Origin of the sequence: Pseudomonas bohemica (assembly GCF_002934685.1) — a bacterium.
Classification (GTDB): Bacteria; Pseudomonadota; Gammaproteobacteria; order Pseudomonadales; family Pseudomonadaceae; genus Aquipseudomonas; species Aquipseudomonas bohemica.
On sequence record NZ_NKHL01000116.1, the window covers coordinates 57672 to 115342 of the forward strand.

The window sequence follows — 57671 nt, forward strand, 5'->3', positions numbered from 1 at the left end:
AGGCAACACGCGAAACTGCGGCGCCTTCTCTTCAAAAAAACTGCGCAGGCCGGCTTCTCGCTGTTCATGCCCGAGAAACCGGTGCCCCCCAAGCATCACCGCCACCGTGCCACCTTGAGCCGGACAGCCGTGAGCAATCAACCAGCCTGCGGTGCGACCCACTTCATGGTTATCCGTGCCGACGTAGGCGCTCGGCGCACGCGTGCGCAGTTCGGTCAACAGCGACACCACATGCACGCCTTGCTGGCGTACCTGCTCGATCGCCTCGATGATCAGCGGGTGCTCGAAACTGACCAGTGCCAGACAATCGCACTGCTGCGACAGTCGATGAATCTGCCCCACGATCGACTGCGGCGAGCGATCGTGAATCAGCTCGACATGACAGACAATGTTCGCCGCGCGCGAGTCCCGCGCCTGCTCGACGATAGCGTCGCTCAGGGTCTTGTAGAAGGTTTGCGAGGTGCCTAGCAGCAGGATGCCGAAGTGGTAGGCGGGCTTCTTTTCATTGATGCGTTGCGAGATCAGCCGCGCGGCGAAATAGCCCACGGCTTGCGCGGCCGCATGAACTTTTTCCGCCGTTTGCGGATTGACCGGCGCGCGTGCGTTGAGCACCCGATCGACAGTGGCGACGCTCAGGTTGGCATGGTGGGCAACCGTGGCAATGGTCGGTCTTTTTTTATTGTTCATAAGCCCTCTTGATCACGGCGCTCTGGCCAGTTCGAGGTGCCGATTCTTATGGCCTTGATAGAAAACTATCAAGCGCAATCAGGGCTGGATGATAGCTTGAGAGAGAATACTTTCAAGCGCTTGTTGTGGGCATTGCGATCTCTATAGTTTGAATCAGCGCAATCGTTTATCGACGCGATATTCATCATCCGGAGAACAATAACAATGTCCCAGATATTCTTAGATCCTGATCGTTATGATCCTCAACGCGCAAAAGATTACAGCCTGACCGGCGAACAGGCACAACGTGCCGAAGAGGCGGGTCTGGTCTCGGCGGTCTGGTACCAGTGCCCGGTGCCGCGCAAACGCATGAAGGAGTTGATGCAGCGCAACGACGGTCGGGCGATCCGCGATACAGCCATCTGGCTGGGTGCGATGATCCTCAGCGGTTGGGGCGGCTATGTGTTCTGGGGCAGCGCGGCCTGCGTGCCGTTCTTTCTGGTGTACGGCCTGTTATACGGCACGGCTGCCAACTCGCGCTGGCATGAAACCGGTCACGGCACGGCGTTCAAGACCCGCTGGATGAACGACGTGGTCTATCAGATCGCCTGCTTCATGGTCATGTACGAGCCTCAGGTCTGGCGCTGGAGCCATGCCCGGCATCACACCGACACCATCATCGTTGGCCGCGACCCGGAGATCGTAGAGCCCAGGCCGCCACGCTTGAACATGATGTTGCTCAAGCTGCTGTCGCTGCCCCATGTCTACACCATTTTCAAATCGCTGTTTCTGCACGCAACCGGACAGATGAGCGCAGAGGAGAAGACCTTCGTTCCCGAATCCGAATACCCGAAGGTCTACCGCACCGCGCGGATCTGGCTGGCCCTGCACGCAGCGGTGATCGCCCTGGCGCTCTACCTCAATTCCTGGCTGCCGATGATGTATGTGCTCTTGCCGACCATGTACGGCGGCTGGTTGAGTTATGTGTTCGGCCTGACCCAGCATGTAGGCCTGGCCGAAGATGAACTGGACCATCGCAAGAACTGCCGCACGATCTATATGAATCCGGTGTTTCGTTTCTTTTATTCGGACATGAACTATCACCTGGAACATCACATGTTTCCGATGGTGCCTTATCACGCCCTGGCCAAACTTCATGAAGAAATAAAAGACGATTGCCCGCCGCCTTATAAAAGCATCGTCCAAGCCTACCGGGAAATCATTCCGACCCTGCTCAAACAGCGCAAGGATCCCACGTACTACATCAAGCGCCCGATTCGCGAATCCGCATCGCAGGCGGCTGCCACACCGGAACATGGGCCAGTTGAGCGCGAGACACCCGAGCCTCGGCAGTCGGCATTTAACTGAACATTCAACGAAGCATCCACCCGCCAAGAACAAGAGAGCACTGCCATGAGCAATCAATGGGTAGAGGTTTGCCACGTCGACGATATCGATGAAGAAGATGTCATCCGCTTCGATCACGAGCAGAAAACCTACGCGGTGTACCGTTCGCATAACAGCGAATACTTCGCCACCGACGGCCTGTGCACCCATGAAAGGATTCATCTGGCCGACGGTCTGGTGATGGACTTCGTGATCGAATGCCCCAAACACAACGGCCGCTTCGACTATCGCAACGGCAAGGCGCTGAACGCACCGGCCTGCGTCAATCTGAAGACCTATCCGGTCAAGGTCGAAGCGGGCATGGTGTTGCTCGATACCCAAGGGCAGGGCGCGGCATGAACCTCTCAGAGACCCTCGTCATTGTCGGCGCCGGGCACGCTGGGGGGCGGGCGGCGCTGACCTTGCGTGAGGCCGGGTTTGCCGGGCGCATCGTGCTGATCGGGGACGAAGCGCACCTGCCGTACGAGCGCCCGCCGTTGTCCAAGGCGCTGCTCAAGGGCGAGTCTTCGCTGGCATCGTGCAGCCTGTTCAGCGAGGCCAGTTTCATCGCGTCCGGGATCGAGCACTTGAGCGGGGTTCGGGTGACCGGCATCGATACGGTCCTGCACTCGGTCACTCTGGATACTGGCGTGTCGCTGACTTACAGCAAGCTGTTGCTGGCGCTCGGAGGGACGTCTCGGCGCCTTGAACTGGCGCAGCATCAGCTCAGTAATGTGCATTACTTGCGCACCTTCGATGAAGCGGTAGAGCTGGAAAAACGCCTGACCCCCGGCACGCGGCTGGTGGTGGTCGGTGGTGGTTTCATTGGCCTGGAAGTCGCCTCCAGCGCGCGCGATCGGGGGTGCGAAGTGACAGTGCTGGAAGCCGGTTCGCGACTGGCTGCGCGTGCATTGCCCAAGCGCGTGTCCGAGGCATTGCTGACCCTGCATCGCCGCAAAGGCGTGGTGGTTCGGCTCGGTGCGCAGATCGAAGCACTGCACGGCGAAGACCGGGTTGAATCGGTGCAGTTGCCCAGCGGCGAGCGGGTGCCCTGCGACGTGCTGCTGGTGGGGATCGGCATGCAGCCGAGCCTGGAACTGGCCCGTCAGGCGGGGCTGGATACCGGCAGCGGGATCAAGGTCGATAGCTTTTTGCAAACCAGCGCGGCGGACGTCTACGCGGCCGGTGACGTGTGTGAGTTCGCCCGTGGCGACGGCGTGTTTCATCGGCAGGAAACCTGGCGCAACGCCGAGGCCCAGGGACGATTGGCCGCATTGAATATGCTCGGTCATCAGCAGCCGTTCAGCGCTGTACCGGGCTTCTGGTCCGATCATTACGAGTTCGGCTTGCAGACCGTCGGCATGCTGTCAGCCGACGCGCAGGTCATCGAGCGTGAGGGCGTGGAGGGCGGGTTTCTACTTTTATACCTGGACCGCCAATCGAAGCTGGTGGGCGTCAGTGGCTGGGGTGCCGGGAACAGCATCGCCAAGGACATCAAGCTGTGCGAGCGATTGATCGAAAGCCAGTCGGTGTTGCCAGCGGAGCAACTGGCCGATGCCAGCGTTTCGCTCAAAGGCCTGTTGCGAGGTGCCCATGCCTGAGCCCAAGCCTGATAAGTCGCGGGAACGAGAGTTTGTGGTGTTTCAGTCGATGTGGGCCATGCAGAACGATCAGGGTCTGCTGCCTTCGTCGCTGGAATCGCAACTGACAAAAATCGCCGAAGCCGGGTTCGACGGCATTACCGATCACTTCTATGAACCTTTGGCGGCGCGCGAATTGTCACGTCTGGCGAGCGGCTTCGGGTTGCAGATCGAGGGCCAGGTATTTCCTCGAACCATCGACGACTTGCAGCCCGCCCTGGAAGTCGCCAGTGAATATGGCTGTCACCACCTCACCATTCAGGCCGACAGCCGACCTCGCAGCTTGAAGCAAGCCTTGCGTCTGTTGGAAGGCTGGCAGCGTCTGGCTGAGCAGGTCGCCTTTCCGGTGCTGGTGGAGACCCATCGATATCGGCTCACCAACGACCTGCATTTCACGCTCGGTCTGCTCGAGGAACTGCCCGATCTCAAGCTGTTGGCGGACCTGTCGCATTACGTCGTCGGCCGTGAAATTCCACTGCCGCCTGGCGCTGACGATCAGCAGCAGATCCAGAGCATTCTGCGCAACAGTTGGGGCTTTCATGGGCGTGTGGCCAGTTGCGAGCAAGTGCAGGTGCCAATCAGCTTTGCGCAACACAGGCCATGGGTCGAGCTGTTCAGCGATTGGTGGAAGCGGGGGATCGAGGATTGGCTGGGTCGCAAGCAGGTGGCTGGCAGCCTGTCGTTCACCTGTGAATTGGGGCCGCCGCCGTATGCCATTACCGACCGGTTTGGCCGGGACATCACAGATCGGTGGGAAGAATCGTTGCTGATGAAGGATCTGGCACGACAGCTCTGGTCCGGCTGTACGCAATCTCTATAGGAGCGCGCTTGCCCGCGATTGCAGTGTCCGCCAGATTGGCGTTGCCTGACCCAGCGCAATCGCGGGCAAGCGCGCTCCTACAGCGACGAAGATAGGTCGTAAGATTTGCCACGCTCTATGCTGTCCTGATTGAAACCGGCTTGTTGCACAATCCCCTTATCTCGACGAACCCGGACACCAGACGCTGGATTTGTTCGCCAGTGCTGCCAGCCACTGACCGAGGAGTTCCCATGTACAAAGACTATCCAGCGGCCTATCAGGTCAGCAAAGGCGCGGCGTTGCAGGTCGACACGGCATTTTATGAACGTATTCGCCAAAGCCCGGACAGTCGCACGCTGGTGGAGCAGTTCGAAGTGCCGATCCGCACCGGCAGGGCGTGGAAGGTCAAGGCCGGCCAGGTGTTTCGCGTGACGACGCCGGTCGGTCCGCAAGTGGGTGACTTCAACGTCTGGAACGCCAACGACCCGCGGGAACGCCTGTGGGCTGCACGCACCCGACAACTGCAAGGCGCCCACGTCACGACCCACGACCGGCTGTGGTCAAACCTGCCGTTCCTGCGCCCGCTGGTCACCATCACCGACGACAGTCTGGCCAGTTACGGCATCGACGAACACGGCGGCCGTCTGCATGACCTGCTTGGTACCCGCTGCGATCCTTACGTGAACAAGATGCTGACCGGCGAGGATTTTCACCATCACTGCCACTCCAACCTGACCCGCGCCGTGCTGCCCCACGGCCTGACCGAATTCGACGTGCATGACGTGCTCAACATCTTTCAATGCACGGGGCTCAATCACGACGACATGTACTTCATGAAAGCCTGCCCGGCGCAGCAAGGCGATTACCTGGAATTCTTCGCGGAAATCGATCTGCTGTGCGCATTGTCAACCTGTCCGGGTGGCGACCTGTCGCTGCCGATGTGGGGGCCTGAGGCGCAGGATCCGCTGAGCGTTTGCCGGCCGTTGGGGGTAGAGATTTATGACCTCGACACGGCGTTATTGCAGGGCTGGGAACAGCCGAAACGTGCGCAGTACAACGGCTTGCATGGGCTGAAAATCGCCAGGGCGGATTGGGAAATTCAAGACACGGATTATCCAAGTGAGCTCTAGCAGCACCGCTTGCCGGCGGTAGCGATCCCAATGCCTGCCGCCGCCAGCAAGCCTGCTGCCAGGAAGAGAGATGAGGCGAAAATTCAAGCATCCCGCAACAGGTCGTGGGCATTGAGCAGGCTCCAGGCGATTTCCGGGCGTTTCTCGAGGCCCCTGCGGATCGCGGCGGGGATCGCGGCGCGGGTCTTGCGGCACATGCCTGGCAGGTCGGCGATGTCGATGGCGATGCCGCGCATGCTGCGCACTTCATTGAAACCCGGCGCGATTTGCAGACGAATGCCGAGTTGTTCGTACATGCGCCGTTGCATGTGCTCAAGGTCCGTCAGGCTGGCAATGTTTTCCAGGCGCTCAAGTAGCCGTTTTTCCTCCTGCCGGGTCAGGCAGAGGATGCGCTGATCGGTGTCGGCGCTTTCCAGCAGGCGCTCGCGGTCGCAGACACAGGCGCCAGGCGGGCAGGGTGAGCGGATGGGCAAGGTGGCAGTCATGGGCTCCGATCATAGCGATGCGCACTGGGGATTTACAGCCGTCTGTCGGTAGGGCGCAGGTGAGTGTCAGTACGATTAATTTGGTAAGGCCAATATCAATAAAAATTAATTGGCCTTGCCAATTGCGAAATCGCTGTGTAGTTTTTCCAACCGTGCCCGCTCCGACCTCCTGGGGCCATCTCTATGAGGCAGGGCAGCGCTTCCAGGGTCACAACAACAATCGATCGATCCCGGCCAGCGGCGTCTTATCGCTGTCCGGCTTGCCTGGTCTGGAGAACACCACATGCTTACCGTCGTCTGCGAAACACCCGGTTCCCTGTCGGCGCAGGATCGCCAGAAGCCTGAACGCCGGCCTGGCGAAACCCTGGTCAGAATCAAGCGCGTTGGCGTCTGTGGCACCGATCTGCATATATTCAATGGCAACCAACCGTTCCTGGAATACCCGCGGGTGATGGGCCACGAGTTCTCTGGCATCGTCGAGCAAAGCGAGGCCAGCAGCGGCCTTACGCCGGGCGACGTGGTGTATGTCATGCCCTATCTGTCCTGTGGCGATTGCATTGCCTGTCGCCAGGGCAAGACCAATTGCTGCGTGCGCATTCAGGTCCTTGGGGTGCATCGCGACGGCGCCTTCACTGAATTCCTCAGCCTGCCTCACGCCTTCGTGCTCAAGGCTGATGGCGTGACGCTGGATCAGGCGGCGATGATCGAGTTTCTGTCGATTGGCGCCCATGCGGTGCGTCGTTCGGACATCCAGAAAGGCCAGCGCGCGCTGGTGGTCGGCACCGGACCGATCGGTATGGCAGTGGCGATCTTCTCTCGGTTGCGTGGCGCCGCTGTCACCGTGCTCGACACCCGCGAGGACCGCCTGAGTTTCTGCAAACAACACCTGCAGGTGGATTGCGCGGTGCTGATTGGCGAAAGCGACAAGCAGCAACTGGAGCGACTGACCGATGGCGAGTTCTTCGACGTGGTGTTCGACGCCACCGGCAACGCCAAGGCCATGGAGCGAGGTTTCGAGTTTATTGCCCACGGCGGCAAATACGTGCTGGTGTCCATCGTGCGCGACACCATCAGCTTTTCCGACCCCGAATTCCATAAACGCGAAGCGACGCTGATGGGCAGCCGCAATGCCACGGTCGAGGACTTCCGCCATGTCGAGCAGTGCCTGCGTGACGGACTCATTCCCGATGCCGCGCTCAACACTCATCGTATGAAACTCAGTGAGGTGCCTGAACGCTTTCAGCGCTTGCTCGACCCTGCCCAGGGCGTGGTGAAAGCCATTATCGAATGCTAGGAGGGCGCTGGATGAGCCATTCCATGTTTAAACCGATCCTGCAATTCGGCACCAGTCGCTTTCTTCAAGCCCACGTCGATCTGTTCATCTCCGAAGCGCTGGGCAAAGGCGAGGCACTGGGCAAGGTCACCGTGGTGCAGACCACCGCCAGCACCGACAGTGCTCGGCGAGTACAGGCGCTGTCCAGCGGGGAGGGTTATCCGGTGCGGATTCAAGGGTTGGAAAACGGGCAGGTGATCGATGAGCGACACTGGTCTTCATCGATCGAAACCGCGTTGCAGGCAACGCGGGACTGGCGGCTGATTCGCCGGGGCTTCGTCCGCGATGTGCAGGTGGTGATTTCCAACACCGGCGACAAGGGCTATGTGCTGGATGCGGCAGATACGTCGGCACTGCTGGCGGAGGATGCCGCGGCACCGATCGGTTTTCCGGCCAAGTTGCTGGTGTTGCTGCATGACCGATGGCAGCGCAACCCCACTGCGTCGTTGTCGTTGTTTCCCTGCGAGCTGGTGCCGCGCAACGGCGATGTGTTACGGGATCTGCTGGTCAGCCTGGCGCAGAACTGGAACCTTGACGCCGCGTTTGCCGGCTATTTGCGCAACACCTGCCGCTGGGCCAACTCGCTGGTCGACCGCATCGTCTCGCAACCGATTCAGCCGGTGGGTGCAGTGGCCGAGCCTTATGCGATCTGGGCTATCGAACGGCAGGAAGGCTTGCTGCTGCCCTGTGTTCACCCCTGCGTGGTGCTCACCGATGAGCTTGAGCAGTACGAGCAGTTCAAATTGTTCATGCTCAATCTGGGCCATAGCTGGCTCGCCGAGCGCTGGCGGATTGAGGGACGGCCCGTCGATGAAACCGTGTATGAAGCGATGAATGATCCGTTGCTGCGGCAGAGCCTCGAAGATCTGTGGTCGCAGGAGGTGTTGCCCGTATTCGCCGCCAAGGGGGCGCTGGCGCAGGCGCGGGATTACTTGGCGAGTGTGCGCGAACGTTTCCTCAACCCGTTTCTCAAGCATCGGATCGCCGATATCGCGCAGAACCATGAAGAGAAAAAACGACGCAGGTTTTTGCCTGTCCTGGAAATGGGAGAGCGTGTTGCGGGGTTGCAACAGCCGAGGTTGAGGCGAGCGCTAGGGGGTTGAATCTGTAGCCGCACGGTATGCCGGCGGTGGCGGTACGCAAATCGATACCGCCGGCAAGCCGGACCGCCGCAGGGGCGAAGCAGGCAAACGCCTGTGATATGCTCCGGCGCAACTGACGGAACGTGATTCATGACCGCGCCAAGCCTTCCTCCCGAACGCCGCCTCTACCAAATTACCGCTGACCGCCTGCGTGAGCACATCCGCAAGAATGGCATCAGGCCCGGTTCGCGCTTGCCCCCTGAACGCGATCTGGCGCAATTGCTCGGGGTCTCGCGGCCCTCGTTGCGTGAAGCCCTGATTGCGCTGGAGATCGAAGGCAGCGTCGAGATTCGCATGGGCTCGGGCATTTACGTCTGCGAGCATTTGCTGGGGGTGAAGGGCAGGACCCGTACACTGGGCGAAAGTCCGTCCGAACTGATGCAGGCCCGCGCCTTGATCGAGGGCGAGTGCGTGATGCTTGCCTGTCTTCACGGCACCAAGGCCGATTACCGCTACCTGCAGACCTGTATCGAGAAGATGCGCGAAGGGGCCTTCAAAGGCGTGCCAGCGCTGGACGATGACCGCAAGTTTCACCAGCGCCTGGCGAAGATGAGCGGCAACTCGACGCTGGTGCGCATCATCACCTCGCTGTTCGAGGAGCGCTACAGTCCACTGACCGCCCACGTTAGCGAACACTCCGAGACCCGCGAAACCTGGGCCATGGCCGTGGCCGAACACGAGGCCATTCTCAAGGCCGTGCAGGCCCGCGACTTGATCGGCGCCCAGACCGCCATGCGCGAACACCTGCGCCAATCCGAAGCGCGCTGGCTGGACGGGATGGATGCGGAGCAGTAGTGGGTCTATGCCAGGTCATGGCCTCAACCCTTTACTCGGTGGGGTTGTGCCAGGTTATGGCTCCAACGCTCAACCCTGTAGGAGTGAGCTTGCTCACGAATGCTGACGTTAAGACCCTGCATCTGCTGTGAATGTACAGACCCTTTCGTGAGCAAGCTCACTCCCACAGCTGCCACGGGAAAGGCGTAGGTTCAGTGTGCCGTTGGCAAACCCTTGCGAATCCCTTCCCACAACCCGTTCAAATACACCGCTCCCAAGGCACGGTCGTACAGGCCGTAGCCCGCCTTGCCGGTTTCGCCCCAGATCATGCGGCCGTGGTCGGGGCGGTAATAGCCCTCGAAGCCGGTCTCGACATAGGCTTTGACAATCTCGGCCATGTCCAGCGAGCCATCTTCGGAGCGGTGCGCGGTTTCGAAGAAGTCGCCCGCCGCATTGACCTTCACATTACGCAGGTGGGCGAAGTGAATCCGCCCCTGGCCGGCGAACTCCCGGACCAGCGATGGAATGTCGTTGCCAGGGTCGGCACCCAGGGACCCCGAGCACAGGGTCAAACCGTTGGCCGGATCGTCGACCATCGCCATGACCCGCGCCAGATCCTCACGGTTCTTCACCACCCGTGGCATGCCGAACATCGAGCGCGGCGGGTCGTCCGGGTGCAGCGCCATTTTGATCCCTGCATCACGGGCGACCGGAATGATGCGTTCGAGAAAATACGCCAGGCGTTCGCGCAGGGTTTCTTCACTGACTTGAGCGTATTCGTTGATCAATGCGCGCAGGGTCTCGGGTTCATAACTGACGTCCCAGCCCGGCAGGCTGATGCCCTCGTCGAGGTTGGCCTGCTCGATGACCGCAACGTCGAACGCCAGGGTGGTCGAGCCGTCCGGCAGCTCCATCGCCAGGGTCGAGCGCGTCCAGTCGAACACTGCCATGAAGTTGTAGCAGACCACCTTGACCCCGCACGCGGCGAGGTTACGCAGGGTCTGGCCGTAGTTCTCGATCAGCCGGTCGCGACCGGGCAGGCCACGCTTGATGTCTTCGTGCACCGGCACGCTTTCAATCACCTCGAGTTCCAGGCCATGGGCGTTCACGGTGGCTTTGAGGTCGGCGATTTTCGCAAGCGGCCAGACCTCGCCAACCGGGATGTCGTAAATCGCCGACACCACGCCGGTCATGCCCGGGATCTGGCGAATGTACTGCAGGGTGACGGGGTCGCTTGGCCCGTACCAACGAAAGGTCATCTTCATGGCTGAGTCCTTGTTCTTATCAATTTCGTGGTTATGAATTTCGTCACCCGCGAGGCTGCGCACAGCCGCGTGCAAGGCGCGTAGACGCTGGGTGGTTGAAGCATAGATTGGTCAGGCCAAATTATGCAAATGGCGACCGTTGAGCGAGAAACCTGCTTAAAAAACCGGTTTACGATTTCCATAACCCGGTTTTCGGGTCTAGTATCGGCTGCATTCGGATATTTGGTCAGGCCAATTTCGGTTTTCGATGAGGTGCCATTTCATCGAAATACCCTTTGTAAATCGGCGCCCAGCCCCTGTCCGAACCGTGCACGAAGTCTTACTCATAAAAATAATCAGGAGGACTCGCTATGCAGAAAGGTCGTTGGTTGGTCATTTTTCTATGCTTCCTTGCCGTAGCCATCAATTACATCGACAGGGCCAACCTCGCGGTGGCCGCTCCCTATATCCAGAAAGAACTCGGTTTGGGCTCAGGGCAAATGGGCCTGCTGCTCAGCGGTTTCTTCTGGACCTACGCCTTGATGCAAATGCCCTTTGGCTGGTTCGTCGACAAAGTCGGCGCGAAGATCGCGCTGCCTCTGGCGGTGGCGTGGTGGTCGGTGTTCACGGCGGCAACGGCCGTGGCCAGCAGCCTGGCGGCGATGTTCGGTTGCCGGTTGATGCTCGGCATAGGCGAGGCGGGGGCTTACCCGTCCTGCGCCAAGATCGTCAGCCAGTGGTTCGACGTCAAAGAGCGCGGTTTTGCCACCAGCATCTTCGACAGCGGTTCGCGGGTCGGCTCGGCGCTGTCGATTCCAGTGGTGGCGCTGATCATCGAACTCTGGGGGTGGCGCGCGTCGTTCATGATTACGGGCGCCGTGGGAGTGATCTGGGTAATCGGCTGGTTCCTGATCTACAAGGAGCCGAATGCCGTTGCCGCGATCGAACAGCATGAAGCCGGCAAAGCCGCGACGCTCGCGGCGCGGCCCAGGGTCAAGTGGGTGTCGCTGTTTCGTCACCGCACCTTGTGGGGCATGATGCTCGGCTTCTTCTGCCTGAACTTCGTGATCTATTTTTTCATCACCTGGTTCCCGACCTATCTGGTTACCGAGCGCGGTTTCTCGCTGAAGTCGCTGGGCACGTTGGGCACCATTCCGGCGATTGCGTCAGTGGTCGGCGGCTGGATCGGCGGCCTGACTTGCGACGCGCTGTATCGCCGGGGCTGGAGCCTGACCGCTGCGCGCAAGACCTGCATCGTCGGCGGAATGTTGATGTCGTCGAGCATTTCACTGTCCGTATTCACGGAAAACACCTATGTGATGCTGGCGTTCTTCAGTCTGGCTTATGCGAGCCTGGCGTTCGCCGGGTCCTGTATCTGGTGCCTGCCGGCTGACGTCGCGCCAACCCCGGCGCACGTGGCTTCGATTGGCGGCATCCAGAACTTCGCGTCCAACACCGCCGGGATCTTCATCACCACCTTCACCGGCTTCATGCTGGTGATGAGCAATGGCTCGTTCACAGCACCGCTGATGACCGCCGGGGCGTTCGCGCTGTTGGGCGCGTTCAGCTATCTGTTCATCGTCGGCAAGATCGAGCCGCTGTCGATCACACCGGACCCGTTACCGGCAGCCGATGCAACGGCTGCCGCGCAACACACCTGATGTCTGACCGGGTGCGGCGTACTCAGCGCCGCACCCATCAAGCAGCTTCGGCCTTGACCGCCGCCCGGATCGCTTCCAGCAGCATCATGCACGCGGGGTTGTCGTTGTCCGAGCGCCACACCAGATGCAGCTCGCTCTGCACGCCTTCGCCCAGATCGATGTCGCGAAAAACCACGTTCTTGAACACCACGTTGGCGGCGCAGCGGGGCACCAGCGCCAGGCCCATCCCCGCATTGACCAGCGCCAGAATCGTCAGCGAAGAACCCAGCCATTGCACATATTCCGGAGCGACCTGAGCCGAGCGCAGGGTGCCGGTCAGCAGTTCGTTGAACGGCGGATAAGCTGAGTGCGAATACATCAGGAACGGCTGGCCATCCAGGTCTTGCACCGAGACCGAATCGGCAGTGGCCAACGAATGGCTGCCGGGCACCGCCAGTACGAAGGGCTCGCGCACCAGACATTCGGCTTCGTAGCCCGTCTGCAACAGTGGCGCGCGGACGATGCCCAGATCGATGCGTCTGGCCCGCAGCGCTTCGTGTTGCGAGTAGGTGTTCATCTCGGTCAGAGAGATCTTCACATGGGGCTGATTCAAGCGCGCTTCGGCGATGACTTTAGGCAGGAATTCATACACCGCACTGCCGACGAAGCTGATGGTCACCGAACCGATGTCGCCTTCGGCGAAGCGGCGGGCGGCAAGCGAGGCCTGCTGTGCGCGTTCGAGCAGGTTTTGCGCCTCGATGAAAAACGCCCGACCGGCAGCGGTCAGTGCCACGCTGCGCGTGCTGCGGGTAAACAACTCAACGCCCAGATGATGTTCCAGCAGTTGGATCTGCCGACTCAGAGGTGGCTGAGTCATGTTCAGGCGTTCGGCGGCGCGCCGGAAATTGAGCTCAGTGGCCACCGTAACGAAGCAGCGCAATTGGGCGAGTTCGAACATTGATATATTCCGGGTATCAATCAACAGTCAATCTAGATTAGACGGGAACAATAGCAGCGTCCATCATCGACCCATCCCCAAAAAAACAATGAACGGGAGTTGCCTCTTGAATAATGTCCATCCCGCCGCGGACGTCTCGGTGCTTGCACGTGCGGCTTGCAAGGTGAAGCGGCATGTCCTGCCGCTGTTCGTCATCATGTTCATCGTCAACTACATCGACCGGGTGAACATCGGTTTCGTGCGCAGCCACATGGAAACCGACCTGGGCATCGGTGCCGCCGCTTACGGGCTTGGCGCCGGGCTGTTTTTCGTCGGCTACGCGCTGTTCGAAGTCCCCTCCAACATGCTCCTGCAACGCTTCGGCGCCCGCGCCTGGCTAACCCGCATCATGCTCACCTGGGGCGCGGCGGCAATGGCCATGGCCTTTGTGCGGGGGGAAACCAGCTTCTATGTGCTGCGTTTCATCCTCGGTGCCGCCGAAGCAGGATTCTTCCCCGGCATCATTTACTACTTCACCCAATGGCTGCCTTCCAGCGAGCGCGGCAAGGCGATGGCAATCTTTCTCAGCGGCTCGGCGGTGGCTTCGGTGATCTCGGGGCCAGTGTCCGGCGCGTTGCTCGGCATCGACGGTCTGAGTCTGCACGGCTGGCAGTGGATGTTCCTGATTGAAGGCTTCGCCTCGATCGTCCTGTGCGGTTTCGTCTGGTGCTGGCTGCAGTCCCACCCCAGCGAAGCGAAGTGGTTGAGTGAAGAAGAGAAGCAAGCGCTGACCACGGCGGTGGAACAAGAGCAGCGCGCCCGGGAGGCAGCGCAAGTGGTCAAGCCCTCGATGTTCAAGCTGCTGGCTGACCGGCAGATCCTGCTGTTCTGCTTCATCTATTTCTCGGTGGCACTGACCATTTACGGCGCCACTTTCTGGCTGCCAAGCATGATCAAGAAAATGGGCAGCATGAGCGACTTCGACGTCGGTCTGTTCAACTCCATCCCCTGGATCATTTCGATTGTCGCCATGTACGGCTTCGCAGCGCTGGCCGCTCGCTTCAAGCATCAGCAGGCGTGGGTCGCCGTGACGCTGGTGATCGCCGCATGCGGCATGTTCATGTCCACCACGGGCGGGCCAGTCTTCGCCTTCGTCGCCATCTGCTTCGCAGCGATCGGTTTCAAGGCGGCGTCCGCGCTGTTCTGGCCGATCCCTCAGGGCTATCTGGATGCGCGTATCGCGGCGGCGGTGATCGCGCTGATCAACTCGGTCGGCAACCTGGGCGGCTTCGTCGCCCCGACTGCATTCGGTTTTCTCGAACAGACTACAGGCTCCATTCAAGGCGGCATGTATGGTCTGGCGATCACTTCGCTGGTGGCTGCCGTGGTGATTTTCTTCGCCCGTATGACGCCCAAAGGAGAGTCGCGGGATAACTCTCGTCGCGGCCAGAGCCGCCCGCCAGTTGAGAAAACGGTTTCACAGCGCGTTGCCGTCGCCTTCACTTCCACTCCAAGCCTCAAACCCTGATCGACCGGGAGAAGTCTTTTGAAAATCACGCGTGTCACCGTCACCCCGATTGCCTTTCGTGATCCTCCACTGCTCAATGCCAGCGGCATTCACGAACCCTTCGCCCTGCGTTCGATCATCGAGGTGGAAAGCGACAACGGTTATATCGGTCTGGGCGAAAGCTACGGCGATGCCCCGGCGCTGGCGATCCAGCAGCAATTGCAGAACCGGTTGATCGGCCTGGATCCATTCAACCTCAACCAATTGCGTGAAGTGGTCAAAGCCACGGTCGCCGCCAACAAGCCTGCCAGCATCGCCGGTGCCGAGCTGGCGCCTGGTTCCCACGCCAGTAAAGCGGTGAGCAACGCCTATTCGGCCTTTGAGGTGGCGTTTCTCGATCTGCAGGCGCGCTCGATGAACCTGCCGCTGGTGGACCTGCTCGGCGGCGCGGTGCGGGATCAGGTGCCGTTCAGCGCCTACCTGTTCTTCAAATACGCACAACACGCCGACTCGCCTTATGCGCCAGACAGCTGGGGCGAGGCGTTGAGCGAGGAACAGATCGTCGCCCAGGCCCAGCGCATGATCGAGGCGTACGGTTTCAAGAGCATCAAGCTCAAGGCCGGTGCACTGGATCCGGAGCATGAAGTGTCGTGCATCAAAGCGCTGAAAAAGGCCTTTCCCGGTTATCCACTGCGCATTGACCCGAACGGCAACTGGTCGCTGGAAACCTCGATTCGCATGGCCGAACTGCTGGGCGATGACCTGCAGTATTACGAAGATCCGACGCCGGGGCTGGACGGCATGTCCGAGTTGCACAAGCGTACCGGTCTGCCGCTGGCGACCAATATGGTGGTCACCGATTTCGACGAGTTCCGCCGCAGCGTGGCGTTGAACAGTGTGCAGATCGTCCTTGCCGATCACCATTATTGGGGCGGTCTGCGTGACACTCAGGCGCTGGCGAAAATGTGCGAAACCTTCGGCCTTGGCGTGTCGATGCACTCCAACTCGCACCTGGGCATCAGCCTGATGGCGATGGCTCATGTGGCCGCGGCGGTGCCGAATCTGGACTTCGCCTGCGACACTCATTACCCGTGGCAGGAACCGGACGAGGAAGTGATCAAGGGCGGCAAGCTGCCGATCGTCGACGGTTGCGTGAAGATCACCCGCGAGCCTGGCCTCGGTCTGGAGCTGGACTATGACCAGTTGGGCAAGCTCAATGACCAGTTCCTGAGCTGCGGCATACGCCAGCGTGATGACGTCAAGCAGATGCAGAAATACAAAGCGGACTGGAAGGCCGTGAAGCCGAGGTATTGAGGCCATGCGCGGCCTGTAGCGAGTGACTCGCTGGCGGTAGGGAGAGGGATTACGTTACCCCAGGCACGCCGTAGCGCTACAGGGGCAGCTCCTTTGCAAGCTAAAAATCGAACGCTCAGGTTGTCCAGACCTCGAAAGAACAGACCCCGCAGAAGTTCTGGAGAGACGAAGATGATCAGTGCGCGCAAGACGTTGATGCCTCTGTTGTTTGTCGCTGTGATTGCTGCATCGAGCGGCGCCATGGCTCAGTATCCCGACTCATCACCTATGATGCTCGCCGCGTCCGGCGGCGGGGGAGGTGCTGGCGGCTCGGCAGGAGGGGCAGCGGCGGGCGGCGGCGCTGCGGGCACCGGGGCAACCGGGACGAACGGCAGCAATAGCGGCAACACCAACGCCACGGGGACTAACGGCACCAACAGCAGCAGCACCAATGCAACGGGTACCAACGGCAGCAATAGCGGCAACACCAACGCCACCGGCACCAACGGTACGAATGCCAAGGGTACCGATGCCACGCATACCAATGGCAGCAACAGCAGCAGCACCAACGCAACTGGCAGCAATGGCACCAACAGCAACAGCACCGATGCCGCTCACACCAACGGCAGCAACAGCAATAACACCACGGCGCCGGGCAACGGTAGCAACACATCGGGCGCACAGAACGGAGGGAACGAGAGCAGCGTGGGCACCACCAATCCTGCGTTGAGACCCGGGACCGGGGTTGGCGGCTCGTCTTCGGCCCCTTCGTCCAGCGGCACCAGCGACCCCCTGCAACAACAGCGTCAGCAAAGCGGGGAAAGGATGATCATGGAGCGCAAGGGGCAGGTGCAGGAAAGTAATTGAGAGGCTCGTTCCTGAGCGCACAGACGGCCCCTATGGCAGTCCGGGCTGGCACCGATCATGAAGCCAACACCGCAAGCTGTGCTGCTACAGATCGTTAGCGCCGACTAAACGCATTGCCGTTGGGATGCCGTCATATCGTCTATCCGACTGGCGCCCCGCGCACAAACCATCCATTCAAAGCACGTCCGTTCAATACCGCCAAATCCCACCACGACACTATGGCTCCAACGCCTGTCTGCGGCTCACACGGTCCGCGGCAGGCCGTCCATGATGAGTGGTGTGCGATGAGCTATTCAACCTTCAATGATCGCGTCCTTGACCTGGGGCTTCTGTTCCTGCGGGCCAGCGGTGCGCTGTTTCTGCTCTTCGTCCACGGCCTGCCCAAGCTGCTGCACTTCAAGACGCAGCTGTCGCTGATCGAAGATCCTTTCCATATGGGGCCATCGCTGACCCTGAGCATGGCGATATTTGCCGAGGTGCTGTGTCCGATGCTGATTCTGACCGGCGTACTGGCGCGACTGGCATGCCTGCCCATTCTCTTCCTGCTGTTGGTGGCGCTGGTCGTGGTGCACAGCGAGTGGAGCGTGGACCAGGGGCAGTTCGGCTGGTTGCTGATCATCATTTTCACCAGCGTGTTGATTGCCGGACCTGGCCGTCTGGCGCTCAACTTTCGCCTTCCCGGAGCGCTTCGCTATGCCTGAATCCGTCCTGTCCGCCGACGCGATCCCTACCTCCAGCTTGTCGGCTGACGAGATTGTCACGCTGGTCGTCAAACACCGTGTCAGGCAAGGCCTGGAGGCTCGGTACGAGGCCTGGTTGCGGCGCATCGTCGCGATTGCCGGCACCTATCCGGGACATCTGGGGGTCGACATCATTCGTGGCAAGTTCGAGGGCCTGCACATGTTCACCTGTGTGCTGCGTTTCTGTTCCACCGACGCTATGCAGAGTTGGCTGGATTCCGCCCAGCGCCGCGAACTGGTGGCCGAAGCCTCGCCAATGCTGGCTGATGGTGACTTCACCGAGGTCAACCCTCACAACGAATTCTGGTTCGTTCCGGCCAGTGAAAGCCCGCCGCCGCGCTGGAAACAGGCCTGCGTGACGTTTCTGGTGATTTGCCCGCTGACCCTGCTGATTCCTCTGTTGTGGGGCCCGGTGTTTCGTGCGGTTCCTATATTGGGCCATTACGTGATCAGTACCGCGCTGGTGACCGTCACGATCGTCTTGCTGGTGGTGTACCTGTTGATGCCCCAGGCGACCCGACTGTTCGCCCCTTGGCTCAATGCCAGACCCGCTTCTGCGCCGGGCGCGGACCATGAAGGGTGACCCGCCCGTCCCCCAGCATAGCCCCGACCGTCGCAGCTTCGTGGTCAAAGGCTCGTTGCTCAGCGCCGCTGCGGCTGTCTTGTCTTCACTCCTGTCGCCGGCCTTGCGGTCGGTGCTTCCAAACCTTCTGCCGCCGGAGGCGCGATGAACGTCGATCTGATTCTCTACAACGGAAACTTTCATACGGTTGACCAGGAAAAACCCACGGCCAGTGCCGTAGCCATCGCCGGCGGCACGTTCGTCGCGGTGGGCACCGATGCCCAGATCATGTCCTTGCGCAGCAGCGCGACCCACGTCATCGACATGCACAAGCGCACGGTAATTCCGGGCCTCAACGACTCGCACTTGCACCTGATCCGTGGCGGCCTGAATTACAACCTCGAGCTGCGCTGGGAGGGCGTGCCGTCGCTGGCCGATGCGCTGCGCATGCTCAAGGACCAGGCTGACCGCACACCGACCCCGCAGTGGGTGCGCGTGGTCGGGGGCTGGAACGAATTCCAGTTCGCTGAAAAGCGCATGCCGACCCTGGAAGAACTCAATCACGCAGCGCCGGACACCCCGGTTTTTGTCCTGCACCTGTACGACCGCGCGCTGCTTAACCGAGCGGCGTTGCGCGTCGCCGGTTATACCCGCGACACGCCGAATCCGCCGGGCGGCGAGATCGTGCGCGACAGCAATGGCGATCCGACCGGCATGCTGGTGGCCAAGCCCAATGCGATGATCCTGTATTCGACCCTGGCCAAAGGCCCGAAACTGCCACTGGAGTATCAGGTCAACTCGACGCGCCAGTTCATGCGCGAATTGAACCGTCTGGGCCTGACCAGCGCCATCGATGCGGGAGGTGGCTTCCAGAACTACCCGGACGACTACGCCGTCATCACCCAACTTGCCCAAGCCAAACAGCTGACGGTGCGCATCGCCTACAACCTGTTTACCCAGAAGCCGAAAGAAGAGCTCGCCGACTTCAAGAACTGGACCAGCACTGTCACTCTGCATCAGGGCGACGATTTCCTGCGTCACAACGGCGCGGGTGAGATGTTGACCTTTTCGGCCGCTGACTTCGAAGACTTTCTCGAACCACGCCCGGACCTGCCGCCCGGCATGGAGCAGGACCTTGAACCGGTGGTGCGGCATCTGGTTGAGCATCGCTGGCCGTTCCGCCTGCATGCCACCTATGACGAGTCGATCTCGCGCATGCTCGACGTGTTCGAGAAGGTCAACCGCGAGGTCCCGTTCAATGGTATTCCGTGGTTCTTCGACCATTGCGAAACCATCACGCCGCAGAACATCGAGCGGGTGAAGGCGCTGGGTGGCGGCATCGCGATCCAGGACCGCATGGCTTTCCAGGGCGAGTACTTCGTCGAGCGCTACGGCGCCAGGGCCGGTCAGCACACACCACCGATCAAACGCATGCTGGCCGAAGGTGTGCCGGTGGGCGCGGGCACCGATGCCACCCGCGTGTCGAGCTACAACCCCTGGACGTCGCTGTACTGGATGGTCAGCGGGCGCACCGTCGGTGGCCTGGAGCTGTATCCGGAAGGGCTGTCCCGCGACACCGCGCTGGAACTGTTCACCCGTGGCAGCGCCTGGTTCTCGTCGGAGCAGGGCAAGAAAGGCCAGATAAAGGTAGGCCAGTTGGCCGACGTGGTGGCCTTGTCCCAGGACTTCTTCAGCGTGCCGGAAGAGTCGATCAAGTGGATCGAGTCGGTGCTGACCATCGTCGACGGCAAGGTGGTGTACGCCACCGCAGAATTCGGCGACCTGGCGCCACCCAGCGTGCCAGTGCTGCCGGACTGGTCACCGGTGGCGAAGGTGCCGGGTCACTGGCGTCAGGGTGCGCCGGTGGCTGCCGCCGTACACCAATGCAGTGGCCCGTGTGGCGTTCACGCCCACAGCCACGACAAGGCGCGCATGTCGAAGGTGCCGGTCAGCGACTTCCAGGGTTTCTGGGGCGCATTCGGCTGTTCGTGCTTCGCCTTCTGATCAGTCGTTGAAAAGAGCATGAAATCCCTCGCCGGGACGTACCGGCGAGGCTTGCGGTCAGCCGTTTGCTGCCCCTCGCACACGTGTCACACACTCAAAGGAGTCAATCATGACCGTTCCTTACAAACGCTTGGATATCAACGATGCCGTGGTACTGCTGGTCGATCACCAAACCGGCCTGATCTCGCTGGTGCAGGACTTCTCGCCGAACGAGTTCAAGAACAACGTGCTGGCGCTGGCTGACTGCGCCAGGTTCTTCAAACTGCCGACCATCCTCACCACCAGCTTCGAAACCGGCCCGAATGGCCCGCTGGTGCCGGAGTTGAAGGCCCTGTTCCCGGACGCGCCGTACATCGCGCGTCCGGGCCAGATCAACGCCTGGGATAACGAGGATTTCGTCAAGGCGATCAAGGCCACAGGCCGCAAGCAACTGATCATCGCTGGTGTGGTGACCGATGTCTGCGTGGCGTTCCCGACCCTCTGCGCATTGGAGGAAGGGTTTGACGTGTTCGTGGTAACCGATGCTTCCGGCACGTTCAACGAGGTCGTGCAACAAGCCTCCTGGGCCCGCATGACCGCTGCCGGCGCGCAGCTGATGAACTGGTTCTCGGTCGCCTGCGAGCTGCAACGCGATTGGCGCAACGACATGGAAGGTCTGGCCAACCTGCTGTCCCAGCGCATCCCGAACTACCGCAATTTGATGAACAGCTATTCGGCGTTCACTGCCAAATAAAAAAGCGGGGAATATCCCGTGTCCTCTGAGCTTGCTCGCGATGGCGTCCGACCTGATGGCGATGTCGTATCGCCTGCTCCACCGCGAGCAAGCCCACTCCTGCAATGTTGAGCGTTGCCATGCTCAGACTGTCGCAGACCCCGGTTTGGCGGGGTTGCGTGGCTATTGTGACAGTCCGTGAAAACGGCCTTCCAGATCCCGCCTTGTACGATTTCCGAAAGCGGCTTTAAGCTTCGGGCCACCTTCATTGGAGATCACCATGGCTAAAGCATCTGCATCCGTTCATATCCCGGTTTCGGCCGATCAGGTCTGGCAGTTGGTAGGCGGCTTCAACTCCTTGCCTGACTGGCTGCCGTTCATTGCCAGCAGCGTCCCCGGCGAAGGCGGTCGCGTTCGCCACCTCACCACCCAGGACGGCACGGAACTCACCGAGCGTCTGCTGTCGTTCGACGACCAGGGCCGCACTTACAGCTATTCGATCACCCAAGGGCCGTTCCCGGTCAAAGATTACCTGGCGACGCTCAAGGTCAGTGCCGATGGCGATCAGGGTGCGGTGGTTGAATGGTTCGGCACCTTCACCCCCAACGGCATTTCCGATGAGGAAGCCCAAGTCCTGTTTCTGGGGGTATACGAGGGCGGGCTGGAGGCGTTGAAGGGCAATTTCTAAGCCCGCCTGGCTGTTTCTTGCGGCAGCCCGGCGCATGGCATCCGGGCGACAGCGGTGGTGCATCTTCCACCGCTGCCGCGGGCAGGCCGAGCTGCGCCAGCGCATTTATCCTGTATCTGCGCGGCTTCCGTTCAATCGCTTCCTCGTCGATTGAACGAGGGTGACCCAGGCGGTCGATGCGACGGATCGTTCCCAAACGCACGCTTGCCGTGCGGTTGCCGCTTCAATGATCCGTTATGTAGCAGTCCAGAGTGAGCGCTCGTTTGCGTGCCGGTCCATCTTTTCCCATCCAATTCAGCGACTTGCTATCGCCTGAAACGCGATGGCATTACTTTTGCTTTTGTGTATCCGTGGATTATTGGATACAAAAATTCAAAAGGTAACGCTATGCGATTGGTCACCGGGTACGCCGGACGACAACCCGTCACGGCCGAGGAAGAGGCGTATGCCTTTCTGCTGGACGCGATCTGTAAAGGCACTTATCGCATGGGCGAGCGATTGATCGCTGAAGACATCGCCAGCGAAATCGGCATGAGCCGCATGCCGGTGCGTGAGGCATTCAGGCGTCTGGCCGCCGATGGCTTGGTAACACTGCGGCCCAACCGGGGCGCAGTGGTCAGCGGCTTGAACATCGAAGGAATGCGTGAAGTGTTCGAGATGCGTAGCGCGCTGGAGGGGCTGGCGATTCGCGTGGCGGTGCCGAAGATCACCGAGCGCCACCTGACCCACCTGGAGCGCCTGCTCGACGACATGGACGAATACCGCGACGACAGTTCCGAATGGGTCAGTCGTCACCGGGAATTCCACGAGTACCTGTGCAGCATCAGCGAACGCGCGCGCCTGATGCGTCAGATCTCGGCGTTGTACACGGTCATCGAGCCCCACATGCGGGTCTGGCTTGAACATGGCGATAAAACCTTGAGTGCCCGTGACGAACACGCGGTGATTCTCGATGCCCTGCGCGCAGGCGACGCAGATCAGGCCGAGCGCATCCTGCGCGATCACATCGAAGGCACCGTGCCCAGCCTGATCGCTTTTCTTGAGCAGCAGAAAAGCCTTTGACCACTTGAACACACCTAAACCAGAAGCGGGCCGCCAGCCCGCCCGTTGCACCCCAGTGACTTTGTAGTGACGTTCAGAACTGCCCTTACTTTCTTACCGAAACCGGAGCTTCGTCATGCACAAACCCGCAGCGCTCGCCATCCTCGTCTCCCTGAGTCTGTGCGCACCCCTCGTGGTCGCCGCGCCGACCGTACCCGACCGACTGCAGAAGGTCGACAAGCTCACTTATTGCTCTGGCATGGACTCGCCGCCGCTGGTGTCTTTCGATGCCGCGCAGAAACCGGTGGGTCTGACCATTGATCTGGGAGTGGAAATTGCCAAACGGCTGGGGGGCAAGAAGGTCGAGTGGCGGGTGATTCCGTTCTCCGGACTGGTGCCTGCGTTGCTCGCCCAACAGTGCGACATGATCGTCGATCAGTTATTCGATAAGCCTGAACGGCGAGAGGTGATCAACATCGTCAATTACATGTACTCCAGCCAATCGGTGGTGGTGCCCAAGGGCAACCCCAAAGGTGTCAAGACCCTCGACGATTTGTCCGGGCATAAAGTGGCCGTGCTCAACGGGTCAACGATCAAATCCCTGCTCGACACCCAGAACGAAACCCTGGCCAAGGCCGGCAAGACCCCACTCAAACTGGTGGTCTACAACACCGACACTGATGCTTTCCAGGCGCTGCGCATCAATCAGGTCGATGCCTATGGCACCACTGTGGAAACCGCTGGTTACTACGCCAGCATGGCACCTGAGCTGTTTCAGGAAGGTGTGCCCGCGTTCAGCCGGATCCTCACTGGCCTTGGCATTCGCAAGGACGACGCGCAACTGACCACCGCTGTGCAGCAGGTGATCAGCGACATGCACAGCGACGGCAGCTACACCCAGCTACTCGCTAAATGGCATGTCGAAAGCGACAAGCTCGACTGAATCAGCGCACAACGGGATGAACGATGAATTTCAATTGGGATGTGTTCTGGCATTACCTGTTGCAGCCCAGTGGGATTTACCTCACGGGCCTGTGGCTGACGTGCCTGATCAGTGTGTTGGCAATGTTGCTGGGCTGCTCGCTGGGGTTGATCGCAGCGCTGATGCGCCTGTCGAAGAACCCGCTGCTGAACATGCCGGTGCGCTTCTATGTCTGGCTGATGCGCGGTACGCCGCTGCTGGTGCAGATCGTATTTCTTTACACGGCCCTGGCAGCCGGCGGGATCTTCCGCTTCGAGGATATCGATCTGGGCTGGTTCATCGTGCCGGGCAACATTCAGGCGGCAATCATCGCCTTGGGCCTGAATGAAGGCGCCTACATGGCTGAGATCATTCGGGCGGGCATCGGCGCGGTGGACAAGGGGCAGTACGAAGCTGGCCGTTCGCTTGGCATGACTTTCGGAAAACTGATGCGCCGCATCGTCCTTCCTCAGGCGTTTCGGGTCATCGTGCCGCCGCTGGGCAACGAATTCAACGTGATGTTGAAAAACACCACCCTGGTCAGCGTGATCGGTGTGCAGGAGTTGCTGCTGAGCACGCAAATGGTGACCTCGGCGACGTTCCGGGTGTTCGAGCTGTACCTGGTGGTGGCGATCTATTTCCTGATGCTGACCACGCTCTGGGGCTTCTTCCAGCGCTGGCTGGAACAGCGCTTCGGTCAGTCCGACCGGCAGCCACCGGCGACCAGACGTATGTTCGGTCGCAGTGCGATGAAATTGCTGAGGGGGCGTTGAGATGGCGCATAAAAGTGAAGATCTGATCATTGAGGCGCTGGACATTCATAAGTCCTTCGGCGACCTGCAGATTCTCAAGGGCATTTCCCTACAGGTGCGACGGGGTGAAGTGGTGGTGCTGATTGGCGCCTCGGGCTCGGGCAAGACAACCTTCATCCGTTGCATCAACCTGCTCGAAGACATTCAGTCCGGGCGCATTCGAGTCAACGGCCAGTCCATGGGGTATCGCGAACGCGCCGACGGCAGTCTGGTGCGCGACTCGGAACGCAATATCGCTCGTCAGCGGCGCGACATCGGCATGGTGTTCCAGCGTTTCAACCTGTTTGCGCACATGACTGCACTGGAAAACATCATCGAAGCGCCGATCCACGTCCTCGGCGTGGCCCGCGAAGCGGCATTGAATCAGGGCCGGGAGTTACTGGCCCGGGTCGGTCTGGCGGACAAGGCCGAGCATTACCCTTCGATGCTCTCCGGCGGCCAGCAGCAACGTGTAGCGATCGCCCGGGCATTGGCGATGAAACCCAAGGCCATGCTGTTCGACGAACCCACGAGTGCCCTGGACCCGGAAACCGTGGGCGAGGTGTTGCAGGTAATGAAGGAGCTTGCAGAAGACGGCATGACCATGGTGGTCGTGACCCACGAAATGGGTTTTGCCCGGGAGGTGGCCGACCGCGTCGTGGTACTCGATCAGGGGGAACTGATCGAACAAGGCCCGCCGGAACAAATTTTCAGTCGTCCGAGTCATCCGCGAACCCAGGCCTTTCTCAGTCGCGTTTTGTAATGCTCACGAGGAAGTCGTCATGCGTTCGTACGACATCTTCAGCACCAGTGAGATGCGAAGTCAGGATGCCCTCCGGGCACTCGGGCCACGATCTGTGATGCCGTCCAGCCAGTTTCTTTTCCGGCCAGTGTTGGCCGTTTTTGAAGAGTCTTCGTCATGTTGAATTTTTCTGCTCACGAATATCCATACCCCTCGCAGCGCCAGAGTGTCTTTGCCCGTCGCGGGATGGTCGCGGCGTCGCAGCCACTGGCGGCGCAGGCCGGTCTGCAAGTCATGCAAAAGGGCGGCAATGCGATTGACGCCGCGATTGCCACCGCTGCGGCACTGACAGTGGTCGAACCTACCGGCTGCGGCATTGGCGGCGATGCATTTGCGCTGGTCTGGTGCAAAGGAAAGTTGCATGGTTTGAACGCCAACGGCCATGCACCGGCTGCGTTGAGCATCGAAGCCGTGCGGGCCGCCGGGCACGAGCACATGCCGATGTATGGCTGGACCCCCGTGACAGTGCCAGGCTGCCCGTCGGCCTGGGCCGAGCTGTCACGGCGCTTTGGCAAGCTGCCGTTCGCCGAGTTGCTGCAACCGGCGATCAGTCTGGCGCGGGACGGTTTTCCGCTGTCTCCGGTGGTCGCCCATCAATGGCAGCTTGCCTGCAATGAATTCACCGCCAACCGTGACCCGATCATGGACACCTGGTTCGAGACGTTTCTCATCGATGGCCGCGTGCCGCGAGCGGGGGAGCTGTTCCGTAATCCGGCGCAGGCCCGAACCCTCGAAGAGCTCGCAGCCACCGAGTGCGAAAGTCTGTATCGCGGCGCGCTGGCCGGGCGCCTCGATGCGCACTCACGCGCCACCGGTGGCTATTTGCGCGCCGATGATCTCGCCGGTTTTCGCGCGCAGTGGGTCGAGCCCATCAGCATCAACTATCGGGGGTATGACGTCTGGGAGATTCCGCCGAGCGGCCAGGGGCTGGTGGCGCTGATGACCTTGAGGATTCTCGAGGGTTTTGATTTCGATCACCGCGACAGCCAGCAGACCTGGCATCGGCAGCTGGAAGCGATGAAGCTGGCCTACAGCGACGGCCTGCACTACATCACGGACCCTGCGCACATGCGCGTGGCGGTAGGCGATCTGTTGAGCGACGGCTACAGCGCGCAGCGTCGCGAATTGATCACCAATCAAGCGCAGGCGCCGGACCCAGGCGACCCTCACGCCAGCGGCACGGTGTATCTGGCCACCGCCGACGCCGAAGGCAACATGGTGTCATTCATCCAAAGCAACTACCACGGCTTTGGCTCCGGCGTGGTGCTGCCTGACAGTGGCTTGGCGTTGCAGAATCGCGGGCAGGAATTCAGCCTTGATCCCACACACTCCAACTGCCTTGCCCCCGGTAAGAAGACCTTTCACACGATCATCCCCGGTTTTCTGACGAAGGATGGCGATGCCGTCGGGCCGTTCGGCGTGATGGGGGGCTACATGCAGCCCCAGGGGCATGTGCAGATGGTGATGAACCTGGTGGATTTCGGTCTCAACCCGCAAGCCGCGCTGGATGCGCCGCGTTGGCAGTGGTTGGGCGGGATGAAGATCGGCATCGAGCAGGGCGCGTCGAAGCATCTCGCCGCAGCGCTGGCACGACGGGGTCATGACATCAGTATCGCCTACGACTCCACCGAATTTGGCCGGGGGCAGATCATCGTCCGCGACCCGGTCAGTGGCGTGCTGTGCGGCGGGACCGAGCCGAGGGCTGACTCGACGATTGCGGCGTGGTGAGAGGTCGTTACGCTATACAGGTTCAGTCCGCACGACGCGGTCACCCGTGGGAGCCCATACATTCCCAAGAGGCCGCTGCGACCTCGCATCTTCATCGGATGTGCCGGTCGTCCGGATACAACCCGGAATGAATTCGCTCCCACAGGAGCGATTTCGGCTCGATTCGGGGTTGTGCCGATTTTATTTTTCCGAAAAGTCCTGTAATACAATACGATTGTGGTTGGAGAGCCGGATCATGAGGATGGACCGCCGGATTCGATCCGGCGGCCTCGCTTCAAGAACGGGCCACAGCCATGACATTCACAGGTCTTCAGGAATACAGCATGAAAGTACTACGCCAGGCGTCGTCCTTGCGCCACCAAGTGCAGGATGCACTGCGCAATGAAATCATCTCGGGGCGCTTCAAACCCGGTGATCGGCTGGTAGAGCAGCAGCTTTATACCGCGCTGGATGTCAGCCGTACCTCATTGCGTGAAGCATTGCGGCAACTGGAAGCGGAAGGACTGGTGGAACAGGTGCCGCATCGCGGTGCTTACGTCGCCTCGGTCGATGCCAAGGATGCGGTACAAATCTACGATGTGCGCGGCGCGCTGGAAGTCCTGGCCGTGCGCAATTTTGTGCGTTGTGCGAGCGATGAGGATGTTGACGAGCTGGCCGAAGTCTTCGATGAGTTCGTCGAGCAAACGCACACCGCAAGCGTCGACGGCACGACGCTGTTGGACATCAAGCGACGCTTTTACCACGTCCTGCTGGACATCGAGCAGAGCCGCGTGGTCGGTGGGATGCTGGAGCAACTGAACAACCGCGTGAGCCTGTTGCGGGCACTGTCGCTGGGCCGGGAAGGGCGGATGCCGCATACCCTGGCGGAGTTGAAAGAGATCGTGCGCAATATCCAGCTGCGCGACGAAGAAGGCGCCTGCGCCGCAGCGTTGCTGCACGTCGAAAACGCCTCGAAGAACGTGCTGGAATTGCTGGCGGCCACGGGGCATTCGGATCAGTGAGTCGATCTCGCCGCTCGAAAAGCGCCGTGCCGCGGGATGGCAGATCTCTGCGTTAGCACTTTTGAAGCGAAACGGGCGCCAGATAGTGGGAGCGAATTCGTTCACGAGAAGTCGACACAGGCGATGCCTCTCTGGCAACTGGCCTATCTTTCGCGAATGAATTCGCCCCCACGGCGGATACGCGTCTAAGCCTTATTCAACGTAACGCCGAATACGCCGTCGGCGCCAAAAACTGATTTTCGATGCGCTCGACAATGATCGCCTGCGCCTCGCTCGCTGCCCGCTTGGCGATCCACTCCGCGTCGCTCTGAAACGCATTCCACTTCGCCTCGCGCTCGGCCAGGCTTTCCCACTGCAACAGGTAGGTCAGCGACTGATTGGTTGCGCCGGTCAGGTTGGTCCAGAAACCAATCTGCTTGATCCCGTACTTTTCGAAAAATCCCAGCGTGGTGCCGGTGAAGCGCTCGTGCAAGGCCGGCAGGCGGCCGGGGGCGCAGTGGTAGGTACGCAGTTCGACAATCATTTGCTCAACTCCTCGAGAATACCGCTAGTAGGAAACTGTAAATTAGCCTATTGACCGATTGTATGACAGTCATATAGTTTTACCTCAACTGCTGGCGAACGTCGAGCAGAAAACCTGCAACACGCCGCCTCGACCCGATTGACAAAAACACAAAAATCAAAGGGCACGACCATGACGCAACCGCAACGGATAGGCTTTATCGGACTGGGCATGATGGGCACACCGATGACCGCCTGCCTGGCCAAAGCCGGCTTTCAACTGTATCTCGCTGACGCCGATGCCGGGCGCCTGAGTGATGTGCAGGCGACCTTGAACGCCAGCGCGCTGACTGCCGAAAACGCCAGCAGCCTCGACATCCTGATTACCATGCTGCCCAACTCGAATATCGTCGAAACGGTGCTGCTGGGCGAGCGCGGATGGGCAGCGTCCCTCGCACCGCAAGCCGTGGTGATCGACATGAGTTCTTCGGAGCCTGCGCGTTCCCGCGAACTGGGCCAGAAACTCAAAGCCCTCAACCTGCAATACCTTGACGCGCCGGTGTCCGGCGGGGTCAAGCGTGCCGTGGACGGTAGCCTGGCCATTCTGGTAGGCGGCGATGAGCTTGTCATGCAACGCTGCCGGCCGGTGCTGGACGCGATGGGCAAGAACATTCTGCACATCGGTGATGCAGGCTCCGGTCACGCCGCCAAGGCGCTGAACAACTTCGTCTCGGCAGCCGGGCTGATGGCCACGGTCGAAGCGCTGCATGTAGCCAAGCGCTTCGGCATCGAGCCCGAGGTAATGGTCGATGTGCTCAACGCCTCCAGCGGCGGCAGCAACACCTCGCTGAACAAAGCCAAGCAGTTCATGCTCAGCGGCACCTTCGGCTCTGGGTTCTCCATGCAGTTGATGAACAAGGACCTGAAAATTGCCAAGGGTCTGTCGGATGCACTGAACTATCCCCTGACGTTTGGCCAGAGCGCAATCAAGGTGTGGAACGATGTGGCTCAGGGTGCAACACCGACCACCGATCACACTGAGATGTATCGCATGCTGGCCAAAGAAGGCGAGTGAAGGGAGCGCAATCGAATGTCGCGTGCAGCCTGTTTTTACATTGATGGACGCTGGGTCGAACCCACTTCGGCCAGCTGGTTCGACGTGATTGACCCGGCCACCGAAACCGTAGTCGAGCGCCTTGCCCTGGGCAACGCCAGCGATGTCGACCGCGCAGTGGCCGCCGCCCGCAAAGCCTTGCCCGACTACGCCCAAACCAGTGTGGCCGAGCGCATCGCCTTGCTTCAGCGAATCGTCTCGATATACGAACGGCGTCAGGAAGAGTTTGCCCAGGCCATGCGCGTGGAGATGGGCGCGCCGATCATGTTTTCGCGAAAATTTCAGGTGCCGCGCGGCTGGCTGCACCTCAATCAGATGATCGAGGTGCTGCAGCGCTTTCAATTCGAAGAAGCGTTGGGCAGCACCTTGATTCGTCACGAGCCGGTGGGCGTCTGTGGCCTGATTACCCCCTGGAACTGGCCGATCAACCAGATCGTGGTCAAGGTCGCGCCTGCGCTGGCAGCCGGTTGCACCATGGTCCTCAAACCCAGCGAATATTCGCCCCTGAGCAGCCTGTTGTTCGCGCAAGTGCTGGATGAAGCCGGGGTGCCGGCGGGTGTGTTCAATCTGGTCAACGGCGATGGGCCGGGCGTGGGTGCGGCACTGTCGGCGCACCCTGACATCGACATGCTGTCCTTTACCGGTTCGACTCGGGCGGGCGTGCTGGTGGCAAAATCCGCTGCCGAAACGGTCAAGCGCGTGGCGCAGGAGCTGGGCGGCAAGTCGGCGAATATCCTGCTCGACGATGTCAACTTGCAGGAGGCGGTGACCCGTGGCGTGGCCGCCTGCTTCACCAACAGCGGCCAGTCATGCTCGATTCCGACCCGCATGCTGATTCCGCGCAGGCTGATGGACGACGCGATTCGGATCGCCAAAACCGCTGCCGAAAGCTACCGCGTGGGCGCGACCACCGACGAAGCGACGCAGCTTGGACCGTTGGTCAATCGCGCGCAGTTTCGCCGGGTGCAGAGCCTGATCCAGAGCGGCATCGATGAAGGCGCGCAACTGGTGACCGGCGGCGTGGGCTTCCCGGATGGCATTGATGCGGGTTACTACGCCAGGCCAACGGTGTTCGCTTACGTCACGCCGCAGATGACCATCGCCCAGGAAGAAATCTTCGGCCCGGTGCTATCGATGATCGCCTATGACAGCGAGCCGGAAGCGATCGCTATCGCCAATGGCACGCCCTACGGCCTGGCCGCTTACGTACAATCGGCGGACCAGCAACGGGCACGCGATGTCGCCCGGCAACTGCAGGCCGGCAGCGTGCACCTGAACTATCCGCCTGCCGATTTCTCTGCGCCGTTCGGCGGCGTGAAGCGCTCCGGCAATGGCCGCGAGTGGGGCGAGTATGGTTTGCGCGAGTATTTGGAAGTGAAATCCATGGTGGGCTACGGCGCCTGATTTCCGACTGGACTCAGCGGCGTAGCTCAAAAAAATTTACCCGTTTCAACTGTATGACAATCAGTCGATCGTACGAATAAGGTGATAAGACGATGGAAGACAACGAACGTTTCAACCAAGGCTTCAATAATCGCAAGGAAGTGCTGGGCGACCGCCATGTCGAGAAGTCCTGGGCGGCGGCAGACGATTTCAACCGGCCGATGCAGAAGCTGGTCACCGAATATTGCTGGGGCGAGATCTGGGGCGACCCAACGCTGTCGTTCAAGACCCGCAGCATCATCAACATCGCCATGCTCACCGCCATGAGTCAGCACCATGAACTGAGCGTTCATATACGCGGCGCGCTGCGCAATGGGGTGACCAAGGAAGAGATCCGCGCCGTGCTGATGCAGGCCGCGGTGTACTGCGGCGCTCCGCTGGGGCTTGCGGCCTTTCGCGTGGCGTCGGACACGATCAAGGCCTACGAAGCGCAAGCATCGGCGACCTGAAGCCAACATACCCCAACGCTTGCGTCCGACAATAACTATAAGGACAACGTCATGAGCACATACACGCCAGCCTGATCGGTGGCTGAAACGGAGCAGTCGATCGAGAAGAAAAGAAGAGCCGCCATCAAGGGGGCGTTCTTCTCCGAATACATCGACATGTTCGACATCTACTTGCCGGTGGTGGTGTTGTCGCCGGTGCTGTTCTTCTTCCAGCCCGCGCAGTTGTCGCCGGGTATGGCTGCGATCCTCGCTTCGCTGGTGTTCATCACCACGCTGCTGGGCCGCCCGATCGGTGCCTTGCTGTTCGGCATGATCGCCGACAAGACCGGCCGACGCATGGCGTCGATCTACTCGGTGTCCGGGTTTGGCGTGGTCACGCTGCTAATCGCACTGCTGCCAGGCTACGAGAGCATCGGCATCGCTTCGTACTGGCTGCTGGTGCTGCTGCGTTTCGTCGACGGGATTTTCCTCGGCGGTGGCTATACAGGCGCGATGCCGCTGGCCATCGAATATTCGAAAAAGCATCAGCGCGGTTTCGTCGGCGGCCTGATCATCGCTGGTTTTCCGCTGGCTTACGTCACCATCAACCTGGTGGCGATGCTGATGTTCATGCTGTTCCCGCTCGATGGCCCAGGCTCGCCCTACGTGCAGTGGGGCTGGCGCATTCCGTTCGTAATCGGCGCGGTACTGGCTGGCGCGCTGGCCCTGTACTACGTGTACGCGGTGTCGGAATCGGAAATCTGGGAAAGCGAAGCAGGCAACAAGCCTCGGGAAAAACTGCCACTCACCGACCTGCTCAGAGGCAAGAGCGGCCGTAACCTGCTGCAGGTGCTGTTGATGATGACCGGCTTCTGGCTGACCCAGAACATCATCACTATTTTCCTGCCCACCGGATTGCTCAGAAACACGCTGCACCTCTCGGCACTGGAAGTCACCGGCACCTTGTTGATCGCCTATTCGGTGTTGTTCTTCAGCTACATCGGCTCGGGAATGATCGGCCAGAAGATCGGTCGTCGGCGTTTCTTCATCACCCTGGGACCGATCATCGCCACGGTAGGCGCGGCGATCATCTACGTGCTGGGCAACGTACAGGGGCTCTCGCTGCCAGTGGTCATGATCCTGGTCTGCGTGCTGTCGGTGCTGGTGACCGCGCCTTGGGGTGTGATCGTGACCTACATCAACGAACGTTTCGTGACCGATGTGCGGGCCACCGGGTTTGGGGTCGGCTTCAGTCTGTCGGTAATCATCCCGTCGTTCTACGCCTTCTATATGGCCTGGCTCGGCGAATTCATGCCGTTCAACGTCACGCCTGCCGTCCTGCTGGTGATTGGCGGAGTGATCGCCACCATCGGTGCGTGGATGGGGCCGGAAACCAAAGATGTGGATTTCTAGGATTCACCGCAAGCGAGGAGAGCAGTTGTGAACAACACAACCCTGGGTTTCATTGGCTTGGGCAACATGGGCGGGCGTATGACACGCTGCCTGGTGAATGCCGGGCTCAAGGTGCTCGGTTACGACGCCGACGCCAACCGCGCCAAGGCGGCGGGCGCGCAATCGGCGGCGTCGATTGGGCAGGTGGCCGCCGAAGCGGGCGTGATCCTGCTGTCGCTGCCGGACAGCAAGGTGGTGGAGGCGGTCGTCGAAGGCCCGAATGGCCTGCTGGCGCACTGCCGTGAGGGGCAGATTGTCGTTGACCTGAGCACCGCCGCAGCGAGTTCGACGATTCGCCTGCACGGTCTGTTTGCCGAACGTGGCGTGCAGTACATCGACGCCGGGATTTCCGGTGGCGCAGCGGCTGCGGAAAAAGGCGTGCTGACGCTGATGGTCGGTGGTGATGCAGCGACGGTCGAGGCGCTGGCCTGGGTCTTCGAACCGATTGCCAGCAAGGTGTTCCTGATGGGCGAAAGCGGCGCCGGGCATACCACCAAATTGCTCAATAACTTTCTCAATGCCGTGAGCCTGGCGGCCACGGCCGAGGTCATGGTCGCGGGCAAAAAGGCCGGCCTGGACCTGCATCGCCTGCTCGATGTGCTCAACAGCAGCAGTGGGGTGAATTTCGCCACCCTCAATCGCTTTCCGCACATCGTCGACGGCAATTACCTGGAAGGCGGTCTGACCGGAAAATTGATGAGCAAGGACGTGGTGCTGTACCTGGACCGTGCACGCGAACTGGGCGTCGCCTCGCTCAACGCCGCGGGGCCGTTGGCAAGCTTCGGTCTGCAGACTGCGCTGGGCTACGGCGACCTGATCAGCAACAGAGTGGTGGACGCCATCGGCGACATGTCCGGTGGCGTGCGCCTGCATGAATCGACTGAAGAATGGGTGAAAGGAGACAAGGCATGAAGGTTTTTCACGGCGCTGTCGAAGGCGCGATTTCCGAGCAGCGCGGGGCCACGTTCAGCGGTGTGGTCTGGGCCGACCCGGTGATGCCGACCACCGATGGCGTGACGATCAATAACGTCTCGTTCAACCCCGGCGCGCGTACTTTTTGGCATTACCACGAGCAGGGGCAGATGCTGTACGTCACGGCGGGCAGCGGCTGGATCTGTCTGGAAGGCAGCGAGCCGCAGGTGATCCGTCAGGGCGACACGGTGTGGATCGGCCCGAACGAACGGCACTGGCATGGCGCCAATACCAGGAACTTCATGGTTCACACCGCCACGTCCATCGGTAAGACCGTGTGGCAGGAAGCGGTGGCGGATGTGGATTATTTGCGTAGTGCGGATTAGGCACAGACGCATGCGATCCACTGTGGGAGCGAGCTCGCTCGCCAATGCGGTGGATCACTTACCTCAATCTCGACTGACACATCGCTTTCGCGAGCAAGCTCGCTCCCACAGTCAGGGTGCAGTCATTCAGATCAACGAGCGATCAATCATGAGCCTCACAGAAAAACAACAACAGGCCAAAGACGCTTTCGCCAAAAACGGAGGTACGTGGAATCTGGCCTGGGACAGTGTGCTGCGTCTGGACCCCGGTTTTGTCGAAGCCTACGCAGGCTTCGCCGCTGTCCCGTGGCGCAAGAATCATCTGCCGCACAAGGTCAAGGCGTTCATTGCGCTGGCTGCCAGCGCCGCCGCAACGCATCTGTTTCGTCCCGGCGTTCATGAACATATACGGGTCGCCCTGGCCCATGGCGCCACGGCCGAGGAATTGATGGAAGTGCTGGAGTTGATCAGCACCGTTGGCATTCACGCCTCCAACGTCGGAGTGCCGGTGCTGTTGGAAGTGCTGGAAGAAGAGGGCATGCGCGATGGTCCCGAGCCGCTGGACGCCCGGCGAGAAGCGTTGAAAACCAGCTTTATCGAAAACCGTGGCTACTGGCATTCCTCGTGGGAGGGCCTGCTGGAATTGGACCCGGAGCTGTTCGAAGCCTACGTCGAATTCTCTTCCGTGCCATGGCGCACCGGTGTGCTGGAGCCCAAGTTCAAGGAACTCATGTATTGCGCGTTCGACGCGGCCGCCACGCACCTCTACGTGCCGGGCCTGAAGCTGCACATGCGCAACGCCCTGCGTTATGGCGCGACCAGGGAAGAGATCATGGAAATGCTCGAGATCGTCAGCGTGATCGGCATCCATGGCGTATTGGTCGCAGCGCCCATGCTCGAACATGCGCTCGACCCGACGACCCGCGACGTCCAATAACGCCGCTCCCGACATCCTTATAAAAATAACAACGAGAAACGCACATGAACGCAGCATCCAGTATCGGCGTACGTCTGGACCGGTTGTCGCTTTCGGGGTTTCACTACCGTTTGCTGGGTCTGATCGCGGCGGGCATGTTTTTCGACTCGTTCGACATCTACATCGCCGGGTCCGTACTCGCCGCCCTGATCAACAATCACGAATCCACGCTGGCGCTGAACGCGACCTTCGTCTCGGTGACCTTCATCGGCATGATGTCCGGGGCGTGGCTGTCCGGCGTACTCGGCGACCGCTTCGGGCGCCGATTCACCTACCAGTTCAATCTCGGGATCTACGGATTCGCCTCCATCGCCGCCGCGTTGTCTCCTTCGGTCTACTGGCTGATTTTCTTCCGTCTGGTCATGGGCGTGGGCATGGGCGCGGAGATCGTGGTGGGCTACGGCACGTTGAGCGAATTCATCCCGGCCGCATGGCGCGGACGCTTCGGCACCATTCTCAACCTGATCATCAACACGTCATTGTTTCTGGCGGCGTTTCTCGGTTGGTTGATCATTCCGCGCTTCGGCTGGCGCTGGATGTTTGCCATCGCGGGCGTCGGCGCACTGATCGTCTGGTTCCTGCGTAAAAACATGCCCGAATCGCCGCGCTGGCTGGCGTCCCAAGGGCGGCACGCGGAGGCCGATAAGATCGTTTCCAGTATCGAGGCTCGCTGCGGGGTCACTCCCGGCAGCGTTGCTCCGGTCCAGGTAACGTCACAGACCCAAACCCCGCCGGCGCGCATGCGCGAGCTGTTTTCGCGCCGCCTTCTGACCCGAACCATTACCGGGATCACCGTGCTGGTTGCGCTGTTTACCGTCAACTACGCCTTCGTCAGCTGGATTCCGACCTTTCTGGTGCAGCAGGGCCACAGCGTTTCAAATTCGCTGGGCTTGACCACATTGATGTTCGCCGGCGGCCCGCTGGGATCGTTGATCGCCTTCGCGCTGGCCGAACGGCTGGGGCGCAAGTGGGGCATCGTGTTGTTCTCGCTGGTGGGCATCGGCTTCGGCGTGAGCTACCCGTTCGCCGAATCTGAAACCGCGATCATCGCCGCCGGCTTCGCCATCACGGCATGCATCTATGTGTTGTCGTCGCTGAGCGTGGCCAGCTACGTGCCGGAGCTGTTCCCCACCGAACTGCGCCTGCGCGGCGCCGGCCTGTGCAACGCCATTGGGCGCGGCGTCAATATCCTCGTGCCCTACGCGATTGCGGCGGTGTTCGCCGGCTTCGGCATCGTCGGGGTGATCTCGCTGATCGTCGGCACGCTGTTACTGCAAGCAGTGATCGTCGGCGCGATCGGGCCTGAAACCAAGAACCGATCACTGGAAGACATTGCGACGGCGCCGCTTCCCGTGGTGCCTGCGCCTCACGAAATCAAAACCTGAATTCGCCTGATTCTATTTGGAGTTCCTGCATGAACACGCAAGCGAAGACTGTCAGACCGAACTGGACCGACCCTGAAGTGATCGTGGTGCGTTACGGCACCCGGCAAACCACCAAGAGCGAGTGCTATTACAACTTCCGCGCCTACCGTGAGCCGGACGCGGAAATCACCATGGATTACTTCTTCTGGATCTTCCGCAACGCCGAGCAGACCATCGTCATCGACACCGGATTCAGCCCCGAAGCGGCTACTGCACGTCGTCGACAGCCGGTGGTGGCACCTGCCGATGCACTGGCGCGACTGGGGATTGATCCGCTGGACGTGAAACTGCTGGTCCTGACCCACGCGCACTACGATCACGCCGGCAATCTAGGGCTGTATCCCAACGCCCGAATCATCATGTCGCGGCGCGAGTTCGAATTCTGGGGTACCGACATGGGCAAGCGCCCGCAGTACACCCATCACATCGATCCGCTGGACATCGAGCGCATTCAGGCGCTGGAACGCGACGGTCGCATCACCCTGCTCGATGAGCCGCGCAACACGCTGATTCCCGGCATAGAACTGTACGAAATTGGTGGCCACACGCCGGGGCAGATGGCGGTGGTGGTGGAAATGCCCGAAGGCCCGGTGATTCTTGCGTCGGACGCCATTCACTATTACGACGAGCTGGAACAGGACCGGCCGTTTGCCGTGCTCGACAGCCTGGCCGACATGTACCGCGGCTACGAACAGATCCGTGAGTGGTTGCAGCGTCCGGGTGCCGTGGTGATTCCCGGGCACGATCCCGAGGTGATGAATCGTTTTGCGCCGGTGGATCCGAGCGATCCCATGTTCGCCGTGCGGATCGACGCCAGCGGAGCGGGAAAATGAAGGGCCGTACAGCGCTGGTGACCGGGTCGTCCGACGGGCTTGGTCTGGCGATGGGCAGAGGGCTCGCTGCAACGGGATGCAATTTGGTATTGCATGGGCTGGCAACGCCGGACGACATGCGCCAGACCTGCGATGAGCTGATGCGCGCCTATGCTGTGCGAGTCAGTTATGTGCAGGCAGACCTGTCCGCGCCTGAAGAGATCGAAAGGCTGTTCGACATTGCGGGCAGTGTCGATGTGCTGGTCAACAACGCCGTGGTGAGGCATTTCGCGCCGCTGGCTGAATTCCCGCTGCAGCGTTGGGACCAAGCACTGGCGGTGAATCTGACGGCGGCGTTTCGCGCAATCCAACGGGTCCTGCCCGGCATGCGCGAGCGTCACTGGGGCCGCATCTTCAACCTGTCGTCGGCCTATGGTTCGCGCGCCATCGCCAACCGCATCGATTACGTCACCACCAAGACCGCATTGCTGGGCCTGACGCGCGCCGTGGCCGTGGAAACCCAGGGTCAGGGCATCACGTGTAATGCCGTGTGCCCAGGCTCGGTGCTGACGCCGAACATCGAAAGTCGCCTGACCGCGCTGATGGACCAGAAACAACTGGACCGCGAGACCGCCACTCGCGAGTTTCTACAAGGCAAGCAGGCGACCGGGCGTTTTGTCGAGGCCAGCCATGTGGCGGATCTGATCGTGTATTTGTGCAGCGAATCGGCGGCGTCCATCACCGGGGCCACGTTACCGGTGGATGATGGCTGGATGGCAGCGTGATGCCGCTACAGATGGGCATGCGCGCAGTGCATCAAAACAACAACGGGATAACCATGAGCCAAACTCTTAGCCATCAACTGGCACAGTTCGTCGAACGCAGCACCTGGGCAGACATTCCCGCCCCGGTGCGTCATGAAGCCAAGCGTGCACTGGTCAATTACTTCGCGGTATCGCTCGCCGGTTGCAGCGATCCGGACGTGGCCACGGCTGCCCGGCTGTTCTCGCGTTTCAATGCCGGCGAGCAGGCCCATGTGATCGGCCGCAGCGACGCCATGGACATGCTCAACGCAGCCTCGCTGAACGCCATGAGCGCCAACGTCTTCGACTACGACGACACCCACATCCCGACCATTCTTCACCCCACCGCGCCAGTGGCTGCTGCGTTGTTCGCCCTGGCCGAAACACAGGCTGTGAGCGGCGAACAGCTGCTGCTGGCGTTCGTGCTGGGGGTTGAGGTCGAGTGTCGTCTGGCCATGGCCATCTCGCCGGAGCACTACAGTCGCGGCTGGCACATCACCTCGACGTGTGGGGTGTTCGGTGCGGCAGCGGCGGTCGGCAAAGTGCTGGGCCTCGACGCTCGCCAACTGGTCTGGGCGTTTGGCAGTGCCAGTGCCCAGGCGTCCGGCCTGGTGGAGACTCTGGGCAGTGCAGCAAAAAGCATTGGGGTCGGCAATGCTGCGCGCAATGGCCTGCTCTCGGCATTGCTGGCCCAGGATGGCTTCGCCGGGCCGGTTCAGCCGCTGGAAGGCGAGCGCGGTTTCCTGAAGGTCTTCGGCGAACAACCACGTGTCGACGAAGTCACCTCCGAGCTGGGCGAACGCTGGGCCTTGCTGGCCAACACGTACAAACCCTATCCCTGTGGCGTGGTGCTCAATCCGGTGATTCAGGCGTGTCTGGAGTTGTCCCGGGAACGCGATTGGGATCTCGACGACATCCTGCGCATTGAACTGACCGGCCATCCCTTATTACGTCAACGCACCGATCGGCCAGACATTCGATGGGGCAGGCAGTCCCAGGTCAGCGCGCAGCATGCGGTGGCGGTGAGCTTGGCGACGGGCCGGGCAGGGCTGGCCGAGTTCAGCGATGAGGCAGTGAGCGATCCACGTTTGCGCGTGCTGTACGGACGGCTGCAGTTCAACGACGACCCGCGCTACTCGGTGGAGTCCGCTACGGTCGAGATTTTCTTCAACTCGCAGAAATCTTTGAAGCGCACCACCGAGGTTTACCGAGGAAGCCTGAGTGCGCCATTAAGCGATGCGCTCCTGCAGGACAAATTGCGGGAGCTGGCGGCCTATGGCGGATCGGGATGTGACCCCCAGCCTTTATTGGATGCGCTGTGGCAATTGGAACAGTCAACGAACGCCGGGGCGCTCATGCGGCTGGCAAGTCTTTAACGAGCAGGAAAACAATCATGAGCAATCAACAACTGGGCTTTATCGGCGTCGGCGTCATGGGGCGGCCCATGGCGCGGCGCCTGCTGGAGCATGGACACGGGCTGGTGATTTACGACCAGGATAAGGGCGCGCTGGATGAGCTGAGGGCATTGGGTGCGCGTATCGCTGCCAGCGTGAAAGAAGTCGCCGACAGCGCCGAGATCATTTTCACCAGCCTGCCGAGCCCGGCGATTTTCAAGGCTGTGGCATTGGGGCCGGAAGGCATCATCGAAGGGCGCTCGGTGCGGGTTCTTGTGGACCTTTCGACTGTGGGGTCGCGCGCGGAGCAGGAAGTCGCGGAGGGTCTCGCGGCCAAGGGTATCGACACCGTGGACGCGCCGGTGAGCGGGGGCGCTGCCGGTGCGAAGAAGGGCAGCCTGGCACTGATGGTTGCGGGCAAGCCTGCGACGGTCGAACGGGTGCGTCCGCTGTTCGATGTGTTCGGCAAGGTGTTCATCGTTGGTGAGCAGCCGGGCCAGGGTCAGTTACTCAAGCTGTTGAACAACATGCTCTCCACGACTGCCTTCGCGATCACCAGCGAAGCCTTCGTCGCCGGGGTCAAAGGCGGGCTGGACCCCGAAGTGATGATGTCAGTGATCAACGCAGGCAGCGGCAAGAACGGCGCGACCCTGGATAAATTCCCCAAACACGTGCTGCCGGGTACTTTCGATTTCGGCTTTCCGCTGTCCAGCGTGTGCAAGGACATCGGGCTGGCGATCGAGGAAAGTCAGGCCCTGGGCGTACCGATGTGGCTGGGCAACGCCGCGCGGCAATTGTGGAACGTCGCTGCGCAACAGGACGGCGCTGATCGCGACCTGACCGAACTGGTGCGCACAGTAGAAGGCTGGTCGAATCACTGAGTCAATCTTGCATTGGAGATGGAACCGCTCAGGCGCGCGGGCCACCTAGGGTAATCGCTCTCAGGACCCGCCTCCATGCCACCTGCCTCGACCCCGCCGATGGGGCCCTTGACACTCACTCGTCAGTTGCGTTTTGGTTGGCTTACCGTCGCGCTGCTGTGCGGGGGGTGTCAATCCATCGATTACCAGGCGTTCGGCTATCCCGCGCAACCCCCGATTGAGCGCACGCCACGCCTGGTGGCCGGTCTGAACCGCACTGCGGACCCAGGTCCCAGCCTGCGCCCCCGGATGGCGGCGACTTCCTACGCCGGCAGCGACATCTGGGGTCGGCTGGGGCAGGGGTTTAGTCTGCTGGACGAGACAGGCGCGAACCCGCGGATCCTCCGGCAGCGCGACTGGTTGTTGGGCAACCCTGGCTTCCTGCGCAATGCCAGCCTGCGCGCCAGCCCCTATCTGCACTTCATCGCCGAAAGCCTGGACCAGCGTGGCATGCCCGCTGAGCTGGCGCTGCTGCCGATCGTCGAAAGCGCCTACAACCCCAAAGCCAGTTCGATCCGCGAGGCGGCCGGGCTGTGGCAGTTCATGGCTGCCACCGGTCGCGATTTCAACCTGCGCCAGACCGCCTTCTATGACGGGCGTCGCGACGTGGTGGCCTCGAGCAAGGCGGCGATGGACTACCTGACACGGCTGCACGATCAGTTCAACGGCGACTGGTTATTGGCCATGGCCGCGTACAACGCCGGCGAAGGCACCGTGAGCCGGGCGGTGGCGGTCAATCAGCAGCGCGGCTTGCCAGCTGACTACTGGCACCTGAATCTGCCGAGGGAAACCCAGGACTACGTGCCGCGCCTGCTGGCGTTGTCGATGCTGGTGCGCGAACCCGACGTCTACGGCGTGCAGCTCAACCCGGTGGCCAACGCGCCGTATTTCACGACCCTCGAGCTGACCCGTCCGGTAGACCTCAGCCAACTGGCCGCCAACGCCGGGGTCGATGAAGCCGTGCTTCTGGGGCTGAACCCGGCGTTCCTGCGCAAGAAAACCGTCGACGGGCCGACTCATCTTCTGGTCCCGCGGGATCAGGCCCGGCAGCTCTCCGCCAGCCTGGCAAAGCTGGCGCCATATGGCCCGCAAACGTCTGGCGAAGCGCTGGCTGTTACCGCGACCCCCGCGTCGCCGTCTGTCAGATTGGCCCCCTGACAGACCTCTCTCGGAAAAATACCCTTCCCATCAGCGTGACCTGCTCGGTGCACCAACGCCCGCGCGGGGCAGGTAAGCACGCCGATACAAACCTTTCCGCTCTCGCCATTTGCTCCATAACGCCATGATGTGGCCGTCGCAGACATATTCGTTGATCTAAATCAGCGCATTTGTTCTGAACTTTTTTGCAGGCCTGTAACCTCGCTGATACACAGCGCTTTAAATAGGGCTTGGACATATCTTGAAACATCGGAGCACTATTTGCTTCGCGAATGTCACGTCATCACGACATCTCTGCGGTGCACCTTTGACGCCTGTCATTAGTTGGATCCCGATCCTTAAATATCCATTGGGCGCGCCAAATCGCAACGCAAACCGTTCGGAAACATACCGGACGGTGCCAGCTAAGCCCCGTAAAACATGGGAAATTTTTCCGCTTTAGCTGAATGGATAAAGCTGCGTTCGGCAAACCGAACGCCCTTAGTTGGTTTTCCGAATGCGTTAGATGTGTGAGTTGTCTCGACTTTATGTTTAATGAATGCTTGTTGCATTAGTGGTTTTTATATATCGGCTTAACATTGAAGTGTTGTTCAGTCACGAATCAGCTGTTGATAGGGCTGACTTGAACTAAGAAGCTTAACGAACGCAGTTTTACTGAACTGTCCGATGGGGCGTTAGCGTTTTCGAGCAAGTTTAGCGCAGTAACGGCCTAGTACTTCGCCAAACGCAGCTAGCATTTAGACGCGTTGGATTTCTGACGGAGCCATGCCGAATTAAGCGACGAAGCGCTTGTGTAGAGCCTAATCTATTGATTAATAGACTAATTTCATGGTTGATGAGAATTGTTCTACGTTGTGTCGGTCCTGATAAAACAATACGGGTAACGAGGCAAGTCGAAAATTTAAATACGCGTTTGAAAGTCGTGCAGCACGTATTAGTTGAGACAGAGAGTGCAGTCATATTGATATCATTGCGGGAACTTTGTGAACCTGTTCTCAGGCAGAGCGGGAACTAAAATTAATTATTGCTGCCTTTGTATTGCGTGGTACTAATAACTCGCTTGCACCCAATGTGAGAGGTATCGATGAAGGAAGAAATCGATGTAAGCGGCTGGGCGACCTTGAAGGGAAATGCAACGCTGGATATTCATCAGATTGCGGTGAATACAGCAAGTCTAAGCATAGATTTGCTCTTGTGCGGGGAGACTGGGACGGGTAAGGACACGTTGGCCAAACGCATACATGAGTTGTCTGGTCGGACAGGTTCCTTCGTAGGCATGAACTGCGCAGCCATTCCCGAATCGCTCGCCGAAAGCCAACTGTTCGGTGTGGTCAATGGCGCGTACACAGGCGTCAGCCGATCCCGCCAGGGGTACATCGAGGCGGCGTGTGGGGGCACGCTGTACCTGGATGAGATCGACAGCATGCCCTTGAGCCTTCAGGCCAAATTGCTGCGCATTCTCGAAACACGTGGCATCGAACGGCTGGGTTCGACCGCGTTCATCCCCGTGGACCTGCGCGTGATCGCCTCGGCTCAGCGACCGCTGGATGAACTCGTGGAGCAAGGGCTTTTCCGCCGCGACCTGTTTTTTCGTCTCAATGTGCTGACCATCCAGATGCCAGCCTTGCGCAATCGCCGCGAGCAGATACTGCCGTTGTTCGACCAGTTCACCCAGACCATCGCCCGAGAATTCGATCGCTCGCCACCCACGCTGGACAATGGCCTGGTGCAATTGCTGCTCAGCCACGCGTGGCCGGGCAACATTCGCGAACTCAAATCGGCAGCCAAACGTTTCGTCCTCGGTTTTCCGTTGTTGGGCGCGGATATCGAGCCGGACCGCGACCCTGAAACCGGGTTGAAAACCCAGCTGAGGGTGATCGAAAAGATGCTGATCGAGGACGCCTTCAAGCGCCACAAGCACAGCCTGGACGCGGTCATTCAAGAGCTCGAGATTCCCAGACGCACGTTGTATCACCGCATGAAAGCGCTGGGGCTGACCTGTTTTGGCGCGGCTGATCCACTGTTTCCCTGACGCCTGAGGCTGGGCTGTCTCTCAAGTTGTTTACAAGGCCGCCGCGCCAAGCGCAGGCGGGCGCGAGAACCGCTAGAGGTCGTGGATGAGTGTTTACGATGTGTTTGATGATCAGTTGGCCGACGACACTCATGTGCCGAACCTGACTGTCATCGCCCAAAGCATCTCCCATCTGGGTATCGATGTGCTGCTGTCGGGTGAGACGGGCACCGGCAAGGACACCGTGGCCGGGCGTATTCACGAATTGTCGGGGCGCAAGGGACGCCTGGTAGCGATGAATTGCGCGGCCATTCCGGAATCGTTGGCCGAGAGCGAGTTGTTCGGCGTGGTCAGCGGGGCGTACACCGGGGCTGATCGTTCCCGGGTCGGTTATATCGAAGCAGCGCAGGGCGGAACCTTGTATCTGGACGAGATCGACAGCATGCCCCTCAGTCTTCAGGCCAAGCTCTTGCGGGTGCTGGAAACCCGCGAGCTTGAGCGCCTGGGTTCGACGACGCCGATTGTGCTGGATGTCTGTGTGATTGCCTCGGCGCAGCATGCGCTGGACGAGTTGGTGGAGCAGGGCCGGTTTCGTCGGGATCTGTATTTTCGGCTCAATGTCCTGACCCTGAAACTGCCGCCGCTGCGCGCTCAACGGCAGCGGATCATTCCGTTGTTTCGGCGTTTCGCACTGGTATCGGCACGTGAATCCGGTTTGTCGATGCCTGAAGTGAGCGCGATGTTGCGGCATGTGCTGTTGAATCATCAGTGGCCGGGCAATATCCGCGAGCTGAAGTCGGCGGCCAAGCGGTTCGTCCTGGGTTTTCCGTTGTTGGGCGATGAGGCAGGCGAGGACCGGGAGTCGTCCACCGGCTTGAAGTCGCAGTTGCGGGTGATTGAGAAGGTATTGATCCAGGCTGCCTTGAAGCGACACAACAACAGTATTGATGCGGTGAGCCAGGAGCTGAATATCCCGCGGCGCACGCTCTATCACCGGATGAAGGAGTTGGATGTTTGAGCGCGGGCGTACGTGCCGCTGGCGCTCGGGGATTACGAAAAGCAATGCTGCGTGGAGCCAAGGCCCTTCGCATTTCTAGCGCCAAACAGGGATGCTCAGGTCGCACCCGATCTACCCGGGGAGACGTCGGAGGCGACGACGGCAGCGAAGACGGATGGCCGGGCGAGCCATAAGCGATTGACCTGACGCTTTCGCTGCCGTCGTAGCCTCCGTCGTCTCGTACGGGGTTTTGTCACGTACCTGGATTTTGCGTACGCAATCCCCTGTAGCAGCCCGGTCTGACGACCGCGGCAGTCTCTCAGGCGCCATCGTCGGCGGGGCGGACTGCGCCAAATCCCCAGACGCCGCCGAATCCACACAAATCCATCGGCCATAAAAAAGCCGCCAACCCGTTATCTCGGACGGTTTGGCGGCTTGAGGGACATCCATCAAATCGGCGGACTTGACGGGGTGAACGTTAGCAAGCTATCTAAGTTTCAGCCATCTATCTTTCGGCAAAGCTCTATTACCAAAGTGGCAATAATGCCCTTGCGCTGTGTGATGACAATCGGTGCCTCAAATTGTCTTCAGCGCCTGCGCCAAGTCTGCCCGCAGGTCTTCTACGTCTTCGACGCCGACCGACAGCCGGACCAGCGAGTCGCCAATCCCCAGCCTTGCGCGGTTTTCAGCCGGGATGCTGGCGTGGGTCATGATGGCCGGGTGCTCGATCAGGCTTTCCACGCCACCGAGGCTTTCGGCCAGCGCGAAGATCTGCACCTGCTCCAGGAAGCGCCGAGTGCCAGCCAGGTCCGTGTTCAGGTCCAGGGAAATCATACCGCCGAACCCGCGCATCTGCCGACAGGCCAGCGCATGCTGCGGATGAGAGGGCAGGCCCGGATAGTAGACCCGCGCCACTTGCGGTTGGCGTTCGAGCCATTGGGCCAGTTCCAGCGCGTTGCTGCTGTGACGCTCCATGCGCAGCGCCAGGGTTTTCACGCCGCGCAAGGTCAGGAAGGCGTCGAAGGGACCGGCGATGGCGCCCACCGAGTTTTGCAGGAAACCCAGGCGCTCGGCCAGTTCGGCATTGTTGCCCACCACCGCAATGCCGCCGATGACGTCGGAGTGGCCGTTGAGGTATTTGGTGGTCGAGTGCACGACGATGTCGAAACCCAGGCTCAGCGGATGTTGTATCCACGGGCTGGCAAAGGTGTTGTCGGCGACGCAGAGGATGCCTCGGTCACGGCAGATGCGAGCGATGGCGGCAAGGTCGGTCAGGCGCAGCAGTGGATTGCTCGGGGTTTCTACCCAGATCATTCTGGTGTCGTCCTGAAGCCCGGCTTCGAAGGCCGACAGGTCAGTCATGTCGACGAAACTGAAACGATGGCCGGCGCTGCGTTTGCGCACTTTGTCGAACAGTCGGAAGGTGCCGCCGTACAGGTCATCGCCCGAGAGAATGTGCGAGCCTGCGTCGAGCAGTTCGAGCACCGATGAAATCGCTGCCAGCCCCGAGGCAAAGGCGAACGCCTGGGTGCCGGCTTCCAGATCAGCCACGCAACGCTCCAGGGCAAAGCGCGTCGGGTTGTGCGAGCGCCCGTAATCCAGACCTTTATGCACACCGGGGCTTTCCTGGAGGTAGGTGGAGTTGGCATAGATGGGCGGCATCAGCGCTCCGGTGGTGGGGTCCGGGGCTTGCCCGGCATGAATCACGCGGGTGGCGAAGGCGTGCTTGGGGTGGCTTTTTTCGTCGTGCTGATTCATGCAAGGGATCTCCGCAAATGATTGAGCAGGTCGACGCGGGTGATCAGGCCATGAAAGCCCGAGGCGTCGGCGATGATGGCGACATGGCCTCGATCCAGCTCCTCTTGAAGCCTGGCGAGCGTGGCGTCGGGCGGCAGGGTTTGCAGTTGGTCGGTCATGGCGCTGGCCACTGTGGTGCGAAAGTGCGAGGTGTCGGTGTGCACGTCAAGCAGGATATCGGACTCATCGATGACCCCTACCAGTTGCTTGCCGTCCACCAGCACCGGCAGTTGCGAAACGTCCGCCAGGCGCATGCGCTGGAACGCGGTGAGCAGGGTGTCGTCCGGCCCGACGCTGATCACGCGTCCGTCCTCGAAACGCCGGGCGATCATGTCGCGCAGGTCGCCGTATCGGGTGCGTTGCATCAGCCCCTGGTCGGTCATCCACTGGTCATTGTAGACCTTGGATAAATAGCGGGTGCCGGTGTCGCAGACGAAGCTGACCACACGTTTGGGCACGGTCTGTTCGCGGCAGTAGCGCAGGGCGGCGGCGAGCAGGGTGCCGGTGGAAGATCCTCCGAGAATACCCTCGGCGCGCAACAGATGGCGCGCGTGTTCGAAGCTGTCTTCATCGCTGATCGAGTAGGCCTGGCGCACGGTGGAGAGGTCGGCGAACGAGGGGATGAAGTCTTCGCCGATGCCCTCGACTGCCCAGGATCCGGGTGTCGGTAACGTGCGGCTGCGGCTGTATTCGGCGACCACCGAGCCGACGGGATCGGCCAGGACCATTTCCAGATCCGGCTGCACACGCTTGAAGAAGCGGGTCAGGCCAGTGAGGGTGCCTGCGGACCCGACGCCGACTACGACCGCGTCCAGGTCGTGCTGGGTCTGCGCCCAGATTTCCGGTGCGGTGCTGCTTTCGTGAGCCAGCGGGTTGGCGGGGTTGTTGAACTGGTCGGCGAAGAAGGCGTCGGGGATTTCCCCGGCCAGTCGCGCGGCGACATCCTGGTAGTACTCGGGATGGCCCTTGCCGACATCGGAGCGGGTGATGTGAACTTCAGCGCCCATCGCCTTGAGGTGCAGGACTTTCTCGGTGGACATCTTGTCCGGCACCACCAGCACCACCCGATAGCCTTTGGCCCGGCCGACCAACGCAAGGCCCAGCCCGGTGTTGCCGGCGGTGGCTTCGACGATGGTGCCGCCGGGTCGCAAGCGGCCGTCGCGTTCGGCTGCATCGATCATCGCCAGGCCGACGCGATCCTTGATCGAGCCGCCGGGGTTCTGGGATTCGAGTTTCAGGAAGAGGGTGCACAGACCGGTATCGATGCGGCTGACCCGCACCAAGGGGGTATTGCCGATCAGTTCGAGTACGGCCGGACGGGAATCAGCTGACATGTCATATCCTCACGTGCACAACGCATACGGGATGGACAGCGGCGGGCTGCAAACGTGCACTGGTTTGAGGCGTCGGGCGCATTAGCGTCCGTCGACACACTGCCTTGGTTGCCGTCGTAACGCGCGACGTTTCCCGGATACTCTGGCGTTCTTGTGCGTCGGATCGCAACTGTGGGAGTGAGCTTGCTCGCGAGGAGGCTGGTCCTTTCACAGCCAATCCGGCGTCTGAAAGTCAGTCCTCGTGAGCAAGCTCACTCCCACAGTGGGGTTACGTTGAAACCAGGATGAGGGAGCAGCTACCGAGGCAGCGCCATCAGCTCCCTTCAAGCAGTTTCGAATCCTGGAAGAAGTAATCCTTCCATGACGTCGGCTTGGTCTTGATTGCGCCGACGCGATACAGGAATTCGGCCATCGGGAAGGTGTTTTTCGGGTTGATGGTGAATTCGAACTGCGGGTTTTCGATGATCTTGATCAGCTGCGCGCGGTCGATGTTGGATTTGGTCACACGGATGTAGGTGTCAGCGGCGCCCGCCTTGTCGCGTTTGATGTAGTCCGCTGCATCGGCCAGTGCTTCGATGAATGCCTGGTAGGTCTTGGGGTTTTGTTCGCGGAATTTCTCGGTGGCGAACAGCACCGTCGGCGAGTTCGGGCCCAGCACGTCGTAGGAGTTGAGCACGATGTGCACGTTCTTGTTTTCCAGCTCCTGCTCCTGGAACGGCGGGTTGGAGAAATGGCCGTTGAGTTCGGTGCCACCGGTCTTGATCGCCGCGCTGGCATCCGGGTGCGGCAGATTGACGGTGTATTTGTCCAAGCGGTTGTACTCGGCGTCGCCCCACAGTTTGGCCGAGGCCAATTGCAGATAGCGGGACTGCACCGAGACGCCCACCGCAGGTACAGCGATGCGGTCTTTCTCACTGAAATCGGCGATGGTCTTGACGTTGGGGTTATTGCTCACCAGGTAATAAGGGAAGTTGCCCAGCGAGGCGACGGCCTTGACGTTTTGCTTGCCGTGGGTGCGATCCCAGATGGTCAGCAGCGGGCCGACACCGGCGCCAGCGATGTCCACGGCGCCGGACAGCAGCGCATCATTGACCGCCGAACCTCCGGAGAGCTGCGTCCAGTCGACCTTGATGTCGACGCCAGCCTCTTTGCCGTGTTTCTCGATCAACTGCTGGTCCCGTGCCACATTAAGCAGCAGGTAAACCACGCCGAACTGCTCGGCGATGCGCAGCTGACCCTCGGCCTGTGCGGTTTGAGGCGCGCCGAGGGTCGCGGCCAGTACAGACGCCGCGAGGGCCAACGCCGCGCCAAGGCGGCGCTGACGGGAGATACTTGAACGCTCTTGAGACATGAACGGCTCCATTGTCGGGTGGACAGGAGCACACTGCACCGTCCTGGATGCAGATGACTTTATAGGCATAAGCGGAAGAATTTAAATATCAAAATGACATATCAATATGTTCAGCCTCCACCGCGCCATGTTGGTCATTGCGTACCTTGGCAGCATGGCTTACCAGCGGTGGTGATTTTAAGGACGCTACCGCTGGCAAGCCGAAGTGCTTCAGGGAATGGATGTGAGCATAACCCTGCGCGCTCAGTCAGAACTGCGACTGGACCTGCAACCCCAATACCAGCGCGTTATCCACTTGGCGCACGCCGTTAGGGTTTTTGATGTATTGCAGGTTGGGCATCACATTGAGCCATTTGGTCGCCTGGATGCCGTAGTTCAGCTCGGTGGCGTACATGGAATGCTGCTCGGGCAGGTAGCCGGCGTCGTCATAGCTCAGCCCATTCAGGCTGTTGGAGGTCCGGGCATTGCGCAGAAACAATGAACTGGCATGGACGCGAGCGATGCCAACGCCCAGCGTATCGGTCGGGCGCGCGTCGAACGGACCTTTATAGACCAGGCTGATTTTCTGATAACTGTCTACGGCAGTCGTCTCCCGGTCCTGGAAGGTGGCGCTGGCGGTCGCGGTCAAGCCACGTGATGTATCACTGTGCACCGAGGTCAGTTGCTGTTTGCCGACCACCCAGAATCCGTGGCGGCTGTCATCGCTGCGAAAGTCGTTGCCGGTGATCGCGGCCGGGCGATTGTTTTCGTCCTTGTAGACATCCCTGGCGTTGGCCGTGCTGTGGTAATAGCCGACACGGTACTCACCGGGCAGTTGATTGACGCTAGGGGTCCACACCAGCTCGACCGGAAACAGGGTGCCGGCCGTACCTGCGCCGTTGAGTTTGAAGCCATTGTCGTTGTCCAGCCCCGATGGATTGACGTTGAACGCGCCGATCTGCGCATACACCTCACCGCTCAGGCGATAGCGAACTCGCAATGCCCACTGGCTGATCGGGCCGTTGTAGATGCTGTCGACGTAGTTCCCGGGCTGCGATCCGCAGAATGCCAGGCCCTGAAACGAGCAGTCTTCCACCGCGAAGTCGTCACTCACGGCCATTCGGCCGGCCTTGATATTCAAGCTGTCGTCGAACCAGCCTTTGCTCAGCCACAATTCGCTGAGACGGGTGACGCTGCCCCGGCCCTGGATTTCCTGGGTCGAGCCCATGCCTGTCGACCGCGGGTCGTTAAGTTTCTCGTTGATGTTATCGCCGTTGCGGTTGGTCAGCGAAAGGCTGAAGGCCGCGTCGTTCCAGCCCAACAGTTTTTGCAGATCGATGTCGGCACCGAGGTTGAACTGGTCGGCGTACCGCGTCACCCGGTCATGATCATAGCCGCCGCTCAGATTGGAGGCCGACTCGCCGGTGTAGCCCATCTTGATGTCGATGCCCTTGTTCAGCAGGTCAGTCCTCGTACCGCCCCAGTCGCCGCTCATCCAGGGGGAGTCGATGGCAAAGGCCTCTGCTGCCTGTGCGCTGAAGCTGTAACCACAGGCAGCACCGATCGACAGCGCCATGACCAGTGCGCAAGGCGCAGGCCTTTGGCGCGAAAGCGTTCCTTTCATGCTCGTGTTCTCGTAATGGGGTAGAGGGTCGGCGGCGGGGCCGGTGCGCCCCGCGCCAGGGATATTGAGTGAGCTTTAGCGGGCACTGCCGTCGGCGCTCATTTGCGCTGGCAGCTTGAGGTCCTTACGCGTTTGAGCGACTTGATGAGCATCGACTGCAGGCGCGGCGTTGCCCCAGGTGTTGCGTATATAGGTCAGCACCGAAGCGATCTGCTGGTCGGACAACTTCCAGGCGAAGCTGGGCATGGCACCGCTGGTGGGGTTGCCCAGCGTGACCGCGCCGCGTCCGCCCTGCAGCACCGTGGTGGTGAGACTCTGCGGGTTGGCAGCCTGCACTGCCGGGTTATTGCCAAGCCCCGCAGCAAGCTGATTGATGCCCTTGCCATCGCTGTTGTGGCAGGCCGAGCAGTTGGCCGAGTAGACGTTCGCGCCCTGTTTCATGGCCTGCTGCACGGCGGTAAGCGGTTGCGGTTTGGTTGCCTTAGAGCCGGGCAGGCTTTGCAGGTAGGCCGCAATCGCGTTTAGGTCCTGATTGCTCATGTGCTGGGTCGAGTTGGTGACCGCTTCAGCCATCGGACCGGATGCCACGGCAATGTCGTTGCTCCCGGTTTTCAGGTACTGAACGATCTGCTCAGAGGTCCAGCCGCCGACGCCCGCGTAGCGATTGCCGGTGATTTCCGGTGCATGCCAGCCGGCCAGATCGCCGCCTTGCAAAAACCTGTCGTTCTTGTCGCCACCGAGGAAATTCTTCTCCGTGTGGCACGCCGCGCAATGGCCCAGGCCCTGCACCAGGTAGGCGCCGCGGTTGAGATCGGCACTGGCCTCGGTTACCGGTTTGAACGGGGTCTTGTCGAAGAACAGCAGGTTCCAGCCCATCATCATCAGGCGGATGTTGAACGGGAAGGGCAGTTGGTTGGACACCACCTGATTGTTCACTGCAGGCACGGTCTGCATGTAGGCCCAAAGGTCATGCATGTCCTGGTCGCTGACTTTCACGTAAGCGTTGTAGGGCATCGCCGGATACAGGTTTTCCCCATGTCGGCCTTTGCCTTCGCGCACTGCGCGGGTGAACTGCTCTTCGGACCAGTCACCGATGCCGGTGGCCTTGTCCGAGGTGATATTGCTCGCCAGCAGTTTGCCGAACGGCGTCTCGAGCGCATAACCACCGGCAAATGGTTTGCCCTGATGGGGGTCGGTGTGACACGCCGCGCAATCGCCGGCGATGGCGACATAGCGTCCGCGGGCTACGGCCGGATCTTCCTGCGGCTGGGTCGCCGGGGCCTGGACGCCTTGACTGTTGCCACTCTGCTGACCGGGCTGGACGATGCCATCCGCCGCATCCGCGACACCGTAAGCACCGTACAGGCCAATGGCGCCGCTCAGGGACAACAGGGCCACGGCGGCCAGAGTCTTGCGATGACGGGCGATCATGCCGACACCTCCACCAGCGGGCCGCGTTTGCTCAGGTATTGTTCGATGATGGCCTTGGCCGTCCACAGGCTCAGGGCGGCAATGGTCGACGTCGGGTTGTAACCGGCGTTGTTGGGGAACGATGAGGCGCCGAGTACGAAGACGTTATGCACGTCCCAGCTCTGCTGGTAACGGTTGAGTACGCTGGTTTTCGGGTCGGTGCCCATGACCGCGCCGCCGATGGTGTGGTCACTGGCCGGCAGGTAGGGGCCATAGTTGGTGGCAGCCGAATCGAAGCCATTGACGATCTTCGCGCCCATGGCCTTGCCGATCTCGACAGCCTTGTCTTCGGTGAATCTGGCCATGCGCCGGTCGTTCTCGTTGTAGTCGAACGTCACGCGAATCAGCGGGTCGCCATTGGCGTCCTTGTACTCCGGGTCGAGGTCGAGGTAGCACTCGTCATGGGAAAAACTGGTGCCCTGGTTGAAGATGAAGGTGCCGTTCTGGAAGGCGTGGGTGTAGGCCTTTTTCCAGTCGCTGCCCCAGCGCGGCGTACCCGGTGGGACCGCATCGGCGTTGCCGATCGGACGCGCGCCACGGGCCACCACCAGAATGCCGGCGCCGCCGATGAAGCCTTTGCCGCGGTGATCGAAGTTGTCGCCGTTGTAGTCATCGACCTGCACGGAGAGGGCGCCGGCACCGATGTATTGGTTGAGCTGCTCGTCCTCGAAAAACAGATTCGCCCCCGACACAGTCTGGAAACTATAGGCACGGCCGACCACGCCTGAGCGGCTGGCCGGATCGTAGGGTTTGCCGATTTTCGAGAGTAGCAACAGGCGCACGTTCTGCATCTGGAAGGCCGAGAAGATCACGATATCGGCGGGCTGGTGCCATTCCTTCCTGTTGCGATCCAGATAGGTCACGCCGGTGGCAGTCTTGCCGTCTTCGGCCAGGGTAGCGCGCAACACGGCCGAGTCGGTCAGCACGGTGAAGTTGCTGCGCTGCATCAATGCCGGGATCACGCAGGCGTTGGGGCTGGACTTGGAGAAGTTGCCGCAGCCGTAGTACAGGCAGTAGCCGCAATAGGTGCAAGGCCCCATGCGCACGCCCAGTGGGTTGGTGTAAGCCTGCGAGGCTTGACCAGCGGGCACCATGAACGGGTGCAGGCCCAGCTTTTTGCTGCCTTCGGTGAACAGGTCGGTCAGCCGGGTTGTGGCGAGGGGCGGCAAGGGAAACTCGTTTTTACGGCTGCCTTCGAAAATGTTGCCGCCTTCGACTTGCTTGCCGTTGAGCACGCCAGCCTTGCCCGAGACACCGGCGATTTTCTCGAAGCGATCATAAAAGGGTTCCAGGTCGTCATATGTCACGCCCCAGTCCTGCACGATCAAGCCATCGGTCAGCTGCTGTTTGCCATAGCGTTTGAGGGTGTAACTGTAGGGCTCGAAGTCAAAGGGCAAAAAGCGCCAGGCCATGCCTGCCCAGTGGGTGCCCGAGCCGCCGACGTTGTAACCCAGTTCGTTGAGGCTCCAGTCGCGGGTGGGCAAGGCAGTCTGCGAGCGATTGTTGCGGAAAGTGGTGGTCTCGATGGCCGGCGGCAGCAGCATGCTGCGGCGCGTATCCCAGCGCAGCTCGTCGGTGTCGACCGAGGGTGGGAAATCGGTGGAGGTCTCGAACCAGGGGCCGCGCTCGATCGCGACCACATTGAGACCGGCACGGGTCAGTTCTTCAGCCATCAGAGAACCACACCAGCCGAGGCCGACGATTACAGCGTCGACTTTGGGGCGAACATTGGCCATTTACGGGTCCTTATCAATACGGTGTCATCACGAGAATCAAGGCAGGTGTCGGCGTACCGCACTGCTCGTATCAGTGGTCACGGTGAGCGATCAGAGGGTGTTGTCGATCAGACTGGTGGGAATGATCGTGAGCTTCTGGCCCTTCTTGCCGATCACATCGCGAAAGTCGTAGCGGGCGCCCGGGAAGCCAATCATTTTCCAGCTGGCCATGTCCTTGTTGCCGCCGTAGATGGGGTCAGCAAAGAAGCCCTCACGAACGTTGGCCAGAATCTGTTCGAACAACTCCCTGGTTTCAACCTCGCTGCCCAGCTCCAGCTTGCCGCTTTCCATGCCGCGCAGCAGTTCGTCCTGTTGGGCGCCGTCCAGTTGCACGAAGGTTTTCGAGAAGGTCTTCTGGCAATAGGCGTCGATGGCGACCAGGCCCTTGCGCCAGCGTTCGGCCGGGGTCAGGGGTGATTGCGTGCCTTGCTCAGGGGTGCCTTTGACGAAGCGGCCGAGGCGGTAAAGCGTCGCGCCACGCCCATAATCGCCCGCAAGCTGACGGTCGATGAAGGTCGCGCAACCGGCTTCCTTGCCGCCGATGCTCAGTTCATCGGCAGGTATCAGCCGGTCGGCGAGAGCGCCGGCTGTGTCGAATTCGGCCTGGGTGAAGTAAGCCAAGCCGCCCTGGCGGGGAGCGGGCAGTGCAGGCAGGTTGGCCTGACCGGGCTCCCAGGGCTGTCCACCGCTGACGACCTCGGCGCGCGCAGCCGGCAACGTGGACGCGGCTGCCAACGCCAACGCCGATGAAAGAAATTCTCTGCGCTGCATGAATCTGTCCTGTCTGGGATGAGGAAAAAGTCAATGGGACGCTCGGGCCAGAGCCCTCGGACCCATCGATAGCGGCGGCGAGTCTAGGGTGCGACATATCACCGCGCCAGTGACAATTTGACGTGTTTCCCTCAAAAACCCATATAGATGCAGCGCTTTTACTCAGACAGTGTTTCGTCGATGACGATGCGTAATTGCGGTGCGATCAGAACCGGGGTTTCGATGTCGCCATTAACGTGCAGCAAGTGTTGAATGGCGGCTTCTGCCTGGCCCTCCGGGTCCTGATCGATCACCAGCGACAGCGACCCTTCGCGCAACAATCCGGCGTGTTGCTGGCTCGCTTCGTGGGTGATCCAGACCGGGTTGACGCCATGACCGAGCAGCGCCTGATGAATTCCGGCGGACCCCGCGCCGGTGTTATAGATCGCTGTCAGTTGCGCCCCCGTCGCGCAGGCGTTGCGTACGGCCCGAGCAGTCAGGGCATCGTCGTCGTGGCATTCCACCGGACCCAGCACCGTCATCCCCGGCGCCCGCTCGCTCAAGACCTGCAGGAAGCCTTCGACCCGTTGCCGATGGGCGTGATAGAGCAACGAGTTGGTGAGCAGCAGCACGCGGCCCGAAGCCTGACCCTGCCATTGACTGAGCAAACGTCCCGCGGTGCGGCCGGCCACTCGATTGTCGATGCCGATGTAGGTGGCGCCATCGAGTCCCGACAGCGCGCTGGTCAGCAGCACCACCGGCACGCCCCGCGCGATCTGCGCCTTGAGCGCGGCGCGAATGGCACGGCTGTCATGGGCGACCACGATCAGCCCCTGTCGCGACGTACGCGGCTGGTTGATGAACTCCAGCAACCGTTCCGGGCTCTGGTCGTTCCAGGTCTGGTGCTGCAGGACCAGACGCGAGCGCAACAGCCGTGCCTGATGGTGAAACGCGACGGTCAGGCGTCGATAGTGATCGGTGTGGCTCTCGACGATCAGCAGGTCAAAGCGCAACAAACCGTGGACCGGGGAGGGCAGTAGCCGACGCAAGCCCAACGCCTTGGCGGCGGTCAGCACTTTGCGTCGCTTGAGATCCGACACGCTGCCGCGTTCATTGAGCACCCGGTCCACGGTACTCAGACTGACCCCCGCCAGGGCGGCAACCTCAAGCAGGCCTTTCTTTTTGTCGCTGTCCAACTTCTCGCTTCCATACCGGACCGGATGGCGTCCGGCGCGCTCGCATCAAGGAGGGGCCGACTGGTAGGATCCACCGGAACCTTGGGCGAAACAGTCGGGAAAACAGGCAGATAATGACGGGCAAGAAACCAGACGGCAACGGCCGAGGCAGTCGTGGCGTGACGTTGAGTGATGTTGCGAGGCTGGCGGGCGTGGCACCGATGACCGTATCGCGCTGCCTGAATCAACCTGAAACGGTGCGCAGCGAAACCCGCCTCAAGGTGCAACGCGCCATTGATCAGACCGGTTACGTGCCCAACCGTCTGGCGGGCGCGCTGGCTTCCAGCCGCAGTCGCCTGGTGGCAGTGGTGCTGCCGATGGTGACCAATCCGATATTTTCCGACACCTTCCAGGCCATCAACGAGCGTCTGACCAGGGCGGGTTATCAGGTGCTACTCGGGGTTTCCGGTTATCAGACCGAGCACGAACAGGAACTGCTGGAAGTCATTCTCAGCCGCCGCCCCGACGGCATCATCCTCACCGGCACCTTGCACACCCCGGCCAGCCGCCATCGTCTGCGCGCCTCCAAGGTGCCGGTCGTGGAAACCTGGGACCTGAGCAGCGAGCCGATCGACATGCTGGTCGGCTTTTCCCATGAGAAAGTCGGCCGCGATGTGGCGCGACATCTGCTGGGCAACGACTATCGACGATTCGCCTTGCTCGCGGTCAACGACCCCCGCGGCTTGCGCCGTGCGCAAAGCTTCATCAACACCCTGGCGGAGCAGGGCATCAGCGATGTTCCGCGTCAGGTATCCGAAGGCCTGCCCACGCTGGCCCATGGGCGCGCCGGTCTTTCGGCGTTGATCGAACAAGGCCGCATGGCCCCCGACGGCCCGCTGATGGTGGTCTGCACCTCTGACACCATCGCCCATGGCGTGCTCACCGAAGCTGCTGCGCGTGGGATTCGCGTGCCTCAACAACTGGCGGTGATCGGCTTTGGCGACATGAACTTCGCCGCACACACCTTCCCGCCGCTTTCGACCGTGCGCATCGACGGCCAGCGAATGGGCGACAGCGCGGCCTCGATGCTGCTGGACCGGCTCAGCGGTCGCGACGGCAGCGAGATCGCCCAGGACATCGGATTCACCCTGATCGAACGCGACAGCACCTCGACCTTGCTCCAGGCAGCGAGCACGCCTGTGGGCAAACGTTGACCCTTTCTGTCTTTTGAGAGCGCTACCATCAATACATTCGTCAGTTGTCTGACAAGTTATGCTTGTTCTTGTAAAACGGCTGGGCTATATTTTTTTCCACGAATGGTAGCGCTCTCATTTGGCGCCCCACATGCTTCGGAAAACAATAATGTCCAAAATCACCTGCGTAAGAACCCTGCGTCTGCCCGAACGCCCAAAGCTCATCTGGCTGGAAATCGAAACCGATGAAGGGCTGATCGGCCTCGGCGAAACCTTCCGCGGCGCTGCCACGGTCGAAGCGGCGGTGCATGAGCTGATCGGCCCCGGCTTGCTCGGCCGTGATTCGCGTCAGATCGAAGCAATTTCCCTCGAACTCTCCAACCCCTATGTGGGTTACCACAGCGCCAGTGCCGAGATCCGCGCTGCCAGTGCCGTGGATATCGCGCTCTGGGACCTGAAGGGGCAGCGCCATGGCATTCCGATTCATGAAGCCCTTGGGGGCGCCTGCCGCGAGCGGATTCGTGTCTACAACACCTGTGCCGGTTACGAATTCAACACCCAGCAGGGCGCGCGCCGCGAAATCACCAGCGCCGACCGCGCCCAGGGACCGTACGACGATCAACTGGCCTTTAGCCGTGAT

52 protein-coding genes and 1 pseudogene (2 of these 53 cut by a window edge) are annotated in these 57671 nt (G+C 60.8%); 40 read left to right on the forward strand and 13 right to left on the reverse strand.

Annotation, left to right across the window (positions count from 1 at the left end; genetic code table 11):
* Nucleotides 1–687, reverse strand: the 5' portion of a protein-coding gene (locus CE491_RS21020; protein WP_110950267.1) for a LacI family DNA-binding transcriptional regulator. It extends 357 nt beyond the left edge of the window; only the first 687 of its 1044 coding nucleotides appear in the window; the start codon lies at nucleotides 685–687; its stop codon lies off the left edge, out of view.
* 204 nt (nucleotides 688–891) lie between these two features.
* On the opposite strand from CE491_RS21020, the gene CE491_RS21025 reads away from it, so the two are divergent.
* From CE491_RS21025 to CE491_RS21045, 5 genes are all read left to right on the forward strand, one after another.
* Nucleotides 892–2034, forward strand: a complete 1143-nt coding sequence (locus CE491_RS21025) for a fatty acid desaturase family protein (protein WP_110950268.1) — start codon at nucleotides 892–894, stop codon at nucleotides 2032–2034.
* Nucleotides 2035–2079: 45 nt separating this feature from the next.
* Nucleotides 2080–2412 carry a MocE family 2Fe-2S type ferredoxin gene (locus CE491_RS21030; RefSeq protein WP_110950269.1) on the forward strand — a complete coding sequence of 111 codons (333 nt, stop codon included), beginning with the start codon at nucleotides 2080–2082 and terminating at the stop codon, nucleotides 2410–2412.
* Nucleotides 2409–3653 (forward strand): NAD(P)/FAD-dependent oxidoreductase, encoded by a 1245-nt coding sequence (locus tag CE491_RS21035; RefSeq protein WP_110950270.1) that lies wholly within the window; start codon nucleotides 2409–2411, stop codon nucleotides 3651–3653. Before CE491_RS21030 ends, CE491_RS21035 begins: the two co-directional genes overlap by 4 nt.
* A complete protein-coding gene (locus CE491_RS21040) occupies nucleotides 3646–4512 on the forward strand; it encodes a sugar phosphate isomerase/epimerase family protein (protein WP_110950271.1) in 867 nt (288 codons plus the stop codon). Before CE491_RS21035 ends, CE491_RS21040 begins: the two co-directional genes overlap by 8 nt.
* A gap of 230 nt (nucleotides 4513–4742) precedes the next feature.
* Complete coding sequence (locus tag CE491_RS21045; RefSeq protein WP_110950272.1) at nucleotides 4743–5621, forward strand: urea carboxylase-associated family protein; 879 nt, start codon at nucleotides 4743–4745, stop codon at nucleotides 5619–5621.
* A gap of 83 nt (nucleotides 5622–5704) precedes the next feature.
* On the opposite strand, the gene CE491_RS21050 is transcribed toward CE491_RS21045, so the two are convergent.
* Nucleotides 5705–6106, reverse strand: coding sequence for a hypothetical protein (locus tag CE491_RS21050; RefSeq protein ID WP_110950273.1), 402 nt, complete (start codon nucleotides 6104–6106; stop codon nucleotides 5705–5707).
* A gap of 283 nt (nucleotides 6107–6389) precedes the next feature.
* Here CE491_RS21050 and CE491_RS21055 point away from each other — a divergent pair, with 283 nt between their 5' ends.
* The 3 genes from CE491_RS21055 to CE491_RS21065 all read left to right on the forward strand — a co-directional run bounded on the left by CE491_RS21055 (nucleotide 6390) and on the right by CE491_RS21065 (nucleotide 9376).
* Nucleotides 6390–7400 carry a zinc-binding alcohol dehydrogenase family protein gene (locus CE491_RS21055; protein WP_110950274.1) on the forward strand — a complete coding sequence of 337 codons (1011 nt, stop codon included), beginning with the start codon at nucleotides 6390–6392 and terminating at the stop codon, nucleotides 7398–7400.
* Between the two features lie 23 nt (nucleotides 7401–7423).
* The gene (locus tag CE491_RS21060; protein ID WP_234407642.1) at nucleotides 7424–8542 is read left to right on the forward strand and encodes a mannitol dehydrogenase family protein; all 1119 of its coding nucleotides are present in this window, start codon (nucleotides 7424–7426) and stop codon (nucleotides 8540–8542) included.
* Between the two features lie 129 nt (nucleotides 8543–8671).
* Nucleotides 8672–9376: a FadR/GntR family transcriptional regulator gene (locus CE491_RS21065; RefSeq protein WP_110950276.1), complete on the forward strand. Its 705-nt coding sequence runs from the start codon at nucleotides 8672–8674 to the stop codon at nucleotides 9374–9376.
* A 191-nt stretch (nucleotides 9377–9567) separates the two neighbouring features.
* On the opposite strand, the gene CE491_RS21070 is transcribed toward CE491_RS21065, so the two are convergent.
* Nucleotides 9568–10620 (reverse strand): mannonate dehydratase, encoded by a 1053-nt coding sequence (locus tag CE491_RS21070; RefSeq protein ID WP_110950277.1) that lies wholly within the window; start codon nucleotides 10618–10620, stop codon nucleotides 9568–9570.
* Between the two features lie 350 nt (nucleotides 10621–10970).
* On the opposite strand from CE491_RS21070, the gene CE491_RS21075 reads away from it, so the two are divergent.
* Entirely contained in the window at nucleotides 10971–12260 is a 1290-nt protein-coding gene (locus CE491_RS21075) for an MFS transporter (protein ID WP_110950278.1), read from the forward strand.
* Between the two features lie 37 nt (nucleotides 12261–12297).
* On the opposite strand, the gene CE491_RS21080 is transcribed toward CE491_RS21075, so the two are convergent.
* Complete coding sequence (locus CE491_RS21080) at nucleotides 12298–13197, reverse strand: LysR substrate-binding domain-containing protein (protein WP_110950279.1); 900 nt, start codon at nucleotides 13195–13197, stop codon at nucleotides 12298–12300.
* An 88-nt stretch (nucleotides 13198–13285) separates the two neighbouring features.
* Between CE491_RS21080 and CE491_RS21085 the strand changes: the two genes are divergently transcribed.
* The 14 genes from CE491_RS21085 to CE491_RS21150 all read left to right on the forward strand — a co-directional run bounded on the left by CE491_RS21085 (nucleotide 13286) and on the right by CE491_RS21150 (nucleotide 27873).
* A complete protein-coding gene (locus CE491_RS21085; protein WP_324881517.1) occupies nucleotides 13286–14704 on the forward strand; it encodes an MFS transporter in 1419 nt (472 codons plus the stop codon).
* Between the two features lie 18 nt (nucleotides 14705–14722).
* Nucleotides 14723–15997 carry a glucarate dehydratase family protein gene (locus CE491_RS21090; protein ID WP_110950280.1) on the forward strand — a complete coding sequence of 425 codons (1275 nt, stop codon included), beginning with the start codon at nucleotides 14723–14725 and terminating at the stop codon, nucleotides 15995–15997.
* Nucleotides 15998–16168: 171 nt separating this feature from the next.
* Nucleotides 16169–16843, forward strand: a complete 675-nt coding sequence (locus CE491_RS21095; RefSeq protein ID WP_110950281.1) for a hypothetical protein — start codon at nucleotides 16169–16171, stop codon at nucleotides 16841–16843.
* Nucleotides 16844–17127: 284 nt separating this feature from the next.
* Nucleotides 17128–17544, forward strand: a complete 417-nt coding sequence (locus CE491_RS21100; RefSeq protein ID WP_110950282.1) for a DoxX family protein — start codon at nucleotides 17128–17130, stop codon at nucleotides 17542–17544.
* Nucleotides 17537–18166: an antibiotic biosynthesis monooxygenase gene (locus tag CE491_RS21105; protein ID WP_110950283.1), complete on the forward strand. Its 630-nt coding sequence runs from the start codon at nucleotides 17537–17539 to the stop codon at nucleotides 18164–18166. The genes CE491_RS21100 and CE491_RS21105 overlap by 8 nt, the downstream gene beginning before the upstream one ends.
* Before the next feature lie 144 nt (nucleotides 18167–18310).
* Nucleotides 18311–20149 (forward strand): amidohydrolase, encoded by a 1839-nt coding sequence (locus CE491_RS21110; protein ID WP_110950284.1) that lies wholly within the window; start codon nucleotides 18311–18313, stop codon nucleotides 20147–20149.
* 109 nt (nucleotides 20150–20258) lie between these two features.
* Nucleotides 20259–20882: an isochorismate family cysteine hydrolase YcaC gene (gene ycaC / locus CE491_RS21115; protein WP_110950285.1), complete on the forward strand. Its 624-nt coding sequence runs from the start codon at nucleotides 20259–20261 to the stop codon at nucleotides 20880–20882.
* A 259-nt stretch (nucleotides 20883–21141) separates the two neighbouring features.
* Nucleotides 21142–21549: an SRPBCC family protein gene (locus CE491_RS21120; RefSeq protein ID WP_110950286.1), complete on the forward strand. Its 408-nt coding sequence runs from the start codon at nucleotides 21142–21144 to the stop codon at nucleotides 21547–21549.
* 387 nt (nucleotides 21550–21936) lie between these two features.
* Nucleotides 21937–22611 (forward strand): GntR family transcriptional regulator, encoded by a 675-nt coding sequence (locus CE491_RS21125; protein WP_110950287.1) that lies wholly within the window; start codon nucleotides 21937–21939, stop codon nucleotides 22609–22611.
* A gap of 115 nt (nucleotides 22612–22726) precedes the next feature.
* Entirely contained in the window at nucleotides 22727–23533 is an 807-nt protein-coding gene (locus CE491_RS21130) for an ABC transporter substrate-binding protein (RefSeq protein WP_110950288.1), read from the forward strand.
* A gap of 23 nt (nucleotides 23534–23556) precedes the next feature.
* A complete protein-coding gene (locus tag CE491_RS21135) occupies nucleotides 23557–24324 on the forward strand; it encodes an amino acid ABC transporter permease (protein WP_110950289.1) in 768 nt (255 codons plus the stop codon).
* A gap of 1 nt (nucleotide 24325) precedes the next feature.
* Nucleotides 24326–25105: an amino acid ABC transporter ATP-binding protein gene (locus tag CE491_RS21140; RefSeq protein ID WP_110950290.1), complete on the forward strand. Its 780-nt coding sequence runs from the start codon at nucleotides 24326–24328 to the stop codon at nucleotides 25103–25105.
* Between the two features lie 156 nt (nucleotides 25106–25261).
* The gene (locus tag CE491_RS21145; protein ID WP_110950291.1) at nucleotides 25262–26872 is read left to right on the forward strand and encodes a gamma-glutamyltransferase family protein; all 1611 of its coding nucleotides are present in this window, start codon (nucleotides 25262–25264) and stop codon (nucleotides 26870–26872) included.
* A 323-nt stretch (nucleotides 26873–27195) separates the two neighbouring features.
* Complete coding sequence (locus CE491_RS21150) at nucleotides 27196–27873, forward strand: GntR family transcriptional regulator (RefSeq protein ID WP_110950292.1); 678 nt, start codon at nucleotides 27196–27198, stop codon at nucleotides 27871–27873.
* A gap of 196 nt (nucleotides 27874–28069) precedes the next feature.
* Here CE491_RS21150 and CE491_RS21155 read toward each other — a convergent pair whose 3' ends face one another.
* Nucleotides 28070–28396 carry an NIPSNAP family protein gene (locus CE491_RS21155; RefSeq protein ID WP_110950293.1) on the reverse strand — a complete coding sequence of 109 codons (327 nt, stop codon included), beginning with the start codon at nucleotides 28394–28396 and terminating at the stop codon, nucleotides 28070–28072.
* A 171-nt stretch (nucleotides 28397–28567) separates the two neighbouring features.
* On the opposite strand from CE491_RS21155, the gene CE491_RS21160 reads away from it, so the two are divergent.
* The 15 genes and pseudogenes from CE491_RS21160 (at nucleotide 28568) to CE491_RS21230 (ending at nucleotide 44604) form a co-directional block, all read left to right on the forward strand.
* Nucleotides 28568–29449 carry an NAD(P)-dependent oxidoreductase gene (locus CE491_RS21160; protein WP_110950294.1) on the forward strand — a complete coding sequence of 294 codons (882 nt, stop codon included), beginning with the start codon at nucleotides 28568–28570 and terminating at the stop codon, nucleotides 29447–29449.
* Between the two features lie 15 nt (nucleotides 29450–29464).
* Nucleotides 29465–30892, forward strand: coding sequence for an aldehyde dehydrogenase family protein (locus CE491_RS21165; RefSeq protein ID WP_110950295.1), 1428 nt, complete (start codon nucleotides 29465–29467; stop codon nucleotides 30890–30892).
* Between the two features lie 92 nt (nucleotides 30893–30984).
* Nucleotides 30985–31380, forward strand: coding sequence for a carboxymuconolactone decarboxylase family protein (locus tag CE491_RS21170; protein ID WP_110950296.1), 396 nt, complete (start codon nucleotides 30985–30987; stop codon nucleotides 31378–31380).
* A gap of 78 nt (nucleotides 31381–31458) precedes the next feature.
* A complete protein-coding gene (locus CE491_RS21175) occupies nucleotides 31459–32772 on the forward strand; it encodes an MFS transporter (RefSeq protein WP_110950297.1) in 1314 nt (437 codons plus the stop codon).
* Nucleotides 32773–32799: 27 nt separating this feature from the next.
* The gene (locus CE491_RS21180; RefSeq protein ID WP_110950298.1) at nucleotides 32800–33723 is read left to right on the forward strand and encodes an NAD(P)-dependent oxidoreductase; all 924 of its coding nucleotides are present in this window, start codon (nucleotides 32800–32802) and stop codon (nucleotides 33721–33723) included.
* Nucleotides 33720–34109, forward strand: coding sequence for a cupin domain-containing protein (locus CE491_RS21185; RefSeq protein WP_110950299.1), 390 nt, complete (start codon nucleotides 33720–33722; stop codon nucleotides 34107–34109). Before CE491_RS21180 ends, CE491_RS21185 begins: the two co-directional genes overlap by 4 nt.
* A gap of 148 nt (nucleotides 34110–34257) precedes the next feature.
* Complete coding sequence (locus tag CE491_RS21190; RefSeq protein WP_110950300.1) at nucleotides 34258–35025, forward strand: carboxymuconolactone decarboxylase family protein; 768 nt, start codon at nucleotides 34258–34260, stop codon at nucleotides 35023–35025.
* Nucleotides 35026–35069: 44 nt separating this feature from the next.
* Nucleotides 35070–36449 carry an MFS transporter gene (locus CE491_RS21195; RefSeq protein ID WP_110950301.1) on the forward strand — a complete coding sequence of 460 codons (1380 nt, stop codon included), beginning with the start codon at nucleotides 35070–35072 and terminating at the stop codon, nucleotides 36447–36449.
* Between the two features lie 29 nt (nucleotides 36450–36478).
* Complete coding sequence (locus tag CE491_RS21200) at nucleotides 36479–37321, forward strand: N-acyl homoserine lactonase family protein (protein ID WP_110950302.1); 843 nt, start codon at nucleotides 36479–36481, stop codon at nucleotides 37319–37321.
* The gene (locus tag CE491_RS21205; protein WP_110950303.1) at nucleotides 37318–38085 is read left to right on the forward strand and encodes an SDR family NAD(P)-dependent oxidoreductase; all 768 of its coding nucleotides are present in this window, start codon (nucleotides 37318–37320) and stop codon (nucleotides 38083–38085) included. Before CE491_RS21200 ends, CE491_RS21205 begins: the two co-directional genes overlap by 4 nt.
* Nucleotides 38086–38138: 53 nt before the next feature.
* A complete protein-coding gene (locus tag CE491_RS21210) occupies nucleotides 38139–39479 on the forward strand; it encodes an MmgE/PrpD family protein (RefSeq protein WP_199885200.1) in 1341 nt (446 codons plus the stop codon).
* 17 nt (nucleotides 39480–39496) lie between these two features.
* Nucleotides 39497–40378: an NAD(P)-dependent oxidoreductase gene (locus CE491_RS21215; protein ID WP_110950304.1), complete on the forward strand. Its 882-nt coding sequence runs from the start codon at nucleotides 39497–39499 to the stop codon at nucleotides 40376–40378.
* 75 nt (nucleotides 40379–40453) lie between these two features.
* Nucleotides 40454–41554, forward strand: a pseudogene (locus tag CE491_RS21220) (transglycosylase SLT domain-containing protein); the annotation flags it as partial.
* 1105 nt (nucleotides 41555–42659) lie between these two features.
* Nucleotides 42660–43607, forward strand: a complete 948-nt coding sequence (locus tag CE491_RS21225) for a sigma 54-interacting transcriptional regulator (RefSeq protein ID WP_110950306.1) — start codon at nucleotides 42660–42662, stop codon at nucleotides 43605–43607.
* A gap of 85 nt (nucleotides 43608–43692) precedes the next feature.
* The gene (locus CE491_RS21230) at nucleotides 43693–44604 is read left to right on the forward strand and encodes a sigma 54-interacting transcriptional regulator (protein WP_110950307.1); all 912 of its coding nucleotides are present in this window, start codon (nucleotides 43693–43695) and stop codon (nucleotides 44602–44604) included.
* A 555-nt stretch (nucleotides 44605–45159) separates the two neighbouring features.
* Here CE491_RS21230 and CE491_RS21235 read toward each other — a convergent pair.
* From CE491_RS21235 to CE491_RS21270, 8 genes are all read right to left on the reverse strand, one after another.
* Nucleotides 45160–46341: a cystathionine gamma-synthase gene (locus CE491_RS21235; RefSeq protein WP_110950308.1), complete on the reverse strand. Its 1182-nt coding sequence runs from the start codon at nucleotides 46339–46341 to the stop codon at nucleotides 45160–45162.
* Complete coding sequence (locus CE491_RS21240; RefSeq protein ID WP_110950309.1) at nucleotides 46338–47714, reverse strand: pyridoxal-phosphate dependent enzyme; 1377 nt, start codon at nucleotides 47712–47714, stop codon at nucleotides 46338–46340. The genes CE491_RS21235 and CE491_RS21240 overlap by 4 nt, the downstream gene beginning before the upstream one ends.
* Before the next feature lie 313 nt (nucleotides 47715–48027).
* Nucleotides 48028–49065, reverse strand: a complete 1038-nt coding sequence (locus CE491_RS21245; RefSeq protein WP_110950310.1) for an ABC transporter substrate-binding protein — start codon at nucleotides 49063–49065, stop codon at nucleotides 48028–48030.
* A gap of 247 nt (nucleotides 49066–49312) precedes the next feature.
* On the reverse strand, nucleotides 49313–50668 hold the full coding sequence (locus tag CE491_RS21250; RefSeq protein WP_407681355.1) for a carbohydrate porin: 1356 nt from the start codon (nucleotides 50666–50668) through the stop codon (nucleotides 49313–49315).
* Nucleotides 50669–50743: 75 nt separating this feature from the next.
* The gene (locus CE491_RS21255; RefSeq protein ID WP_110950312.1) at nucleotides 50744–52099 is read right to left on the reverse strand and encodes a c-type cytochrome; all 1356 of its coding nucleotides are present in this window, start codon (nucleotides 52097–52099) and stop codon (nucleotides 50744–50746) included.
* Nucleotides 52096–53874 (reverse strand): GMC family oxidoreductase, encoded by a 1779-nt coding sequence (locus tag CE491_RS21260; RefSeq protein WP_110950313.1) that lies wholly within the window; start codon nucleotides 53872–53874, stop codon nucleotides 52096–52098. The genes CE491_RS21255 and CE491_RS21260 overlap by 4 nt, the downstream gene beginning before the upstream one ends.
* A 90-nt stretch (nucleotides 53875–53964) precedes the next feature.
* The gene (locus tag CE491_RS21265) at nucleotides 53965–54684 is read right to left on the reverse strand and encodes a gluconate 2-dehydrogenase subunit 3 family protein (protein WP_110950314.1); all 720 of its coding nucleotides are present in this window, start codon (nucleotides 54682–54684) and stop codon (nucleotides 53965–53967) included.
* A gap of 158 nt (nucleotides 54685–54842) precedes the next feature.
* Nucleotides 54843–55859, reverse strand: a complete 1017-nt coding sequence (locus CE491_RS21270; protein ID WP_110950315.1) for a LacI family DNA-binding transcriptional regulator — start codon at nucleotides 55857–55859, stop codon at nucleotides 54843–54845.
* Nucleotides 55860–55972: 113 nt separating this feature from the next.
* On the opposite strand from CE491_RS21270, the gene CE491_RS21275 reads away from it, so the two are divergent.
* Both CE491_RS21275 and CE491_RS21280 read left to right on the forward strand, forming a co-directional pair.
* Complete coding sequence (locus tag CE491_RS21275; protein WP_110950316.1) at nucleotides 55973–57052, forward strand: LacI family DNA-binding transcriptional regulator; 1080 nt, start codon at nucleotides 55973–55975, stop codon at nucleotides 57050–57052.
* A gap of 148 nt (nucleotides 57053–57200) precedes the next feature.
* Nucleotides 57201–57671, forward strand: the 5' portion of a protein-coding gene (locus CE491_RS21280; protein ID WP_110950317.1) for a mandelate racemase/muconate lactonizing enzyme family protein. 732 nt of this gene lie beyond the right edge of the window; 471 of the gene's 1203 nt are visible here — the first part of the coding sequence; its start codon is at nucleotides 57201–57203; its stop codon lies beyond the right edge, outside the window.

Coding starts and splice junctions, on each gene's coding strand:
- CE491_RS21050 (WP_110950273.1), bottom strand. CDS start 6,106: ATGACTGCCACCTTGCCCATCCGCTCACCCTGCCCGCCTGGCGCCTGT.
- CE491_RS21205 (WP_110950303.1), top strand. CDS start 37,318: ATGAAGGGCCGTACAGCGCTGGTGACCGGGTCGTCCGACGGGCTTGGT.
- CE491_RS21100 (WP_110950282.1), top strand. CDS start 17,128: ATGAGCTATTCAACCTTCAATGATCGCGTCCTTGACCTGGGGCTTCTG.
- CE491_RS21045 (WP_110950272.1), top strand. CDS start 4,743: ATGTACAAAGACTATCCAGCGGCCTATCAGGTCAGCAAAGGCGCGGCG.
- CE491_RS21110 (WP_110950284.1), top strand. CDS start 18,311: ATGAACGTCGATCTGATTCTCTACAACGGAAACTTTCATACGGTTGAC.
- CE491_RS21120 (WP_110950286.1), top strand. CDS start 21,142: ATGGCTAAAGCATCTGCATCCGTTCATATCCCGGTTTCGGCCGATCAG.
- CE491_RS21135 (WP_110950289.1), top strand. CDS start 23,557: ATGAATTTCAATTGGGATGTGTTCTGGCATTACCTGTTGCAGCCCAGT.
- CE491_RS21185 (WP_110950299.1), top strand. CDS start 33,720: ATGAAGGTTTTTCACGGCGCTGTCGAAGGCGCGATTTCCGAGCAGCGC.
- CE491_RS21215 (WP_110950304.1), top strand. CDS start 39,497: ATGAGCAATCAACAACTGGGCTTTATCGGCGTCGGCGTCATGGGGCGG.
- CE491_RS21275 (WP_110950316.1), top strand. CDS start 55,973: ATGACGGGCAAGAAACCAGACGGCAACGGCCGAGGCAGTCGTGGCGTG.
- CE491_RS21225 (WP_110950306.1), top strand. CDS start 42,660: ATGAAGGAAGAAATCGATGTAAGCGGCTGGGCGACCTTGAAGGGAAAT.
- ycaC (WP_110950285.1), top strand. CDS start 20,259: ATGACCGTTCCTTACAAACGCTTGGATATCAACGATGCCGTGGTACTG.
- CE491_RS21200 (WP_110950302.1), top strand. CDS start 36,479: ATGAACACGCAAGCGAAGACTGTCAGACCGAACTGGACCGACCCTGAA.
- CE491_RS21260 (WP_110950313.1), bottom strand. CDS start 53,874: ATGGCCAATGTTCGCCCCAAAGTCGACGCTGTAATCGTCGGCCTCGGC.
- CE491_RS21055 (WP_110950274.1), top strand. CDS start 6,390: ATGCTTACCGTCGTCTGCGAAACACCCGGTTCCCTGTCGGCGCAGGAT.
- CE491_RS21165 (WP_110950295.1), top strand. CDS start 29,465: ATGTCGCGTGCAGCCTGTTTTTACATTGATGGACGCTGGGTCGAACCC.
- CE491_RS21230 (WP_110950307.1), top strand. CDS start 43,693: ATGAGTGTTTACGATGTGTTTGATGATCAGTTGGCCGACGACACTCAT.
- CE491_RS21075 (WP_110950278.1), top strand. CDS start 10,971: ATGCAGAAAGGTCGTTGGTTGGTCATTTTTCTATGCTTCCTTGCCGTA.
- CE491_RS21240 (WP_110950309.1), bottom strand. CDS start 47,714: ATGTCAGCTGATTCCCGTCCGGCCGTACTCGAACTGATCGGCAATACC.
- CE491_RS21060 (WP_234407642.1), top strand. CDS start 7,424: ATGTTTAAACCGATCCTGCAATTCGGCACCAGTCGCTTTCTTCAAGCC.
- CE491_RS21070 (WP_110950277.1), bottom strand. CDS start 10,620: ATGAAGATGACCTTTCGTTGGTACGGGCCAAGCGACCCCGTCACCCTG.
- CE491_RS21105 (WP_110950283.1), top strand. CDS start 17,537: ATGCCTGAATCCGTCCTGTCCGCCGACGCGATCCCTACCTCCAGCTTG.
- CE491_RS21085 (WP_324881517.1), top strand. CDS start 13,286: ATGAACGGGAGTTGCCTCTTGAATAATGTCCATCCCGCCGCGGACGTC.
- CE491_RS21245 (WP_110950310.1), bottom strand. CDS start 49,065: ATGTCTCAAGAGCGTTCAAGTATCTCCCGTCAGCGCCGCCTTGGCGCG.
- CE491_RS21095 (WP_110950281.1), top strand. CDS start 16,169: ATGATCAGTGCGCGCAAGACGTTGATGCCTCTGTTGTTTGTCGCTGTG.
- CE491_RS21150 (WP_110950292.1), top strand. CDS start 27,196: ATGAAAGTACTACGCCAGGCGTCGTCCTTGCGCCACCAAGTGCAGGAT.
- CE491_RS21065 (WP_110950276.1), top strand. CDS start 8,672: ATGACCGCGCCAAGCCTTCCTCCCGAACGCCGCCTCTACCAAATTACC.
- CE491_RS21130 (WP_110950288.1), top strand. CDS start 22,727: ATGCACAAACCCGCAGCGCTCGCCATCCTCGTCTCCCTGAGTCTGTGC.
- CE491_RS21255 (WP_110950312.1), bottom strand. CDS start 52,099: ATGATCGCCCGTCATCGCAAGACTCTGGCCGCCGTGGCCCTGTTGTCC.
- CE491_RS21195 (WP_110950301.1), top strand. CDS start 35,070: ATGAACGCAGCATCCAGTATCGGCGTACGTCTGGACCGGTTGTCGCTT.
- CE491_RS21190 (WP_110950300.1), top strand. CDS start 34,258: ATGAGCCTCACAGAAAAACAACAACAGGCCAAAGACGCTTTCGCCAAA.
- CE491_RS21125 (WP_110950287.1), top strand. CDS start 21,937: ATGCGATTGGTCACCGGGTACGCCGGACGACAACCCGTCACGGCCGAG.
- CE491_RS21040 (WP_110950271.1), top strand. CDS start 3,646: ATGCCTGAGCCCAAGCCTGATAAGTCGCGGGAACGAGAGTTTGTGGTG.
- CE491_RS21265 (WP_110950314.1), bottom strand. CDS start 54,684: ATGCAGCGCAGAGAATTTCTTTCATCGGCGTTGGCGTTGGCAGCCGCG.
- CE491_RS21140 (WP_110950290.1), top strand. CDS start 24,326: ATGGCGCATAAAAGTGAAGATCTGATCATTGAGGCGCTGGACATTCAT.
- CE491_RS21025 (WP_110950268.1), top strand. CDS start 892: ATGTCCCAGATATTCTTAGATCCTGATCGTTATGATCCTCAACGCGCA.
- CE491_RS21250 (WP_407681355.1), bottom strand. CDS start 50,668: ATGAAAGGAACGCTTTCGCGCCAAAGGCCTGCGCCTTGCGCACTGGTC.
- CE491_RS21145 (WP_110950291.1), top strand. CDS start 25,262: ATGTTGAATTTTTCTGCTCACGAATATCCATACCCCTCGCAGCGCCAG.
- CE491_RS21155 (WP_110950293.1), bottom strand. CDS start 28,396: ATGATTGTCGAACTGCGTACCTACCACTGCGCCCCCGGCCGCCTGCCG.
- CE491_RS21160 (WP_110950294.1), top strand. CDS start 28,568: ATGACGCAACCGCAACGGATAGGCTTTATCGGACTGGGCATGATGGGC.
- CE491_RS21210 (WP_199885200.1), top strand. CDS start 38,139: ATGAGCCAAACTCTTAGCCATCAACTGGCACAGTTCGTCGAACGCAGC.
- CE491_RS21235 (WP_110950308.1), bottom strand. CDS start 46,341: ATGAATCAGCACGACGAAAAAAGCCACCCCAAGCACGCCTTCGCCACC.
- CE491_RS21030 (WP_110950269.1), top strand. CDS start 2,080: ATGAGCAATCAATGGGTAGAGGTTTGCCACGTCGACGATATCGATGAA.
- CE491_RS21080 (WP_110950279.1), bottom strand. CDS start 13,197: ATGTTCGAACTCGCCCAATTGCGCTGCTTCGTTACGGTGGCCACTGAG.
- CE491_RS21035 (WP_110950270.1), top strand. CDS start 2,409: ATGAACCTCTCAGAGACCCTCGTCATTGTCGGCGCCGGGCACGCTGGG.
- CE491_RS21170 (WP_110950296.1), top strand. CDS start 30,985: ATGGAAGACAACGAACGTTTCAACCAAGGCTTCAATAATCGCAAGGAA.